Origin of the sequence: Pseudomonas sp. UYEF17 (assembly GCF_040546125.1) — a bacterium.
Classification (GTDB): domain Bacteria; phylum Pseudomonadota; class Gammaproteobacteria; order Pseudomonadales; family Pseudomonadaceae; genus Aquipseudomonas; species Aquipseudomonas putida_Z.
Genome location: NZ_JBEPNE010000018.1, coordinates 57,672 through 113,529, shown reverse-complemented (window position 1 = coordinate 113,529; position 55,858 = coordinate 57,672). Strand labels below are relative to the sequence as shown.

The 55,858-nt window shown below is 63.3% G+C and carries 52 protein-coding genes and 3 tRNA genes (2 of these 55 only partly in view); 19 read left to right on the top strand and 36 right to left on the bottom strand.

Features of this window, described 5'->3' with window-relative positions; translation table 11 throughout:
* Together nadA and ABIB24_RS22235 are read right to left on the bottom strand one after the other, a co-directional pair.
* Positions 1-880: the 5' portion of a quinolinate synthase NadA gene (nadA, locus tag ABIB24_RS22240; protein WP_003254747.1), read on the bottom strand. Its footprint begins 179 nt before the window's first position; only the first 880 of its 1,059 coding nucleotides appear in the window; its start codon is at positions 878-880; its stop codon lies beyond the left edge, outside the window.
* Positions 881-1,176: 296 nt separating this feature from the next.
* A complete protein-coding gene (locus tag ABIB24_RS22235; RefSeq protein ID WP_025340256.1) occupies positions 1,177-2,685 on the bottom strand; it encodes a YdgA family protein in 1,509 nt (502 codons plus the stop codon).
* Between the two features lie 445 nt (positions 2,686-3,130).
* Here ABIB24_RS22235 and ABIB24_RS22230 point away from each other — a divergent pair, with 445 nt between their 5' ends.
* From ABIB24_RS22230 to ABIB24_RS22220, 3 genes are all read left to right on the top strand, one after another.
* Positions 3,131-4,483, top strand: coding sequence for an APC family permease (locus ABIB24_RS22230; protein ID WP_075046057.1), 1,353 nt, complete (start codon positions 3,131-3,133; stop codon positions 4,481-4,483).
* A gap of 66 nt (positions 4,484-4,549) precedes the next feature.
* Positions 4,550-6,613, top strand: coding sequence for a methyl-accepting chemotaxis protein McpU (gene mcpU, locus ABIB24_RS22225; protein ID WP_354317248.1), 2,064 nt, complete (start codon positions 4,550-4,552; stop codon positions 6,611-6,613).
* Between the two features lie 147 nt (positions 6,614-6,760).
* A complete protein-coding gene (locus ABIB24_RS22220; protein WP_112254228.1) occupies positions 6,761-7,720 on the top strand; it encodes a cation diffusion facilitator family transporter in 960 nt (319 codons plus the stop codon).
* A 234-nt stretch (positions 7,721-7,954) separates the two neighbouring features.
* On the opposite strand, the gene ABIB24_RS22215 is transcribed toward ABIB24_RS22220, so the two are convergent.
* From ABIB24_RS22215 to ABIB24_RS22130, 18 genes are all read right to left on the bottom strand, one after another.
* Positions 7,955-8,030 (bottom strand) — tRNA-Lys (locus ABIB24_RS22215).
* A 60-nt stretch (positions 8,031-8,090) separates the two neighbouring features.
* Complete coding sequence (queC, locus tag ABIB24_RS22210; RefSeq protein WP_013973801.1) at positions 8,091-8,765, bottom strand: 7-cyano-7-deazaguanine synthase QueC; 675 nt, start codon at positions 8,763-8,765, stop codon at positions 8,091-8,093.
* A gap of 17 nt (positions 8,766-8,782) precedes the next feature.
* Positions 8,783-9,430, bottom strand: a complete 648-nt coding sequence (queE, locus tag ABIB24_RS22205) for a 7-carboxy-7-deazaguanine synthase QueE (RefSeq protein ID WP_015271468.1) — start codon at positions 9,428-9,430, stop codon at positions 8,783-8,785.
* A 160-nt stretch (positions 9,431-9,590) separates the two neighbouring features.
* Positions 9,591-10,397 (bottom strand): tol-pal system protein YbgF, encoded by an 807-nt coding sequence (gene ybgF, locus ABIB24_RS22200; RefSeq protein ID WP_004375252.1) that lies wholly within the window; start codon positions 10,395-10,397, stop codon positions 9,591-9,593.
* A 6-nt stretch (positions 10,398-10,403) separates the two neighbouring features.
* Positions 10,404-10,904, bottom strand: coding sequence for a peptidoglycan-associated lipoprotein Pal (pal, locus tag ABIB24_RS22195; protein ID WP_003254755.1), 501 nt, complete (start codon positions 10,902-10,904; stop codon positions 10,404-10,406).
* 53 nt (positions 10,905-10,957) lie between these two features.
* Positions 10,958-12,229 carry a Tol-Pal system beta propeller repeat protein TolB gene (tolB, locus tag ABIB24_RS22190; RefSeq protein ID WP_038408273.1) on the bottom strand — a complete coding sequence of 424 codons (1,272 nt, stop codon included), beginning with the start codon at positions 12,227-12,229 and terminating at the stop codon, positions 10,958-10,960.
* A gap of 26 nt (positions 12,230-12,255) precedes the next feature.
* Positions 12,256-13,353, bottom strand: coding sequence for a cell envelope integrity protein TolA (tolA, locus tag ABIB24_RS22185; RefSeq protein ID WP_038408274.1), 1,098 nt, complete (start codon positions 13,351-13,353; stop codon positions 12,256-12,258).
* Positions 13,353-13,805, bottom strand: coding sequence for a protein TolR (gene tolR, locus ABIB24_RS22180; RefSeq protein WP_003254760.1), 453 nt, complete (start codon positions 13,803-13,805; stop codon positions 13,353-13,355). The genes tolA and tolR overlap by 1 nt, the downstream gene beginning before the upstream one ends.
* Before the next feature lie 14 nt (positions 13,806-13,819).
* A complete protein-coding gene (gene tolQ, locus ABIB24_RS22175; RefSeq protein ID WP_015271471.1) occupies positions 13,820-14,515 on the bottom strand; it encodes a protein TolQ in 696 nt (231 codons plus the stop codon).
* A gap of 2 nt (positions 14,516-14,517) precedes the next feature.
* Complete coding sequence (ybgC, locus tag ABIB24_RS22170) at positions 14,518-14,970, bottom strand: tol-pal system-associated acyl-CoA thioesterase (protein ID WP_015271472.1); 453 nt, start codon at positions 14,968-14,970, stop codon at positions 14,518-14,520.
* Positions 14,971-15,095: 125 nt separating this feature from the next.
* Positions 15,096-16,142, bottom strand: coding sequence for a Holliday junction branch migration DNA helicase RuvB (gene ruvB, locus ABIB24_RS22165; protein ID WP_004375289.1), 1,047 nt, complete (start codon positions 16,140-16,142; stop codon positions 15,096-15,098).
* A complete protein-coding gene (gene ruvA, locus ABIB24_RS22160; RefSeq protein WP_015271473.1) occupies positions 16,139-16,756 on the bottom strand; it encodes a Holliday junction branch migration protein RuvA in 618 nt (205 codons plus the stop codon). The genes ruvB and ruvA overlap by 4 nt, the downstream gene beginning before the upstream one ends.
* Positions 16,757-16,865: 109 nt before the next feature.
* Positions 16,866-17,390, bottom strand: coding sequence for a crossover junction endodeoxyribonuclease RuvC (gene ruvC / locus ABIB24_RS22155; protein ID WP_004375291.1), 525 nt, complete (start codon positions 17,388-17,390; stop codon positions 16,866-16,868).
* 185 nt (positions 17,391-17,575) lie between these two features.
* A complete protein-coding gene (locus ABIB24_RS22150) occupies positions 17,576-18,322 on the bottom strand; it encodes a YebC/PmpR family DNA-binding transcriptional regulator (RefSeq protein WP_013973810.1) in 747 nt (248 codons plus the stop codon).
* Between the two features lie 114 nt (positions 18,323-18,436).
* A complete protein-coding gene (gene aspS, locus ABIB24_RS22145) occupies positions 18,437-20,212 on the bottom strand; it encodes an aspartate--tRNA ligase (protein WP_025340263.1) in 1,776 nt (591 codons plus the stop codon).
* Positions 20,213-20,307: 95 nt separating this feature from the next.
* Positions 20,308-20,529, bottom strand: coding sequence for an FmdB family zinc ribbon protein (locus ABIB24_RS22140; RefSeq protein WP_003254776.1), 222 nt, complete (start codon positions 20,527-20,529; stop codon positions 20,308-20,310).
* A gap of 92 nt (positions 20,530-20,621) precedes the next feature.
* A complete protein-coding gene (locus ABIB24_RS22135; RefSeq protein ID WP_274120979.1) occupies positions 20,622-20,951 on the bottom strand; it encodes a ribbon-helix-helix domain-containing protein in 330 nt (109 codons plus the stop codon).
* A gap of 239 nt (positions 20,952-21,190) precedes the next feature.
* Positions 21,191-21,664 (bottom strand): Dps family protein, encoded by a 474-nt coding sequence (locus ABIB24_RS22130; protein WP_025340264.1) that lies wholly within the window; start codon positions 21,662-21,664, stop codon positions 21,191-21,193.
* A gap of 279 nt (positions 21,665-21,943) precedes the next feature.
* On the opposite strand from ABIB24_RS22130, the gene ABIB24_RS22125 reads away from it, so the two are divergent.
* Entirely contained in the window at positions 21,944-22,537 is a 594-nt protein-coding gene (locus ABIB24_RS22125) for a cold-shock protein (protein ID WP_025340265.1), read from the top strand.
* A gap of 63 nt (positions 22,538-22,600) precedes the next feature.
* Here ABIB24_RS22125 and ABIB24_RS22120 read toward each other — a convergent pair whose 3' ends face one another.
* Positions 22,601-22,807 carry a SlyX family protein gene (locus ABIB24_RS22120; protein ID WP_025340266.1) on the bottom strand — a complete coding sequence of 69 codons (207 nt, stop codon included), beginning with the start codon at positions 22,805-22,807 and terminating at the stop codon, positions 22,601-22,603.
* Between the two features lies 1 nt (position 22,808).
* Entirely contained in the window at positions 22,809-23,228 is a 420-nt protein-coding gene (locus ABIB24_RS22115) for an HIT family protein (RefSeq protein WP_025340267.1), read from the bottom strand.
* Between the two features lie 692 nt (positions 23,229-23,920).
* Here ABIB24_RS22115 and ABIB24_RS22110 point away from each other — a divergent pair.
* The 3 genes from ABIB24_RS22110 to ABIB24_RS22100 all read left to right on the top strand — a co-directional run bounded on the left by ABIB24_RS22110 (position 23,921) and on the right by ABIB24_RS22100 (position 28,039).
* Positions 23,921-25,189, top strand: a complete 1,269-nt coding sequence (locus ABIB24_RS22110; protein WP_354317243.1) for an OprD family porin — start codon at positions 23,921-23,923, stop codon at positions 25,187-25,189.
* 160 nt (positions 25,190-25,349) lie between these two features.
* Positions 25,350-27,065: a proline--tRNA ligase gene (locus tag ABIB24_RS22105; protein ID WP_003257369.1), complete on the top strand. Its 1,716-nt coding sequence runs from the start codon at positions 25,350-25,352 to the stop codon at positions 27,063-27,065.
* Positions 27,066-27,085: 20 nt separating this feature from the next.
* The gene (locus tag ABIB24_RS22100) at positions 27,086-28,039 is read left to right on the top strand and encodes a hypothetical protein (RefSeq protein WP_023661807.1); all 954 of its coding nucleotides are present in this window, start codon (positions 27,086-27,088) and stop codon (positions 28,037-28,039) included.
* A 168-nt stretch (positions 28,040-28,207) separates the two neighbouring features.
* On the opposite strand, the gene dinB is transcribed toward ABIB24_RS22100, so the two are convergent.
* Complete coding sequence (dinB, locus tag ABIB24_RS22095) at positions 28,208-29,266, bottom strand: DNA polymerase IV (RefSeq protein WP_170978906.1); 1,059 nt, start codon at positions 29,264-29,266, stop codon at positions 28,208-28,210.
* Between the two features lie 220 nt (positions 29,267-29,486).
* On the opposite strand from dinB, the gene ABIB24_RS22090 reads away from it, so the two are divergent.
* The 4 genes from ABIB24_RS22090 to ABIB24_RS22075 all read left to right on the top strand — a co-directional run bounded on the left by ABIB24_RS22090 (position 29,487) and on the right by ABIB24_RS22075 (position 33,969).
* Positions 29,487-29,563, top strand: a tRNA-Met gene (locus ABIB24_RS22090).
* 134 nt (positions 29,564-29,697) lie between these two features.
* Positions 29,698-29,774, top strand: a tRNA-Met gene (locus ABIB24_RS22085).
* Between the two features lie 260 nt (positions 29,775-30,034).
* Entirely contained in the window at positions 30,035-32,677 is a 2,643-nt protein-coding gene (gene mprF / locus ABIB24_RS22080) for a bifunctional lysylphosphatidylglycerol flippase/synthetase MprF (protein WP_354317242.1), read from the top strand.
* A complete protein-coding gene (locus ABIB24_RS22075; protein WP_025340272.1) occupies positions 32,677-33,969 on the top strand; it encodes a virulence factor family protein in 1,293 nt (430 codons plus the stop codon). The genes mprF and ABIB24_RS22075 overlap by 1 nt, the downstream gene beginning before the upstream one ends.
* 388 nt (positions 33,970-34,357) lie before the next feature.
* Here the strand turns inward: ABIB24_RS22075 and ABIB24_RS22070 are convergent, their stop codons facing one another.
* The 3 genes from ABIB24_RS22070 to ABIB24_RS22060 form a co-directional block, all read right to left on the bottom strand.
* The gene (locus ABIB24_RS22070) at positions 34,358-36,268 is read right to left on the bottom strand and encodes a potassium transporter Kup (RefSeq protein WP_137164658.1); all 1,911 of its coding nucleotides are present in this window, start codon (positions 36,266-36,268) and stop codon (positions 34,358-34,360) included.
* Positions 36,269-36,418: 150 nt separating this feature from the next.
* Positions 36,419-36,745 (bottom strand): helix-turn-helix transcriptional regulator, encoded by a 327-nt coding sequence (locus ABIB24_RS22065; RefSeq protein ID WP_085590701.1) that lies wholly within the window; start codon positions 36,743-36,745, stop codon positions 36,419-36,421.
* Positions 36,729-36,983 carry a type II toxin-antitoxin system RelE family toxin gene (locus ABIB24_RS22060; RefSeq protein WP_137164659.1) on the bottom strand — a complete coding sequence of 85 codons (255 nt, stop codon included), beginning with the start codon at positions 36,981-36,983 and terminating at the stop codon, positions 36,729-36,731. The genes ABIB24_RS22065 and ABIB24_RS22060 overlap by 17 nt, the downstream gene beginning before the upstream one ends.
* Before the next feature lie 310 nt (positions 36,984-37,293).
* On the opposite strand from ABIB24_RS22060, the gene rimO reads away from it, so the two are divergent.
* Positions 37,294-38,625, top strand: coding sequence for a 30S ribosomal protein S12 methylthiotransferase RimO (rimO, locus tag ABIB24_RS22055; protein ID WP_354317240.1), 1,332 nt, complete (start codon positions 37,294-37,296; stop codon positions 38,623-38,625).
* 71 nt (positions 38,626-38,696) lie between these two features.
* On the opposite strand, the gene ABIB24_RS22050 is transcribed toward rimO, so the two are convergent.
* From ABIB24_RS22050 to ABIB24_RS22035, 4 genes are all read right to left on the bottom strand, one after another.
* Positions 38,697-39,446 (bottom strand): hypothetical protein, encoded by a 750-nt coding sequence (locus ABIB24_RS22050; RefSeq protein ID WP_024087593.1) that lies wholly within the window; start codon positions 39,444-39,446, stop codon positions 38,697-38,699.
* Between the two features lie 55 nt (positions 39,447-39,501).
* Positions 39,502-41,166: a DUF5666 domain-containing protein gene (locus ABIB24_RS22045; RefSeq protein ID WP_137164660.1), complete on the bottom strand. Its 1,665-nt coding sequence runs from the start codon at positions 41,164-41,166 to the stop codon at positions 39,502-39,504.
* On the bottom strand, positions 41,163-42,008 hold the full coding sequence (locus ABIB24_RS22040; protein WP_137164661.1) for a DUF6502 family protein: 846 nt from the start codon (positions 42,006-42,008) through the stop codon (positions 41,163-41,165). Before ABIB24_RS22040 ends, ABIB24_RS22045 begins: the two co-directional genes overlap by 4 nt.
* A gap of 197 nt (positions 42,009-42,205) precedes the next feature.
* Positions 42,206-42,928, bottom strand: a complete 723-nt coding sequence (locus tag ABIB24_RS22035) for a hypothetical protein (RefSeq protein ID WP_249352858.1) — start codon at positions 42,926-42,928, stop codon at positions 42,206-42,208.
* A 200-nt stretch (positions 42,929-43,128) separates the two neighbouring features.
* On the opposite strand from ABIB24_RS22035, the gene ABIB24_RS22030 reads away from it, so the two are divergent.
* The 4 genes from ABIB24_RS22030 (at position 43,129) to tsaA (ending at position 45,578) form a co-directional block, all read left to right on the top strand.
* Entirely contained in the window at positions 43,129-43,581 is a 453-nt protein-coding gene (locus tag ABIB24_RS22030) for a GNAT family N-acetyltransferase (protein ID WP_023663473.1), read from the top strand.
* Between the two features lie 77 nt (positions 43,582-43,658).
* The gene (locus ABIB24_RS22025) at positions 43,659-44,369 is read left to right on the top strand and encodes an rRNA pseudouridine synthase (RefSeq protein ID WP_013973831.1); all 711 of its coding nucleotides are present in this window, start codon (positions 43,659-43,661) and stop codon (positions 44,367-44,369) included.
* A gap of 48 nt (positions 44,370-44,417) precedes the next feature.
* On the top strand, positions 44,418-44,879 hold the full coding sequence (locus tag ABIB24_RS22020; RefSeq protein WP_013973832.1) for a YehS family protein: 462 nt from the start codon (positions 44,418-44,420) through the stop codon (positions 44,877-44,879).
* A gap of 6 nt (positions 44,880-44,885) precedes the next feature.
* Entirely contained in the window at positions 44,886-45,578 is a 693-nt protein-coding gene (tsaA, locus tag ABIB24_RS22015) for a tRNA (N6-threonylcarbamoyladenosine(37)-N6)-methyltransferase TrmO (RefSeq protein ID WP_085665247.1), read from the top strand.
* 234 nt (positions 45,579-45,812) lie between these two features.
* On the opposite strand, the gene ABIB24_RS22010 is transcribed toward tsaA, so the two are convergent.
* The 4 genes from ABIB24_RS22010 to ABIB24_RS21995 all read right to left on the bottom strand — a co-directional run bounded on the left by ABIB24_RS22010 (position 45,813) and on the right by ABIB24_RS21995 (position 50,323).
* Positions 45,813-47,135, bottom strand: coding sequence for a dicarboxylate/amino acid:cation symporter (locus tag ABIB24_RS22010; RefSeq protein WP_075046076.1), 1,323 nt, complete (start codon positions 47,133-47,135; stop codon positions 45,813-45,815).
* Positions 47,136-47,546: 411 nt separating this feature from the next.
* Positions 47,547-48,893 (bottom strand): ATP-binding protein, encoded by a 1,347-nt coding sequence (locus ABIB24_RS22005; RefSeq protein ID WP_354317236.1) that lies wholly within the window; start codon positions 48,891-48,893, stop codon positions 47,547-47,549.
* Positions 48,890-49,567, bottom strand: coding sequence for a response regulator (locus ABIB24_RS22000; RefSeq protein WP_025340281.1), 678 nt, complete (start codon positions 49,565-49,567; stop codon positions 48,890-48,892). Before ABIB24_RS22000 ends, ABIB24_RS22005 begins: the two co-directional genes overlap by 4 nt.
* Before the next feature lie 150 nt (positions 49,568-49,717).
* Positions 49,718-50,323: an outer membrane beta-barrel protein gene (locus ABIB24_RS21995; protein WP_013973837.1), complete on the bottom strand. Its 606-nt coding sequence runs from the start codon at positions 50,321-50,323 to the stop codon at positions 49,718-49,720.
* 129 nt (positions 50,324-50,452) lie between these two features.
* Here ABIB24_RS21995 and ABIB24_RS21990 point away from each other — a divergent pair, with 129 nt between their 5' ends.
* Together ABIB24_RS21990 and ABIB24_RS21985 are read left to right on the top strand one after the other, a co-directional pair.
* Positions 50,453-51,244: a dienelactone hydrolase family protein gene (locus ABIB24_RS21990; protein ID WP_274079064.1), complete on the top strand. Its 792-nt coding sequence runs from the start codon at positions 50,453-50,455 to the stop codon at positions 51,242-51,244.
* Positions 51,245-51,403: 159 nt separating this feature from the next.
* Positions 51,404-52,105: a 4'-phosphopantetheinyl transferase family protein gene (locus ABIB24_RS21985; RefSeq protein ID WP_354317235.1), complete on the top strand. Its 702-nt coding sequence runs from the start codon at positions 51,404-51,406 to the stop codon at positions 52,103-52,105.
* A 3-nt stretch (positions 52,106-52,108) separates the two neighbouring features.
* Here the strand turns inward: ABIB24_RS21985 and ABIB24_RS21980 are convergent, their stop codons facing one another.
* Together ABIB24_RS21980 and ABIB24_RS21975 are read right to left on the bottom strand one after the other, a co-directional pair.
* Positions 52,109-53,716: an ATP-binding protein gene (locus tag ABIB24_RS21980; RefSeq protein WP_085590717.1), complete on the bottom strand. Its 1,608-nt coding sequence runs from the start codon at positions 53,714-53,716 to the stop codon at positions 52,109-52,111.
* Complete coding sequence (locus ABIB24_RS21975) at positions 53,713-54,411, bottom strand: response regulator (protein WP_025340285.1); 699 nt, start codon at positions 54,409-54,411, stop codon at positions 53,713-53,715. The genes ABIB24_RS21980 and ABIB24_RS21975 overlap by 4 nt, the downstream gene beginning before the upstream one ends.
* Before the next feature lie 829 nt (positions 54,412-55,240).
* Between ABIB24_RS21975 and ABIB24_RS21970 the strand changes: the two genes are divergently transcribed.
* Positions 55,241-55,858, top strand: the start of a protein-coding gene (locus ABIB24_RS21970) for a ribonucleoside-diphosphate reductase subunit alpha (RefSeq protein ID WP_025340287.1). The gene runs 2,262 nt beyond the window's last position; only the first 618 of its 2,880 coding nucleotides appear in the window; it begins with the start codon at positions 55,241-55,243; the stop codon falls past the right edge of the window.

The window sequence follows — 55,858 nt, the reverse complement described above, 5'->3', positions numbered from 1 at the left end:
TGCGGCATGCCGCGCCGTTACCGGCGGTGGGGGCTTCGACGAACTCCTTGTCCGGGCACAGCTGCTGCATCTTGTAGAAGATGCCGCGGTCGGTGGCGACGATGAAGGTCTTGTTCGGCAGGGTCTGGGCAGCCTTGATCAGCTGGCTGGTGGAGCCCACCGCATCGGCCAGCTCGATCACCGCTTCCGGCGACTCGGGGTGCACCAGAATCGCCGCATCCGGGTACAGCGCCTTCATGTCGGCCAACTGGCGCGACTTGAACTCTTCGTGAACAATGCAGGCACCGTCCCACAACAGCATGTCGGCACCGGTTTGCTTCTGGATGTAACGCCCCAGGTGCTGGTCCGGGCCCCAGATGATGGTTTCGCCGTTGTCCATCAGGCTTTCGACGATTTCCAGGGCGCAGCTCGAGGTCACCACCCAGTCGGCGCGGGCCTTCACGGCAGCGGAAGTGTTGGCGTAGACCACCACGGTACGCTCGGGGTGCTGGTCGCAGAAGGCCGAGAACTCTTCTACCGGGCAGCCCAGGTCGAGCGAGCAGGTGGCCTCCAGGGTGGGCATCAGCACGCGCTTTTCCGGGGTGAGGATTTTCGCTGTTTCGCCCATGAAGCGCACACCGGCAACGATCACGGTTTCGGCCGGGTGGTTCTTGCCGAAGCGGGCCATTTCCAGCGAGTCGGACACGCAGCCGCCGGTTTCTTCGGCCAGCGCCTGGATGACCGGGTCGCAGTAATAGTGGGCGACCAGCACGGCGTTCTGGGCCTTGAGCTCGGCAGCGATGGCCGCACGGTATTCGGCCTCCTGCTCGGCTGTCAGCGGGTTTGGCTGCTTGGCGTCGAGGTGGGCCTGAACCAACAGGCGTTCGGAAATCTGGGTCATGATCGCTGGACCTGCAGGCGCGTGCGCGCGTCAAATCGAGTGTATCACCCGGCCCTGACAGATCGGCTAAGGGTGCCGGACGGCACGAAGGCCGCCACGGCCCTCTGCGGGCGCGGATTATTATCGGAGGCCGAAGGCTACAGACAATCCAGCGATTTCTAAAGTGGTTTTTGTGTTGCCTGTGCTGGCCTCTTCGCGGGCACGCCCGCTCCCACAGGTACAGCGCTGCCCTCGGGGGCAAAGAGTAACCTGTGGGAGCGGGCGCGCCCGCGAAGAGGCCCAAACAGGAGAAACGATCAGCCCTGCGGCGACAGGGCCGCCAGCTGCGCCGCCATGAGCATGGCGAACTCTTCCACGGTCATCTTCTTGCCGTTGAAGTCGACCATGCCGTCGGCATAGTGCAGGCTGCTCACCACATCATTGCCCTGCACGGTGGCCATGCCACTCTGCAGCGCCATCATGCCGACCATTTCCCCGGCCTGGCTCGATTGCATGGCAATGGCCTGGGCGTCGGTCTGGCCATCCAGCAGTGCCTGCAAGGTTGCCAGGTCACCGATCATCGGCTTGGACAACGACAGCTTGCTCTTCACCTCGGTGATCAGTTGCTTGCTCAACTGGTCAGGCGGCAGGTCGAAGCTGGCCGGGGCGGAGAAGCCCATCGACAGGTCAAAGCGGCTTTCGCCATTGGCGGTCCTGAACGACAGGTTTTCCACCGCCACCCGGGGCTTGGCAGCCAGCAGTTTCTGCAGCTCGCCCTGGAACCTGGCCTTCTCCTCATCGTCCATCTGGATTTCCGGCACCGGCTGGCCAGCGGCAGCCGCGGCCTCGAATTCCGGCAGGTGCGCCTGGTACCACGTCGACAGCGCCTGTAGCGCCGGCGCGTTGACCGACGTGATGCTCACCGCCATCTGCGCCTTGCCCACCGCACGGCCATCCCAGGTGATATCCCCGACCTTGTACTCCACGCGGCCACCCACGGTATCCGGGCCGTCAAGGGTTTGCAGGGCGTTCTGCTCCAGCCCCTTGACCACCAGCACCTGCTGTTTGGGCCCCAGGGTGACCTTGGTTTCGGCCAGCGCCAAGTCGACGTTGCCCACGTAGATGGCCTGGTGCGCGGTGGCCGCCAGTTGGCCGCCGACCTTCAGGCCATTGAGCTCGAAGGTGGCAGGCGGCTGGTCATCGCGTACCAGTTTCATCACGAACCGATCGGCCTGGCCGTGGAAGCTCGAGGCCTTGCCTTCCTGGTCACCACTGACTTGCAGTTGCATGCCCGAGAAATCGAGGCTGTTGCCATCCGCTTCGTCGAGCTTGACCGGTGCCAGTTGCACCTGGCTGACCACATTGCCGTCGTAGCCCAGGCTGGTCTGTGCGCTGACCGGGGCCTGCTCGCCCGCTGCGGCGAACCACGGCGCGGTGGCGTCGTCCTTCTGCAGCGTGCTGTTGCTGACTGCCAGCACCGGCATCAGCTTCAGTGCCTTTACCCGCGACCAGGGGAACGGGCCGTGCTCGATCTGGTCGGTCACGCCAACGTCGAAATTCACCACTTCGCCTTCGCCCAGGTTGATATCGCGGGCCTTGAGCCGGTACTGGGCGGTACTGCTGAAGAAATGCTGCTCCAGCGACACGCGTTCGATGCTCATGCTGCCACCGGTGCTCACCAGGGCCTTCTTGAGTTCCGCGTTGCTGCGGACCAGTGCGTTGTCCAGCTCCGCAGGCAGCTGCTTGCCGGTGTACCAGGCGCCAGCGGTGGTTGCGACGGCGATGGCGATAGCCAGGCCAGAAAGGATGCCAACTGATTTCTTCATGAATAGAACCGATTGCTGTCCATATGGGCTTCGTAGGCGGCCAAGGGCCACACAGGACGCCAAGAGTACCACTGCAGCCCAGCCCTGGCGCTGGCCAGGCTCGAGAAATCCGGTTTTTGGGAAACGCCTGACAGACCTTCCAAGGGAAACCGGCATTCGTTAATTTTTGCGAACACCAGAATTGATCATAACCGCAAAAAAACGCGCAAAAACCGAACAAAACCCCACTTTAATCGATAAATATTTCAATCCAGCAACATCTTGTCATGTTTAACTTGACACTAAGCTACCCATCGTTTTTTATTTTCACCACTTTGCGCGCTCCCCCGCGCCCCCGCTGCTCCAACAATAAAGGTGAACAACATGGAGCCCACCCGCTCGCCCTTGCCGCATGCGCAGTACACCGTGCCCGCCGTTTACGCCCAGCCGCAGGAGCCATGCCAGCATGCAGCCTGACCACAGCGCTTCCGGCAACGGCCAACTTCGTAAAACCCTGCGCCTCTGGCACGTGATCATCATCGGCCTGGCCTACCTGACCCCGATGACCGTGTTCGACACCTTCGGTATCGTTTCCGGGATTACTGCCGGCCACGTACCCAGCGCCTACATCCTGGCACTGGCCGGGATCCTGTTCACCGCCGTGAGCTACGGCACCCTGGTGAGGCGCTTCCCGCAATCGGGCTCGGCCTACACCTACACCCAACGTGCGATCAACCCACACGTCGGCTTCCTGGTCGGCTGGTCGTCGTTGCTGGACTACCTGCTGCTGCCTATGGTCAACGCCTTGCTGGCCAAGCTGTACCTTTCGGCCATGTTCCCGGAAGTACCGGAGTGGATGTGGGTGGCTGGCTTCGTCACCCTGATCAGCCTGATCAACATGCGCAGCGTGAACCTGGTGGCGCACTTCAACCTGCTGTTCGTGGCCGTGCAGGTGGCGATCATCGCCGTGTTCATCTACCTGTGCGTGCGCGGCCTGGACCAGGGTGAAGGGCTGGGTACCGCCTGGAGCCTGCTGCCGTTCGCCGACGACCAGACCCAGCTCAGCGCCCTGGCCGCCGGTGCGACCATCCTGTGCTTCTCGTTCCTCGGCTTCGACGCGGTCACCTGCCTGTCCGAAGAAACCCGCGACCCGGGCAAGACCATCCCTCGCGCGATCTTCCTCACCGCCCTGATTGGCGGCCTGGTGTTCATCACCGTGTCGTACTTCATCCAGGCCTACTTCCCGACCATGTCCCGCTTCCACGACCAGGAAGCGGCACTGCCGGAAATCGCCCTGTACGTCGGCGGCAAGTTGTTCCAATCGATCTTCATCGCCTGCACCGTGATCAACACCATCGCCTCGGGCCTGGCCTCGCAGACCAGCGTGTCGCGCCTGCTGTACGTGATGGGCCGCGACAACGTGATCCCGGCCAGCCTGTTCGCCCGCCTGCACTCACGCTACAAGACGCCGGTGCTGAACATCGCGGTGGTGGGGCTGATTTCGCTGTCGGCGATCTTCTTCGACCTGGTCACCGCCACCTCGATCATCAACTTCGGTGCGCTGGTCGCGTTCAGCTTCGTCAACCTGTCGGTGATCAACCACTGCTACCTGCGCGAAGGCAAGCGCCAGGGCCTGGCCAACCAGCTGACATACCTGGTGGCACCCACCATCGGCTTCTGCATCATCGTCTCGCTGTGGCTGGACCTGAACGCACACTCGCTGCTGTTCGGTGGCGTCTGGGCACTGCTCGGCCTGCTGTACCTGGCCTGGCTGACCAAAGCCTTCAGGGACTCCCCGCCCAACTACATCGCTGAATGACCCATGCTGCCGACAACGCCCGCGCCTGATCGCGGGCGTTGCATTTGATCGAAAAGGAAAGCCCTCATGCCGCTGCGTCGCCTCTCCATCCAGTGGAAGATCACCCTGCTCGCCGGCCTGTGCCTGCTGGCCATTGTCGCCCTGCTGGTAACCACATCGCTGGCCCAGGCGCGGCGCAGCGCGGCATTGGTCAACCAGGCCAACACCGAAATGCTCGACAGCAGCGCACGCCTGCGCCTGCAGGCCCATGCCGAAACCCAGGCCCTGCGCATCCAGCGCTATTTCATGGACGCCTACCAGTACGGCAATGGCTTTGCCCGCCTGGTGCAGGTGCTCAAGGCCCGTGGCGGCAACGACCTGCGCGCCGAACTGACGCGCCAGGCCCGCGCCAGCCTGGCCGGCAACCCGGATGTGATCGGCCTGTACCTGGTGTTCCAACCCAACGCCCTGGACCCGGACAGCCAGTACCTCGGCCAGGATGCAATGGGCAGCAATGAGAGCGGGCGCTTCTCGCTGTACTGGTCACAACCCCGCCCCGGCACCCTGGAGCTTGAAGCCATGCCGGAATCGATGCTCGGTGACGCCAGCATCGGCAGCAACGGCGTGGCGAAGAACCGCTGGCTGACCTGCCCGCAGGACACTGCCAGAACCTGCATGCTCGAGCCATACCTCGACGAAGTGAATGGCCGCCAGGTGCTGATGACCAGCATCGCCCTGCCGCTGCTGGAGCACGGCAAGGTGGTCGGCGTGGTTGGCCTGGACATCGGCCTGGCCAACCTGCAACAGCTGAGCCTGGACGGCCGCCGGGAGCTGTTCGACGGCCAGGGCCAGGTCAGTATCGCCAGCGCGGCCGGCCTGCTGGCCGGCAACAGCCGCGACGACAGCAAGCTCGGCGAGCCCATGGACAAGGCGGTAGCCGACGGCCTGCTGCGTGTTGCCCACCCGTTCACGCCAATCCCTGATGCCACCCCTTGGCAGGTATTGCTGGAACTGCCGGAAAGCGTGCTGCAGGCGCCTGCCGTCGCCCTCAACCAGCGCCTGGATGCGCACAACCACAGCGCCAACCTCACCAGCCTGCTGGTTGGCCTGGGCGCTGCGGTAGTCGGTTTGCTGCTGGTGTGGCTGACCGCACGCGGGGTGACCCGGCCAATCCTGGCCGTGGCCGCGCGCCTGGAAGACATCGCCAGCGGCGAAGGCGACCTTACCCGCCGCCTGGACTACGCCCGCCAGGACGAACTGGGCCAGCTCACCGGTTGGTTCAACCGCTTTCTCGACAAACTGCAGCCGGTCATAGCCCAGGTCAAAGGCTCACTGCAGGAAGCCCGCGGCACCGCCGACCAGTCGGCAGCCATCGCCAGCCAGACCAGCAACGGCATGCAGCAACAGCACCGCGAAATCGAACAGGTGGCCACCGCCGCCAATGAAATGAGCGCCACCGCCCTGGATGTCGCCCATAACGCTTCGCAGGCGGCCCAGGCCGCGCGCGCTGCCGACCAAGCCAGCCGCGAGGGCCTGCAACTGATCGACAGCACCCGCCAGGGCATCGACCGCCTGGCCGCCGGCATGAACACCGCCATGGGCGAGGCACGCGCGCTGGAAGGCCGCAGCGGGCAGATCGGTTCGGTGCTGGAAGTGATCCGCACCATTGCCGAGCAAACCAACCTGCTGGCACTCAACGCCGCCATCGAAGCCGCCCGCGCAGGCGAAGCCGGGCGTGGTTTTGCCGTGGTGGCCGATGAAGTGCGTGGCCTGGCCCAGCGCACCCAGGTGTCGGTGGAGGAAATTCGCCAGGTCATCGAAGGCTTGCAGCAAGGCACCCAGGATGTGGTGGGCGCCATGCACGAAGGCCAGCGCCAGGCCCAGGACAGCGCCGCGCGGATGGAACAGGCGCTGCCGGCGCTACAACGTATTGGTGAGGCAGTGGCGGTGATCAGCGACATGAACCTGCAGATTGCCTCGGCGGCTGAAGAGCAGAGCGCCGTAGCCGAAGAGGTGAACCGTAATGTGGCTGGCATTCGCGATGTGACCGAATCGCTGGCAGGCCAGGCCGATGAGTCAGCGCGGATCAGCCAGGCCCTGAACCGGCTGGCCAACCAGCAGCAGGCGCTGATGGAGCAGTTCCGCGTCTAACCTGTCAGGGCCTCTTCGCGGGTGAACCCGCTCCCACAAGGTCCGGCGCTGCCTTCAAGGTCAGAGCATAACCCTGTGGGAGCGGGTTTACCCGCGAAGAGGCCAGCACATACAACATAGCAGCAGGGCTATTTACCGAGCACAATCATGCAAACCCCAACCAGATCTTCCTTCTTCGACATCACCAGCGAACAGGGCCTGTTACGCACCTCGATCGCCGTCACCCTGTTCATCGCCGTCATCGGCATCGCCTTCGGCCTGGCCTCCGGCTCGTTCTCCATCGTGTTCGACGGCGTCTATTCGCTGGTCGATGCCAGCATGAGCGGGCTGTCGCTGGTGGTGGTCAGGCTGATTACCGCGCACACCACCAGCGTGCAGATGTCACGCAAGTTGCGCGAGCGCTTCACCATGGGCTTCTGGCATCTGGAGCCGATGGTGCTGGCACTCAACGGCATCCTGCTCAGCGGCGTAGCCATCTATGCGCTGATCAACGCCGTCAGCAGCCTGCTGCAAGGCGGGCGTCACCTGGAGTTCGGCATCGCCATGGTCTACGCGGTGCTGACCGTGATCGCCTGCGTGACCATCGCCATTGTCGAGGCCCGCGCCAACCGCAAGCTGGGCTCGGATTTCGTGCGCATGGACGTCAAGGGCTGGGTGATGTCGGCCAGCATCACCGCCGCGCTGCTGATCGCCTTCTGCTTTGGCTATGCGGTGCAGGGCACATCGCTGGAGTGGGTGTCGCCGTATATCGACCCGGCGGTGCTGGCGCTGGTCTGCCTGGTGATCGTGCCGTTGCCGATGTCGGTGGTGCGCCAGGCCCTTTCGGAAATTTTCCTGGTGACCCCTGGCGACCTCAAGCTGCACGTGGATGAAGTCGCCAAGGCCTTCGTCGCACGCCATGGGTTGCAGTCGTACCGCGCCTATGTGGCCAAGGTCGGGCGCTCGCGGGAGATCGAACTGTATTTCATCGTGCCGAAGGCCATGGCCGCGAAAACCATCGATGAATGGGATGCGTGGCGTAACGAGATCGGTGATGCCGTGGGTGGTGAAGGGCCGGACCGTTGGCTGACGGTGGTGTTTACCGGGGATCCGGAGTGGGCTGAGTAAGCCATCTGGAGTCTGCGCAGCCCCCTGTAGGAGCGGCCTTGCGTCGCGATCGGGCTGCGCAGCAGCCCCAGCAATTTGTGCATTTTTGCTGAAACCCTGGGGCTGCTGCGCAGCCCGATCGCGACGCAAGGCCGCTCCTACAGGCGATCGCGCAAACCGAGCAATAAAACTCGGCCAACGGAAAACGAAAAAGCCCGCCACCGTTGCCGGTAGCGGGCTTTGACGTACTGCATATGGTGGGTCGTGTAGGATTCGAACCTACGACCAATTGGTTAAAAGCCAACTGCTCTACCAACTGAGCTAACGACCCGTTGGATGGCGCGTATAATACTGATTTCTAACGGGAAATCAACACCCCATCAAACTTTTTTCAAAAATACCGCGTCGGATCTTCGACTCCGGCGGCCTTGAAGCCGTCGGCACGCAGGCGGCAGCTGTCGCATTTGCCGCAGGCACGGCCGTCATCGTCGGCCTGGTAGCAGGAAACGGTCAGGCTGTAATCCACGCCGCGAGCCATACCGGCCTGCACGATCTGCGCCTTGCTCATGTTCTGCAGCGGCGCCTGGATGCGGAAGCCCTGCCCTTCGACGCCAGCCTTGGTCGCCAGGTTGGCCATGCGCTCGAAGGCTTCGACGAACTCAGGGCGGCAATCGGGGTAGCCGGAGTAATCCACGGCATTCACACCAATGAAGATGTCACGGGCTTCCAGCACCTCTGCCCAGCCCAGGGCCAGGGACAGGAACACGGTGTTGCGCGCTGGCACATAGGTGACCGGGATGCCTTCACCCGGGGTTTCCGGCACGTCGATGCTGCTGTCGGTCAATGCCGAGCCGCCGATGCCATCCAGGTTCAGGCCAATAACCTTGTGCTCGACCACGCCCAGGTCGCGGGCAACGCGGGCGGCGGCGTTCAGTTCGGCGCGGTGGCGCTGGCCGTAGTCGAAACTCATGGTGTAGCAGCTGTAGCCTTCGGCCTTGGCCATGGCAACCACGGTGGCCGAGTCCAGGCCGCCGGACAGCAGGATTACTGCGCGTTTGTCGGTCATGTGTGCTTGCTCCTCAATCAACGTCCGGGTTCGTCGTTCCACAGCAGCTTGTGCAGCTGCAGCTGGAAGCGTACGGGCAGGTTGTCGGCAACGATCCAGTCCGCCAGCTCGCTGGCGTTCACCTGGTGGTGGCTGGGCGAGAACAGCACTTCGCCGGCACGCTCGGCCAGGTTGTACTGGATCAGCTTGGAGACCGCCCAGTCGTAGTCCTCGCGGGAACAGATGACGAACTTGACCTGGTCGTTGCGGGTCAGCTGCTCGATGTTCTCGTAGCGGTTACGGTGCGACTCTTCGGAGCCAGGGGTCTTCAGGTCGACCACGCGGCTGACGCGGGTGTCGGTGCCGGCAATATCCAGCGCGCCGCTGGTTTCCAGCGACACCTCGTAACCGGCGTCACACAGGCGCTGCAACAGCGGCAAGGCGTTGGGCTGGGCCAATGGCTCGCCACCGGTGACGCAGACGTAGCGCGGCTTGAAGCCGGCGACCTGCTCAAGGATCGAATCGAGGGTGCGTACGGTACCGCCACTGAAGGCATAGGCACTGTCACAGTACTGGCAGCGCAGGGGGCAACCGGTGAGGCGCACGAATACCGTGGGCAACCCAGCCGTTCGCGTTTCACCCTGCAAGGAGTAAAAGACTTCGGTGATGCGTAATGTGTCTTGCATGCTCGCCACGGGCGTGACAGCTGAACAGGCTGCCCGCCTCCGTCAGGCACTGTCGCGGACTCGACATAGCGTTATCCGCAGCAGCGTGTTTACGAAAAAAGGGCAGTGATTCTAACGAAAAAACCCGCGACAAGCGCGGGTTTCTTTCAAGCGGTACTGCTTAGAGCTTCTGCAGGTCACGCTGGGCCAGTTGCGCGGCCGAGGTGCCGGGGTACTGGGTGATGACCTGCTGCAGGATACCCTTGACCTTGTCGGTGTGGCCCATGCGGCGCTCGACGTCGGCCAGCTTGTACAGCGAATCCGGCACCTTGCTGTGCTTCGGATACTTCTGGCTGACTTGGGCGAAGGCCTGGCTGGCAGCCGGCAGGTCGCCCTTGGCCAGGTTCACTTCACCCAGCCAGTACTGGGCATTGCCGGCGTACTGGCTGTTGGGGTACTTGCGCAGGAAGGCGTTGAACGCCTGGCTGGCCTTGTCGAAGTCTTTCTGCTTGATCAGGTCGAAAGCGGCATCGTAGTAGAGCTTTTCTTTCGCCGGATCACCGGGCTCGCTACTGGCGGCCGGTTGTTGAGCAGCAGCACCTGCTGCTGCATCGGGGGCGGCATTGGATGCACCACCACCGGAGGAATTGTCAGGGGTCGCGGCAGGCGCGGCGCCACTGTTGATGCGACGGTCCAGGTCCTGGTAACGCTCCAGGTTTTCCTGCTTCATGCGCGACACATCGTTCTGCAGCTCTTCGATGATGCCTTGCTGGCGGGAAAGCTGATCCTGCATCTGTTGCAGCTGCATGAACAGCTGGCCCTGTGCAGAGGCAGGGGCCGAAGCCCCTGACCCGGCATAGGCGCCGCTCGTGCCATAACCCGCAGGCGGATAGCTGCCTGCGTTGTCATCAACTACAGGGACCTCAGCCCAGGCCGCGAGCGGCAGGCTGAGTGCGAGGACGGTTACTACACGGCGGCACATACGCATAAGAACTTACTTACGCAGTTCTACGCGACGGTTCTGAGCCCAGGACTGCTCGTCGTTGCCAGTGGCAACCGGACGCTCTTCACCGTAGGAGACCAGTTCCAGCTGAGCAGGGGAAACGCCCTGCAGAACCAGGTAGCGCTGAACGGCCTTGGCACGACGCTCACCCAGAGCCATGTTGTACTCGCGGGTGCCGCGCTCGTCGGTGTTGCCTTCCAGGACAACGCGGTTGCCGTTGGCTTTCAGGTCCTTGGCGTGAACGTCCAGAGCGCGCATGGCTTCTGGCTTCAGGTCCGAGCTGTCGTATTCGAAGTAGAAGGTGGTGATTGCGCGCAGGGCAGCTTCTTCGCTCAGGGAGCCGTCAACAGCGCCAGTGTTGGCACCGTAGCCAGCGTTCGGATCTACAGCAGCGCCTTCGCCTGCGTTGTCACCGCCCTTCGAGGAGCAACCTACAGCTACGGCCATGGCCAGAGCCAGCGCAGCAAATTTACCAAACTTCAGCATTTCCATCGTGAAACTCCTAATGAAACCCCAGTGTGTTAAGCAAAAGTATTACGCCGCAATCAGTTCAGGTAAGGGGACCAGGACGGTTCTCTGACTTCGCCTTGAGCGGTAGGAAGTGGGAGCCTCACGCGGCCATTAAGCGACACGAGCATCAAGACTCCCCGGCCCTGCTGGCGGGTGGCGTAGATTAGCATGGTGCCGTTTGGCGCAACAGTGGGAGACTCATCAAGACTCGTTTCCGAGAGAATCTTTACACTTCCGCGTTGCAAATCCTGGGCCGCAACTTTGAAGTTGGTGAAGCCCTGCTGGCGATGGATCATCACCAGGGTCTTTTCGTCCGCCGACAGTTTCGGGTTGGCGTTGTAGTTACCCACGAAAGTTACACGCTCGGCACCACCGCCACCGACCGACTGCTTGTAGATCTGCGGCTTGCCGCCACGGTCGGAGGTGAAGTACAGGGTGTTGCCATCCTTGCCCCAGAACGGCTCGGTGTTGATGCCCGGGCCGGCGGTGACACGGCTGATCTGGCGCGAAGCCACGTTCATCACGTAGATGTCCGGGTTGCCGTCCTTCGACAGCACGAACGCCAGGCGCGTGCCATCCGGCGACCAGGCTGGCGCACCATTCAGGCCTTCGAAGTTGGTGACCTGCTCGCGGCGACCGGTATCGATGTGCTGGACGAAGATGCGCGGGCGCTTCTGCTCGAACGAAACATAGGCGATGCGCTTGCCATCCGGAGCAAAGCGTGGCGACAGGATCGGTTCACGCGATTGCAGCAGGGTAACCGCACGCGCACCGTCGTAGTCCGAACGCTGCAGGGTATAGCGGGTGTTGTTGGTGGAGAAGCGCTCGGCCGTCACGTACAGCATGCGGGTGGAGAACGCACCCTTGATGCCGGTGAGCTTCTCGAACGACTGGTCGGCAATGTAGTGCGCCATGTCGCGCAGCTGGTCGACGCTGCCCGCCACGCTACCGGTCAGCACCTGCTGCTCGGTGGCGACGTTGAACAGCGCGTACTGCACCTGCAGGCGACCGCCCGACGGCACGATGCTGCCGACCATCACGTACTGCGCGCCCAGCGCTTTCCAGTCACGGAAGATCACTTCGCTGGCCTGCGACGGCTGGCTGATCATGTTCTGCCGCGGAATCGGCGAGTAGTAGCCGGAGTTGCGCAGGTCGTTGCCGATGATGTCGGCCATGTCTTCCGGCAGCACGCTGCCGCCCTGCAGACCGAACGGCACTACCGCGATGGGCGTGGCCCGGTCGCTGCCGCTGGTGACCAGGATGTTCTTTTCCTCTGCCACGGCCATGCCTGCCACGCAGCACAGCATGACCAGCAGTCCTCTCAGACGTTTAATCACAACGCTAGATCCTCAGGTGTAAATGTCATCTTGAACGAACGATATTGGTTGAAATCGCTCGGCTTCATACCCTGCATCTCGGTCAGACGACCGATGTTCTTCACTGCTGCCACCGCCGAGCTGTCGTACGGGCCGTCACCACTGGACCGGGCCACGCTGACGCTGGTGATGGTACCGTCCGGCAACATGTTGATCTGCAGGACCACCGTCATGCCCTTGCGCGCGGAAGGCGGACGTGCCCAGCCCTCGGCCGCGCGCATGCGGATCAGGTCGTCGAAGTCGCCGGCCACCTGGTCACCCTGCTCGTCGGCCAGCGCCTGCTGCCGTTCGGTGGTGTCGGACAACAGCTCGGCCAGGGCCTGGGCTTTCTTGTCTTCCGCCGCCTTGCGGGCCGCTTCCTGTGCCTTTTTCTTCTGGGCATCTGCAGCGGCCTTTTTCTTGGCCTCTTCAGCTGCCTTCTTCTTCGCTTCCTCGGCTACCGCTTTCTTCTTGGCGTCCTCGGCTGCTTTCTTCTTGGCCTCTTCGGCCGCCTTTTTCTTGGCGTCCTCGGCGGCTTGTTTCTTCGCCTCTTCAGCGGCCTCTTTCTTGGCCTCTTCTTCGGCTTTTTTCTTTTCTTCCTCGGCCTTCTTCTTGGCGATGTCGGCCTGCTGCTTCTCGGCAGCCTTCTTCGCCTCTTCGGCCTTCTTGGCTTCGGCGGCTTTCTTGGCCTCGGCGGCTTCGGCAGCTGCCTCGGCTTTCTTGGCTTCGGCGGCCTCGCGAGCCTCTTCGGCCTTTTGAGCGGCGTCGGCTTTCTTTTGTTCCGCGGCCTTCACGGCCTCCTGCTCGACCTTCTTCTGTTCCAGCTGCTCGACCTCGGTCTGGCGCGAAGCGGTTTTCTTCGCTTCCCCGGCAATCTTCTGATTGGTCTGGGTGGTTGCCTGGCTCTTGGACTTGAGCTGGTACAGGGTAGCCTGGACGATCGGCTTGGATGGCGGCAGCTCAGGCGTCATGGCAAAACTGACGAACAGCAGGGCGAACACCAGCACATGCAGGCCGATGGCCCAGATACTGGGCCAGAAGTAGCTTTCCGAGGCGGATGGCTCTCGCTGTTGCATCAGGGCGCCTCGGTAATCAGGCCAACGTTACCGACACCGGCCTTCTGCAACCCGCCCATGGCACCCATGACCGCGCCATAGTCGACAGCCTTGTCGCCACGAATGAACACCTGGGTCTGCTTGCCCTGGTCACGGCCGGCGGCAATGATCTTGGTCACCGCGTCGGTCATGGCAGGCAAGGTCATGGCCTTGTCCATCTGCTTGTCGGTATCGACTTCGCTGCCGAGGTTCCAGTAGTAGGTCTTGTCGGCCTTGATGGAGATGGTGAGGATCTGGACGTTGTTGTCCTGCGGCAAGGCTTCACTGGAAACCTTGGGCAGGTCTACCTTCACGCCCTGGTTGAGCATGGGCGCCGTCACCATGAAGATGACCAGCAGTACCAGCATCACGTCGATGTAGGGCACCACGTTCATCTCGGCGACGGGCTTGCGTTTGTGGCGAACTCGGGCCATGGGCTTCTACCTGATTACTCTTCGCTGGTGTGCACTTTGCGGTGCAGGATCGCCTGGAACTCGTCGGCGAAGGTGTAGTAACGGCCGATCAGCACTTCGCTGCGGGCCGAGAAGCGGTTGTAGGCGATAACCGCCGGGATTGCCGCGAACAAGCCGATGGCGGTGGCGATCAGCGCTTCGGCGATACCCGGGGCAACCGTGGCCAGGGTGGCCTGCTGGGCGCTGGCCAGGCCGCGGAAGGAGTTCATGATGCCCCATACGGTACCGAACAGGCCGATGTACGGGCTGGTCGAACCGACGGTGGCCAGGAACGGCAGGCTCTGCTCGAGTTTTTCTTCCTCGCGCGAGATGGCTACGCGCATGGCACGGGCAACACCCTCCATGACCGCGTCCGGGTCAACGCCCGGCTGCTGGCGCAGGCGCGAGAATTCCTTGAAGCCGGCACGGAAGACCTGCTCGACACCGGAATCCGGGTCTGGGTTGCTGCCTGCCTGACGGTACAGCTTGGACAGGTCGATGCCCGACCAGAAGCGCTCCTCGAAGGCATCCAGCGCACGACGACCGGCGCGCAGCATGGTGCTGCGCTGGAAGATCATGACCCATGAGGTGACCGAGGCGGCCACCAGGGTCAGCATTACCAGCTGTACCAGCACACTGGCATTGCTGACCAGACTCCACATGGAGGTATGGTCGACGACGTTAGCTTCCACGCTTATTCTCCTGCATTCGATTGAGTACCCGAGCCGTCCGCCGCAAAGGCGTCACGCAGCTCCGGGGGTATGGCTCGGGGTTTGAAAGTGTCGGCGCGCACGGCGGCCACCAGGAACTGCCCTTCGCAGAGCAGCGTTTCATCCTTTTCCCGCCAGACCTGCTGCACGAAGCGCAGGCTGGCGCGATTGAGTTCAAGTACTTGCGCGGTGACCCGCAGCTCGTCGTCCAGCCGCGCCGGCGCGTGATAGCGCGCTTCGCTGGAGTGGACCACGAACAGCAGGTTGTCTTCGGCCAGCTGCGCCTGGGAAAAGCCCAGGTGCCGCAGCCGCTCGGTACGCGCGCGCTCCATGAATTTCAGGTAATTGACGTAATACACCACGCCACCGGCATCGGTATCTTCGTAATAGACGCGACAACGGTGTGCGAACGGTTCCAGGCCATTTTGCGCGCGCATACTCTAGTGCTTACTCCTCAGCTTGCCAATCCGCTGTGGCAACTGTTTTTTCTTCATTAATGTCTTATTGCCAGCGCACCCTCGGCATGCCAGCGGTAGGACCACGAAAAGCCGTTTTCGATCTGTCACTCATCGCCCGTTTCGGAAAAATCCCCACCCTCCCCCAGGCGCCCGGGCACGTTCAAGCCAAAGTGCAGGTAGGCATGCCGGGTGACCACGCGGCCGCGCGGCGTGCGCATGATGTAGCCTTGCTGGATCAGGTACGGCTCGAGCACATCCTCGATGGTGTGGCGCTCTTCACTGATGGCCGCGGCCAGGTTGTCCACGCCGACCGGGCCACCGTCGAACTTCTCGATCATGGTCAGCAGCAGGCGGCGGTCGGAGTGGTCGAAACCGCGCTCGTCGACGTCCAGCAGGTTGAGCGCCATGTCGGCCACGGCCTTGGTGATCTGGCCCTTGCCGCGCACTTCGGCGTAGTCGCGCACGCGGCGCAGCAGGCGGTTGGCGATACGTGGCGTGCCACGGGCGCGACGGGCGATCTCGTAGGCACCCTGGTCTTCGATGGCCAGGCCGAGGATGCCGGCGGAACGGCTGACGATGGTGGCCAGGTCCTTGTCGCTGTAGAACTCCAGGCGCTGGACGATACCGAAACGGTCGCGCAGCGGGTTGGTGAGCATGCCGGCACGGGTGGTGGCACCGACCAGGGTGAACGGCGGCAGGTCGAGCTTGATCGAGCGGGCCGCAGGCCCTTCGCCGATCATGATGTCGAGCTGGAAGTCCTCCATCGCCGGGTACAGCACCTCTTCGACGACCGGTGACAACCGGTGGATCTCGTCGATGAACAGCACATCGTGCGGTTCGAGGTTGGTCAGCATGGCCGCGAGGTCGCCCGGGCGCTCGAGGATGGGCCCCGAGGTACTCTTGACCGACACGCCCATTTCCTGGGCGATGATGTTGGCCAGGGTGGTCTTGCCCAGGCCGGGCGGGCCGAAGATCAGCGTATGGTCGAGCGACTCGCTGCGGCCACGGGCGGCCTGGATGAACAGCGCCATCTGCTCGCGCACCACCGGCTGGCCGATGTACTCGTCCAGCCGCAGCGGGCGGATCGCACGGTCCTGGACTTCTTCACGGTCGCGGCCACTGGCGGCGATCAGGCGGTCGGCTTCGATCACTTGGTAATCATCCCTTTCAGGCTGCGGCGGATCAGCTCCTCACTGCTCAGGCCGGCCTTGTCCTTGATCGCGGCGATCGCCTTGCTGGCTTCCTGCGGCTTGTAGCCCAGCGAAACCAGGGCGCTGACGGCATCGGCTTCGGCCGTGGATGCGCTGGCGACCGGCAGCGGCCCGTCGGAGACCAGGGTGAACATGGCCGGGGACGTTTCCCAAGCCTTGAAGCGGTCCTTGAGCTCGACCAGCAGGCGTTCGGCGGTTTTCTTGCCAACACCGGGCACGCGCACCAGGGCCGAGGTGTCCTGAGCCTGCACGCAGCGCACCAGCTCGTCCACTTCCAGCCCGGACATCAGCGCCAGGGCCAGCTTCGGCCCTACGCCATTCAGGCGGATGAGTTCGCGGAACAGTTCGCGCTCGCGCTTTTCGGCAAAACCGTAGAGCAGGTGAGCATCCTCGCGCACCACCAGGTGGGTGTGCACGGTTACGGGTTCGCCCACCTTGGGCAGACGGTACAGCGTGGTCATGGGAACTTCCAGTTCGTAACCTACGCCGTTGACGTCGATAATCAGGTGCGGCGGCTGTTTTTCCGCCAGGGTGCCGCGCAAACGTCCAATCACGTTCCGATCCTTCCTCTCGGGGAGCCGGTCAAAGACCGCTCAACCCTATCAGCAAATGCAGCGGGTGAACGCATCACCCGAACAAAATGTGTATCAGCGCATGAAGCGCCTACAGACGCAAGCGCCCGCCGCGTCGCCGTGCCGTGGCCAGGCCATGCGGCACCAGGCTGGAACGGGTATGGGCGTGGCACAGGGCGATGGCCAGGGCGTCGGAGGCGTCGATCTGCGGCTTTTGCGTCAGTTTCAGCAGGTGCATGACCATCATCATCACCTGCTCCTTGTTGGCCCCACCGGTACCGGCTACCGCCTGCTTGACCTGGGTGGCGCTGTATTCGGCGATTTCCAGGCCGGCTTCGGCGGCGGCAACGATGGCCGCGCCACGGGCCTGGCCGAGCTTGAGCGCCGAGTCGGCGTTACGAGCCATGAACACCCGTTCGATGCCCATGGTTACCGGGCCGTGCTGGGCGATGATTTCACCCACGCCACGAAAAACGATCTGCAACCGCTCGTGCAGCTCGCCGCTGCCGGTGCGGATGCAGCCCGACGCCACGTACTCGCAACCACGGGCGGTCTGGCGTACCACGCCATAGCCGGTGATGCGCGAGCCGGGGTCGATACCAAGAATCAGAGTCATAGTGCCTGTCGAAAAATTGATGCATCTCTGCAAACTGTACCGGCCCTTTCGCGGGTAAACCCGCTCCCACAGGTACTGCACCGACTCTGAATGTGGTGCAGTACCTGTGGGAGCGGGTTTACCCGCGAAAGGGCCGGTACAGGCGCTGACAAACTTGAAGAACTGGCATGGATCGCCAGGACACCTTAGCCGAGGTTTTCCATGATCTCATCGGAAATCTGGGCATTGGAGTAGACGTTCTGCACGTCATCCAGGTCTTCGAGCATGTCGATCAGCTTGAGTACTTTCTCGGCACCGTCCTGGTCGAGTTCGGCGCTGGTGGTCGGCTGCATGACGATTTCCGCGTCAGCGGCCTTGAAGCCCGCCTCTTCCAGGGCATTGCGCACGGCGTAGAAGCTGTTGAACGAGGTGAACACGTCGAACGAGCCGTCGTCGTTGGCCACCACGTCATCGGCATCGGCTTCCATCGCCGCTTCCATCAGCGCGTCTTCTTCCACGCCCGGGGCAAAGCTGATCTGCCCCTTGCGCTCGAACAGGTAGGCCACCGAACCGTCGGTGCCCAGGTTGCCACCACACTTGGTGAAGGCATGACGCACGGCAGCGGCGGTACGGTTGCGGTTGTCGGTCATGGCCTCGACCATGATCGCCACGCCACCCGGGCCGTAACCTTCGTAGCTGAGCTCTTCGACGTTGTCGCTTTCGTTGGTGCCGGCACCACGGGCCACGGCACGATCGATGATGTCGCGGCTCATGTTGGCGCCCAAGGCCTTGTCCAGCGCCAAACGCAGGCGCGGGTTGGATGCCGGGTCAGCACCACCCTGCTTGGCAGCGACCGTCAGTTCGCGGATCCACTTGGTGAAGATCTTGCCTCTCTTGGCATCCTGGCGCTCTTTGCGGTGCTTGATGTTCGCCCACTTGGAATGACCAGCCATAACGACTCCGAATCCTTTGAATCACAAACAGCCCCGCCCCAGTACGGGGCGGGACGGGAAATTGCCTGCGCCGAAACGCAAAGGCGCATCCATGTGGATGCGCCCGGGGACTGCTTACTCGACCTTGGTCTGTTCGCGCAGTCGGATGTGCAGCTCGCGCAGGGCCTTGGCGTCGACCATGCCAGGGGCCTGGGTCATGACGCACGCGGCGCTCTGGGTTTTCGGGAAGGCGATCACTTCACGGATCGACTGGGCGCCGGTCATCAGCATGACCAGGCGGTCCAGACCGAAGGCCAGACCACCGTGAGGCGGTGCACCGAACTTCAGGGCGTCGAGCAGGAAGCCGAACTTCTCTTCCTGTTCTGCCGCCTCGATGCCCAGCAGGCGGAACACAGCCTGCTGCATCTCTTTACGGTGGATACGGATCGAACCACCACCCAGCTCGGTACCGTTCAGGACCATGTCGTAGGCACGGGACAGGGCCACGGCCGGGTTGGCCTCGAGCTCTTCCGGGGTGCACTTCGGCGCGGTGAACGGGTGGTGCAGCGCGGTGAAGCTGCCGTCTTCGTTCTCTTCGAACATCGGGAAGTCGACCACCCACATCGGTGCCCACTCGCAGGTCAGCAGCTCGAAGTCGTGGCCCAGGCGGATACGCAGCGCGCCCAGGGCTTCGCTGACCACCTTGAACTTGTCGGCACCGAAGAACACGATGTCGCCGTCAACGGCGCCAACGCGGTCGAGGATGGTGTTGAGGTTGGCCTCGGGGATGTTCTTGACGATCGGCGACTGCAGGCCTTCGACGCCCTTGGCGCGCTCGTTGACCTTGATGTAGGCCAGGCCCTTGGCACCGTAGATGCCGACGAACTTGGTGTACTCGTCGATCTTGCTGCGCGGCATGCTGGCGCCGCCTGGCAGGCGCAGGGCGGTAACGCGGCACTTCGGATCGTTGGCCGGGCCGGCGAACACCTTGAAGTCGACGTCCTTGAGCTGGTCGGCAACGTCGACCAGTTCCAGCGGAATACGCAGGTCCGGCTTGTCGGAGCCGTAGCGGCGCATGGCCTCTTCGAAGGTCATGTGCGGGAATTCGCCGAATTCCAGGTCCAGCACTTCCTTGAACAGCTTGCGGATCATGCTTTCGGTCAGGCCCATGATCTCGCTTTCATCGAGGAAGCTGGTCTCGATGTCGATCTGGGTGAATTCCGGCTGGCGGTCGGCACGCAGGTCTTCGTCACGGAAGCACTTGGCGATCTGGTAGTAGCGGTCGAAGCCGGCGACCATCAACAGCTGCTTGAACAGCTGCGGCGACTGCGGCAGGGCGAAGAAGCTACCGGCGTGGGTACGGCTAGGCACCAGGTAGTCACGGGCGCCTTCCGGGGTGGCACGGGTCAGGATCGGCGTCTCGACGTCGAGGAAGCCGTTCTCGTCGAGGAAGCGACGGATGCTGCTGGTGATGCGCGAACGCAGACGCAGCTTGTCGGCCATTTCCGGGCGACGCAGGTCGATGAAGCGGTAGCGCAGGCGGGTTTCCTCGCCGACGTCGGAGTATTCGTTCAGCGGGAACGGCGGGGTTTCCGCTTCGTTGAGCACGTTCAGCTGGTAGCCGAGGATCTCGATGGCGCCGGAAGCCATGTTGGCATTCACCGCACCTTCAGGGCGCTTGCGGACCTTGCCGGTGATCTGCACGACGTATTCGCTGCGCACGCGGTCGGCAGCGGCGAAGGTTTCGGCGCGATCCGGGTCGAACACGACCTGGGCCATGCCTTCGCGGTCACGGATGTCGAGGAAGATCACCCCGCCGTGGTCGCGGCGACGATGGACCCAGCCGCAAAGGGTGACTTCCTGGCCGTCCAGGCTCTCGTTCAGTTGGCCGCAATAATGGCTGCGCATCATGATGGTGGTTTCGCTTCTCGTGATTCGTGTATTCGGTGGAGGCCTTGGCCGCCCGCAGAGGGCTAATACTGCAAGACCCGGTCACAGCATTCAACTCAGTCGGCCTTGTCGCCGCCTGCCAGATTCTTTTTCGCCCCGGTCTTGAAGTCGGTTTCGTACCAACCGTTACCGCTCAGGCGGAAGCCTGGCACCGACAGCAGCTTTTTCAGCGCCGGCGCCTGGCAGGCCGGGCAATCGGTCAGCGGCGCGGCGCTGATCTTCTGCAGCACTTCCATGCGGTGCTCGCAGGATGCACATTGATAGTCATAAAGGGGCATGGGTGTCTCTCGTCAACCACAACGCTGGCTGCCGGGGCAGCAAAAAGCGGGATTATATATGGTTAGCAAGCACTGCGCAGCCCGCCAGGCGATCAGCGCACACTTGGCGGGTCCAGCAGCCAGGCGACGCAGATCACCCTGATCAGCCCGCTGAAGTTGCGCACCCCACCCTGGCGCAGGTGAACCTCGCGGTCCACGTAGGACAGCACCGCGCTGACCGAGCAGCGGTTGGCCGCGGCGATGCGCTCCAGGATGCCCCAGTAGACGGCCTCCAGCCGCAGGCAGGTGGAAAAGCCGTTGAGCCGCACCGAGCGTGACACCGGCTGGATCTGCAACATGTCGAAATCCGCCTTGAACGGGTCGATGCACTGTTTACCCGGCCAACGCCCCTGGCCAGCCACACGTTTGCTTGCTTGCATCATGCGCCACACTTCCTCGTCACAGGTACCAGGTGGCCTATGAAGCGCTGATGGGCGAGCTTAAAGCAGCGGCAAAATCTTCCCGCACAAAATTGCGCAGGACCTGTAGGAGCGGCCTTGTGTCGCGATGGGCTGCGAAGCAGCCCCAGGGTTTGAGTGCAATTGCACAAATTGCCGGGGCTGCTTCGCAGCCCATCGCGACACAAGGCCGCTCCTACAAGGGCCGGTACAGCGCTGGGTATCTACTTGCCGTCGAGCAGCACCCGCAGCATCCAGGCGGTTTTCTCGTGCACCTGCATGCGCTGGGTCAGCAGGTCGGCGGTCGGCTCGTCACTGACCTTGTCCACCACCGGGAAGATGCTGCGCGCGGTACGCACCACGGCTTCCTGGCCCTGGACCAGCTGGCGGATCATCTCGTCGGCAGGCGGCACCCCTTCTTCCTCCTTGATCGAGGAGTGCCGCGCATAGAATGCATAAGCCCCCGGCGCCGGAAAGCCCAGGGCGCGAATGCGCTCGGCGATCGAGTCGACCGCCAGCGCCAGTTCGTTGTACTGCTCTTCGAACATCAGGTGCAGGGTGCGGAACGACGGACCGGTGACGTTCCAGTGGAAGTTATGGGTTTTCAGATACAGCACGTAGGTATCCGACAACAGGCGGGACAGCCCATCGACGATGGACTTGCGATCTTCTTCACTGATACCGATATCGATTGCCATGAAGTTCCCCTTTCCATAAGGCTTGAGACCCAAGCAGGTGACGACCACTGTAGCAACACTTGGTACACGCCGCATGTGACATGGCGCAACACATCGCCCGTCGCGGCCTGCGGTTTGAGTAGCCTGCGGCTTTACTGTTAAATAGGCATGGTGCCACCCGTGCGGATTGTCATTGCCGGGTGCATAGGCTGGCCTGCCACGTGTTCGCGCTCTACACCTCATGCGCACCGTGCTGCCAGCTCTTCCTGTGATCGGCCTTATCAACTGTGAGCCAACCCCATGTTCAAGATCGTCCATCTGGTGACGGGCGTGGCAGCCTTGCTGCTATCGCTCATACCCAGCCTGAAAACCGATGCGACCCCCTTCCTGCAACAACCCGACGCGGTCTACCTTGCCCTGCTCGGCCTGCTCAACCTGGTGCTGGCCCCGGTCGTGCCACTGTACTACCGCGGCGCGCGGCAGCAGTTGCAGCACCTGGCGTGCGCCCTGCTGGTGGTGGCCGTGGTGCTGCAGACCCTGACACTGCTGGCCCGCCCGGAAATGGGCAACCTGGCCGCACTGGTCTGCGCGGCGCTGGCCGTGGCCGTGCACCTGGCCGTGGGCTTTGCCCGCATCCCGCGCAAGGCACGCGCCAGTCAGCACGCGGCGCAGGATGCCGGCAATCGTGATACCGGTACCGTGAAGTGGTTCAACACGTCCAAAGGCTTCGGCTTCATCTCCCGCGACTCGGGCGATGATATCTTCGTGCACTTTCGCGCCATTCGCGGCGAAGGCCACCGCATCCTGGTGGAAGGCCAGCGCGTGGAGTTTTCCGTGATGCACCGCGACAAGGGCCTGCAGGCCGAGGATGTGGTTGCGGTAACCCGCCGCTGATCCAACTTGTCGAAACCATCCCCTGCAGGAGCGGGCATGCCCGCTCCTGCAGGGGTTCAGGTATCAATAATGAGGCGGTGGCGCCTCGTCCCCTTCGCTGCCGTACTGGCCAACCATCTCTTCGTAACGCTTGATCAGCTCGGCCATCTGCAACTGCAGCCGCTCGATCACCCGCCCCTGTTCAACCACCACGTCATTCAGTGCCTGGATGGTGTCATCCTGGAACGCCTGGCGTGTTTCCAGTTCGACCACTCGCGATTCAAGCGACATGTCAGGCCTCCTGGTAGCCGGCGAGCTGCAGCCCGCGCAGGCGCTGACGAATGGCTTGCACCTGGTCGTCGGTGTAGGCCACCGCCGGGCACTTGCCCCACACCGGTGCCGGCCAGGCGGCGTCGTCGCGCTGGCGCACGATCACGTGCATGTGCAACTGGCTGACCACATTGCCCAGGGTGGCCACGTTCATCTTGTCGGCGCTGTAGCTGGCTTTCAGCGCTTCGGCCAGGCTGGTGGTTTCCTGCCACAACTGCTGCTGCTCCGCAGCATCGAGCTCGAACAGTTCGCTGATGCCGGCGCGCTTGGGCACCAGGATGAACCATGGATAGTTGGCATCCTTGCTCAGCAGCAACTGGCACAGCGCAAACTCCCCCAGCACCAGCGAATCCTGCTGCAAACGCGAATCGAGGACGAACACGGCAAATCTCCTTCAGGCAGAACCAACCCGCGTCACGCGGAAAACAGGCCTGCAAGGATACCCTGCACGTTCCCGGTAACACAGCGCTACTTTTCGCACCAAAATGAGGCCGCCCGTACACCTCGCACCACACTTGCCACCCCAAAGGTGACGCCGCATGAACAAGTTGCGGTAACACATTGACTTTCATGACAGCTTTTCAAATTTTAATGATTCTTGACTGTGACACCCCGTCAGGCGGCTCCCGCCCCGTGTTTACGGCACTTTCCGACCCCCGGTAGCAGGTTTTGTGAAAATTTCATGAAGCGTTGCGAATTTTGAGCACGCTTGTTGCATTCCTTTCACGCCAAGTCGGCACGACATCTGCATCGACAGGTGTACGCGACAAATAACAACAGCGGCATTGGTTACCAGGGAGTTTCCCCAACCGGAATCGGTAGTTACAGGTTCGTTACGGTGAAAGAAACAGCGCTGGTGTTGTACGGCCCTTAAACCGGGGCGTGATTTGCGACATGGAAATACTTAAAAGCGACATGGTGAAAAAGTTCCGAAAAGGATGTTTATACCCATATCGCCAACAACAGTCAGCGTGCTATACATTTTCGCCGACATAACAAGAAAGAGCTGCCCCATATAACTAAAACACTTGGACGCAGCGGTACTCTTCCTAAAAACCAAAGGAGCAAATCACGATGCGCGTGATGAAGTGGAGCATGATCGCCCTGGCCGTTGCGGCAGGGACCTCGCAGTTGGCATTGGCCTCTTCCCAGGACGAGTCCAAAGGTTTCATCGAAGACAGCAAGCTGAACGTCAAGACCCGCATGCTGTACTTCAGCCGTGACTTCCGTAACAACGAAGGCGGCCAGAGCCGTCGCGAAGAAACCGGCCTGGGCTTCCTCGGCACCTTCGAGTCCGGCTTCACCCAGGGCACCGTGGGTGTGGGTGTCGATGCCATCGGCATGCTCGGCCTGAAACTGGACAGCGGCAAGGGCCGCGCCGGTACCGGCCTGTTCCCGACCGGCTCCGACGGCCGTTCGCAGGATGACTACTCCAAGGCCGGCGGCGCGGTTAAATTCCGCATCTCCGACACCGTACTGAAAGTGGGTGACCAGTTCACCGCTCTGCCGGTCTTCGCCACTGACGACAGCCGCCTGCTGCCGGAAATCGCCCAGGGCACCCTGATCACCAGCAACGAGATCGAGGGCCTGACCCTGCACGCTGGTCATTTCACCAGCCTGACCGCCCAAGAGGAGACCAACCGCGACAGCTTCCGCCTGAAGGAAGCCAACGTGGTAGGTGGTACCTACGCCTTCACCGACAACCTCAGCACCAGCCTGTACTACTCGAAGGTTGAAGACTACTGGCGCAAATACTACGCCAACGTCAACTGGGCAGTGCCGATCTCGGACAAACAGGGCCTGGTGTTCGACTTCAACATCTATGACACCAAGAGCGAAGGCTCGGCCGAGTACCGCGCGTTCGACGGCGACAAGCTGGACAACCGCGCATTCAGCCTGTCGGGCGCCTACAACATCGGCGCTCACACCTTCACCCTGGCCTACCAGAAAGTCACCGGCGACGGCGACTATGGCTATGGCATCGACGGTGGCGGCACCATCTTCCTGGCCAACTCCGTGGCCCGTTCCGACTTCAACTCTGAAGACGAGAAATCTTGGCAGGCTCGCTACGACCTGAACTTCGCCGAATACGGCATCCCGGGCCTGACCTTCATGACCCGTTATGTACGCGGTACCGACGCCAACGTTTCGAGCGGCGACAACGGCAAAGAATGGGAACGCGACGTCGATATCAAGTACGTGCTGCAGGAAGGCCCAGCCAAGGACCTGAGCTTCCGTATCCGTCAGGCTACCTACCGCTCCTCCGACGCGGTGTACCTGGACAGCTCCCCATCGATCGACGAACTGCGCCTGATCGTGGAGTACCCGCTGAGCATCCTGTAAGCCTGGCTTGCAGTGCCCCGCACCTGAAAAAGCCCGGCGATCACGCCGGGCTTTTTCTTGGCTGACAAGCGTCACGCCCTGGGGCATCCTGTACGCCTTCGTTTCGCCCCCGTACAATGCGGGGTCATTTCAATGTCTTAGGCAATCGACACGGCTCACCATGCGCACCAGTCAATATTTGCTCGCCACCCAGAAAGAAACCCCTGCCGACGCAGTGGTCATCAGCCATCAGCTCATGCTGCGTGCCGGCATGATCCGCAAACTGGCCTCCGGCCTGTACACCTGGCTGCCGATGGGCTTGCGGGTGATGCGCAAGGTCGAGGCCGTGGTGCGTGAGGAAATGAACGCCGCCGGCGCCCTGGAAGTGCTGATGCCCAGCATCCAGCCCGCCGAACTGTGGCAGGAATCCGGCCGCTGGGAACAGTACGGCCCCGAGCTGCTGCGCCTGAAGGACCGCCACCAGCGCGACTTCTGCGTCGGCCCGACCCACGAAGAAGTGATCACCGACCTGGCCCGCAACGAGCTGTCCAGCTACAAACAGCTGCCGCTCAACATGTACCAGATCCAGACCAAGTTCCGTGACGAGATCCGCCCGCGCTTCGGCCTGATGCGCGGCCGCGAGTTCATCATGAAGGACGCCTACTCGTTCCATGCCGACCAGGCTTCCCTGCAGGAAACCTACGACCGCATGCACCAGGCGTACAGCAACGTGTTCACCCGCCTGGGCCTGGACTTCCGCCCAGTGCAGGCCGACACCGGCTCCATTGGTGGCAGCTACTCACACGAATTCCACGTACTGGCCGAGTCCGGCGAAGACGACGTGATCTTCAGCGACAGCTCCGACTACGCCGCCAACATCGAGAAGGCCGAGGCCATCCCGCGTGAAACCGTGCGCCCGGCCCCTACCGAGGAGCTGCGCCTGGTCGACACGCCGAACGCCAAGACCATCGCCCAACTGGTGGAAAACTTCGGCCTGCCGATCGAAAAGACCGTCAAGACCCTGATCGTGCGCGGCGCCGAAGAAGGCAAGCTGGTAGCACTGATCGTGCGTGGCGACCATGAGCTCAACGAAATCAAGGCGGCCAAGCTGGAACAGGTTGCCGACCCGCTGGTCATGGCCACCGACGCCGAACTGCGCGAGGCCATCGGCGCTGGTGCCGGCTCGCTCGGCCCGCTGAACCTGCCGCTGGAAATCGTAATCGACCGCTCGGTTGCCCTGATGAGCGACTTCGGCATTGGCGCCAACATCGACGACAAGCACTACTTCGGCGTGAACTGGGAGCGCGACCTGCCGGTTCCACAGGTCGCCGACCTGCGTAACGTGGTCGAAGGCGACCCGAGCCCGGACGGCCAGGGTACCCTGGTGATCAAGCGCGGCATCGAAGTGGGCCACATCTTCCAGCTCGGCACCAAGTACAGCGAGGCGCTGAAGTGCCAGGTACTGGGCGAGAACGGCAAGCCGGTAACCCTGTCCATGGGCTGCTACGGTATCGGTGTGTCCCGCGTGGTGGCAGCTGCCATCGAGCAGAGCTACGACGACAAGGGCATCATCTGGAACGACGCCCTGGCCCCGTTCCAGATCGCCCTGGTACCGCTGCGCTACGAAACCGAGGTAGTTCGCGAGGCGACCGACAAGCTGTACGCCGAGCTGACTGCTGCCGGCTACGAAGTGCTGCTGGACGACCGTGACAAGAAGACCAGCCCAGGCATCAAGTTTGCCGACATGGAGCTGATCGGCATCCCGCACCGCATCGTCGTCAGCGATCGCGGCCTGGCCGAAGGCAACCTGGAGTACAAGCACCGCACCGAGCAGGACGCCCAGTCGTTGCCGCTCGATGAAGTGCTGACCTTCCTGCAGGCCCGCGTTCGCCGCTGATAACCAATGCACGAGTGATCATGTTCAAGCGAAGTACCTTTCCCCTGGGGGGCGCCGCACTGTGCGGCGCCCTGCTCGTCAGCGGCTGCGCCAACCAGATGTCCCAGCGCAGCGACCATGAGGAGCGCGTCGAGCGCAAACTGCTCGAGCACACCCTGCAGATCGATGTCGGCGAGCCGAAGGTGATGGAGCTTCCGCAACGACGTGTGCGCGTGCATGAGCAGAAGCGCTTCGAAGTCACCGAGTTCGAAGTCACCCGCAGCTATGACCGCTACACGCCTTACCAACCCTGGCGGGAAATCTACGAGATCCCGCTGGGTGCGGTGGCCGTGGTGGCAGGCGTGGGTGCCAATGTGGTCAATGTCTTCGCCCTGGGCAACCTGCCGGAAAGCATCACCCACGACTGGCTCAGCTATGGCGTGGACGGGCTCAACCCGTTCATGAACGTGCCGTCCAACGGCCGTGCCCAGCAGAACCTGGCCGGGATCAGCGAAGTGCAGAAAGGCAAGCGCGAGGAATCTACCAGCGTGCCCTGGAGCGAGCGCCTGGTCGAGGTCAAGGCCGGCAAGATGACCCACGAGCTGACAACAGACAGGAACGGCGTGCTGCGCCTGAACCTGCTCGACAGCCCGTTCTCCGAGCAGAACCTCAACCACATCGGCACCCTGCACCTGCAGGTGCTGGACGAGGACAACGCGGTACGAGGCGATGCCAGCCTGCTGGTCAGCGCCACCCTGCGCAACAAGCTGCTCGAAGCCCATGAACTGATCTTCGATGACCTCGAAGATGACGATGTCGGCCAATGGGTACACCGGGTCAAGCGCTTGTCCGAACTGGGCCTGGAAGAGGAAGCCAGTGAAATGGAACAGAGCCTGATCGAACTCACCCGCAACGATCCGGAGTTGCAGCAGGAGTTTCTGCAGTCGCTGACCAAGGCCACTGGCCGGTTGGTGGCCGACCCGGGCGCGCAGTAACTGCTGCGGTAACGCATCCCCCCTGTGGGAGCGGCCTTGTGTCGCGAAAGGGCTGCAGAGCAGCCCCGACAATTGATGCATCACTGCTGAAATCCTGGGGCCGCTGCGCGGCCCTTTCGCGACACAAGGCCGCTCCCACAGGGGGCCATGCAGCCAGGCCCAGGCCATTTATTGAGGCGGGAACAGCTCCAGCTGCTCATGCGCCCCGCGCAAGTCGCGCAACCTCACGCCTACCCCCAGCAAGCGCACCGGTTTGCCACCACGGGCAAACGCCTGCCCCAGCAATTGTCGATAACTTTCCAGGTCCCTACCCGCCCCCGCCTGCTCCATGGTGGTCTGGCTGAAGTCATGGAACTTGACCTTGACGAAGGGCTTTTCCGGTCGGTAACTGCTGTCCATTCGGGCGATACGCTCGTTCAGGCTTTCCAGCAGCTCGGGCAGCCGTGCCAGGCAACTGGCCAGGTCCGGCAGATCGGTGTCGTAGGTGTTTTCCACGCTGACCGACTGCCGGCGACTGTCATTGTGCACCGCACGTTCATCGATACCCCGCGCCAGCCCCCACAAACGCTCGCCAAAGCTGCCGAACTCGCGCACCAGCGCCAGGCGCGACCAGTCGCGTAATTCCAGGCAGGTTTCGATACCCAACCGCGCCAGCTTGTCTGCCGTTACCTTGCCTACCCCGTGCAGCCTGGCCACCGGCAGGGCGGCGACGAACGCCTCCACTTCGCCCGGAGTAATCACGAACAGGCCATTGGGCTTGCGCCAGTCACTGGCGATCTTGGCCAGGAACTTGTTCGGCGCCACACCGGCTGAGACAGTGATATGCAGGGTGCGGGCGACGCGCCGGCGGATATCCTCGGCAATGCGCGTGGCGCTGCCCGAATACCACTGGCTGTCGCTCACATCCAGGTAGGCCTCGTCCAGTGACAGTGGCTCGATCAACTCGGTGTAGTCGCGGAAGATTGTGTGGATTTCCCGCGAGGCCTCACGGTAGGCCTCGAAGCGCGGCTTGACGATCAGCAGGTCCGGGCACAGCTTCAGGGCGTGCCGCGACGACATGGCCGAACGCACGCCGTAGGCACGCGCTTCATAGTTGCAGGTGGCGATCACCCCACGGTGGTCGGCCGAGCCCCCCACCGCCATGGGCCGCCCGGCCAGGCGCGGGTCGTCACGCATTTCGATCGCGGCATAAAAGCAATCGCAGTCGACGTGGATGATCTTGCGCAAGGACATGGATGACCGTCAGCACTGTAAATTCATACAGATAGTATCGCATGTGCCTTCGAGGCATGCAGCCTGTGCCCGGCATTGGTCGATAATCGGCCTGAAAGCCCCGTCGCGCCTGAGCTGCGCGCTATATTCAAACGCTAAGAGTTTGAACAGGAAAGGTTTTTTCAGAAAAAAGCTTGACACCCACGGGTAAATCCGTAGAATTCGATCTCACAGGCGCGGGATGGAGCAGCCTGGTAGCTCGTCGGGCTCATAACCCGAAGGTCGTCGGTTCAAATCCGGCTCCCGCAACCAGATTCGAGAAAAGGCCACTGTTCACACAGTGGCCTTTTTCTTTTGCGTCAAATAATGCGTTGAAAGAAATTTCAAAAAAATCAATGACTAGCGCTTGACACCCATTCTGAAAGCTGTAGAATGCGCCCCACTGACGCGGGATGGAGCAGCCTGGTAGCTCGTCGGGCTCATAACCCGAAGGTCGTCGGTTCAAATCCGGCTCCCGCAACCATATTCGTCAGAACAAACCCCGCCTGTGTAACAGCAGCGCGGGGTTTGTTGCTTTCCCCCTCCTGCTTTTCGTCGCCCTCCAATTCCCCCGCCTCCAGCCAACCCGCAGGCTTGAGAGGTCGTGCCCAGGATGAACTATCTTTAACCCTGCCAGGCCGCTGAAAGCGCTTGAGGCCGGAGTAACATTGGATACGTTTTCCTAAGGGACTCTCACTTGGCCACACCTTTCCCTCACCTCGCGCTGCAAGCCCGGGGCAGTCCATGACTTCGCACAACCCCGAACCCCCGGTGCCGCTTGCCTCGGCGCTACCCGGCGCGGTGCAACGCCTGCCCTTGCTCGAACGCTTGAGCCGCTACCGCCAGCCCATCGGTCTGGTAGTGACCCTGGTGTTGTTCACCATGGCCTTGATCGCCTGCCGCCACCTGTTGAGCGAATTGGACATCTATGCCTTGCACGATGCCATGCTCAGCGTCCCGCCCCAGTCGTTACTTGGCGCCTTGCTGGCTACCGTGCTCGGTTTCGTTGTCCTGCTGGGCTACGAGTGGTCTGCCAGCCGCTATGCCGGCGTGAAGCTGCCGGCGAGCAGCCTGGCGCTGGGCGGTTTCAGCGCCTTTGCCATCGGCAACGCCATCGGCCTGTCGATGCTTTCGGGCGGTTCGGTGCGCTACCGCCTGTATGCACGCCAGGGGGTTGGCGCAGGTGAAGTTGCACGGATGACCGTTTTTGCCAGCCTGTCACTGGGCTGCGCGCTGCCGCCCCTGGCCGCCTTGGCGACCTTGAGCGACCTGCCGGCGGCGTCTGCCGCACTGGGTTTGGCGCCTGGCTTGCTGGCGGGTGTCGCAATAGCCGTGCTGCTGGTATGCAGCATGCTGGTGTTCGGCTTGTACCGCCGTCGCCTGGCTGAGCAACCACTGGCCAACAGCCTGCTGGTACAACTGGGCCGCCGCACACTGCGCCTGCCGGGCGCACGCCTGGCAGCCCTGCAATTGCTGATCACCGCACTGGATGTCGCCGCTGCCGCCACCGTGCTGTATCTGCTACTGCCCGAAGCACCGCCGTTCGGTGCCTTTGTGCTGGTGTACCTGCTGGCCTTGGCCGCAGGTGTGCTCAGCCACGTACCGGGCGGCGTCGGGGTATTCGAAGCGATCCTGCTGGCAGCTTTTGCCGACCAACTCGGCGCCGCGCCGCTGGCAGCGGCCCTGCTGCTGTATCGGCTGATCTACGTGGTGCTGCCGCTGCTGCTGGCCTGCGTGCTGCTGCTGGCCAACGAGGCCCGGCGCCTGCTGTTCGCCCAACAGGCTATCAAGGCCGCTTCCGGGCTGGCCGCGCCGATCCTGTCGATCCTGGTGTTCCTGTCCGGGGTGGTGCTGCTGTTCTCCGGGGCCACGCCCGAGATCGACACCCGCCTGGAGCACATGGGTTTTCTGGTTCCGCACCGCCTGATCGATGCCTCGCACTTCGGCGCCAGCCTGATCGGCGTGCTGTGCCTGCTGCTGGCCCAGGGCCTGCGCCGGCGCCTGTCCGCCGCCTGGCTGCTGACCACCGTGCTGTTGCTGGTCGGCGCCCTGCTGTCGCTGCTCAAGGGCTTCGATTGGGAAGAGGCCTGCCTGCTGACCCTCACTGCCGCCCTGCTCGCCTTGTTCCGCCGTTCCTTCTACCGTCCCAGCCGTTTGCTCGAGTTGCCGTTCTCGCCGGTGTTTCTGGTGGCCAGCGCCTGTGTGGTCGGCGCATCGGTGTGGTTGTTGCTGTTCGCCTACCAGGATGTGCCCTACAGCCATCAGCTGTGGTGGCAGTTCACCCTCGATGCCGATGCCCCGCGTGGCCTGCGCGCCGCCATGGGCAGCGCAGTGCTGCTGGCGGCCGTGGCCCTGACCTGGCTGCTGCGCACCGCACCACCGGTGATCCACCTGCCTGACGAAGAAGAGCTACTGCGTGCCAACCGCATTCTGCTGGCCTCCGACCAGCCCGATGGCGGCCTGGCCCTGACCGGTGACAAGGCGCTGCTGTTCCACCCTCGCGACAACGCCTTCCTCATGTACGCCCGTCGCGGCCGCAGCCTGGTGGCGCTGTACGACCCGATCGGCCCGGCCCAGGAGCGCGCCGAGATGATCTGGCAATTCCGCGACCTGTGCGACCTGCACCATGCCCGCCCGGTGTTCTATCAGGTGCGCGCCGAGAACCTGCCGTTCTACATGGACATCGGCCTGACCGCGCTGAAGCTGGGCGAAGAAGCCCGGGTCGACTTGCGCCGCTTCGACCTCGAAGCCAAGGGCAAGGAGATGAAGGACCTGCGCTACACCTGGAACCGTGGCGGCCGTGACGGCCTGAGCCTGGAAATCCACGAACCCGGGCATGCCCCGCTGGCAGAGCTGAAGGAAATTTCCGACGCCTGGCTTGGCGGCAAGAACGTGCGCGAGAAAGGCTTCTCGCTGGGGCGCTTCAGCCCTGAATACCTGCAGCATTTTCGCATTGCCCTGATCCGCTTCCAGGGCCGCCCGGTGGCTTTCGCCAACCTGCTGGAAACCCATGGCAACGAACTGGCCAGCCTCGACCTGATGCGTGCGCACCCCGAGGCCCCGAAGCTGACCATGGAATTCATGATGATCGGCCTGATCCTGCACTACAAAAGCCATGACTACGCCCGCTTCAGCCTGGGCATGGTGCCGCTTTCCGGCCTGCAGCCGCGGCGTGGCGCGCCCTTGACCCAGCGCCTGGGCTCGATGGTGTTCCGCCGTGGCGAGCAGCTGTACAACTTCCAGGGGCTTCGACGCTTCAAGGACAAGTTCCAACCGGACTGGGAACCCCGCTACATGGCCGTGCCGGCCGGGCTCGACCCGCTGGTGGCACTGGCCGACACCGCCGCCCTGATCGCAGGCGGCCTGACTGGATTGGTGAAACGTTGATGACCCGACGCTTTTGGCTTTACCTGCTGGTTCCCCTGCTGTTGGCCGCCCTGGGAGGCGCGCTGGCGTTCTGGCTATGGACCCGCCCTGCCCCCGAGGCACGCCTGGAACAACTGAGCATCAATGACACCCGCATCACCCGTGTGACCCCAGGCGTGCACCCCAAGGCCCGAGTGGCCATCGGTGTACCCCAGGACCAGGCGCTGACCGACAGGCAGCTGCTGGACCTGGCCCAGGCTGGCGAAGCGCAACTGGTGCAGGTGATCCTGCCGCCCAACGACTGCAGCAAGCAGCAACAGGCCTTGGACCAGGCCATGGGCCAGCTGCCGGAGAAACCGACCCTGGTCGCCGGTATCGGCCCTGGCGCCTCTCAGGCCTGGCGCTGGCTGGCCAGCCAGAACAACGACAAGGCGCGGGCGATTTCCGTGGACTTCAGCCTGGAACAGCCCGGCTGCCAGGCAGCGCTGCCGAAGTCGGCCGCCCACGGCCACTGGAACGTCGCCTGGAACGACAACCCGGATGACGCCAGCGCCGCCTTCGTGCGCGACCAGGCCAATGCCGAAACCAGCATCAGCGACTACGACATTCACCTGCCACAAGTGCTCAAGGCCCAGCTGACCCAGGCCCTGGTCGGCCACGACGGCAACGCCCTGGCCATCCCGGTGGTCGAGGTGCCAGCCGGGCAGACCACCGACACGGTCACCCTGTTCCTTTCCGGTGATGGCGGCTGGCGGGACCTGGACCGCGATGTGGCCGGGGAAATGGCCAAGCTTGGCTACCCGGTGGTCGGCATCGACACGCTGCGCTACTACTGGCAGCACAAGACCCCGGAACAAAGCGCCGCCGACCTGTCCGAGCTGATGCAGCACTACCGGCAGAAATGGGGCACCAAGCGCTTCGTGCTGACCGGTTATTCGTTCGGTGCCGACGTGCTGCCGGCGATCTACAACCGCCTGCCGGCCGAGGACCAGCAGCGTATCGACGCGGTGATGCTGCTGGCCTTTGCCCGCAGCGGCAGCTTCGAGATCGAAGTCGAGGGCTGGCTGGGCAAGGAAGGCCAGGAAGCGCCAACCGGGCCGGAAATGGCCAGGCTGCCGGCCTCCAAGGTGGTGTGCGTGTATGGTGTGGAAGAAACCGACGAGAGCGGTTGCACCGACAAGACTGCGGTGGGTGAACGCCTGAAGCTGCCGGGGGGGCACCACTTCGACGAAAACTACCCGGCACTGGCCAAGCGCTTGATCGGCGAGATCGAGACGCGCCAGGGCAAGTCCAGCGTGGCTGAGCAGAACTGATAAGATCTTGCAGCCCATTCGCGGGTAAACCCGCTCTCATAGAACTGCACATAACTCATTGATTTAGCAGAGACCCTGTGGGAGCGGCTTTAGCCGCGAACACCGGCGCAGCCGGTGCCATGCACCGCGTTGGATTCTTCGCGGCTAAAGCCGCTCCCACAGGGTACGAGGATCGCTTGCGAATCCAGTTATCTGCGCGACAGCGCAGCCCAAAGGGCTGGGCAATCTCCCGCAGGTACAGCGCAAGCTTTGAAAGCTATGCGGTCCATGTGGGAGCGGGCATGCCCGCGAACACCGGCGAAGCCGGTGCCCTACACCGAGTTGCCGGCTTCGCGGGCACGCCCGCTCCCACATGGGACGGGTACTGCCTTGAAATCTGTGTTGCCTCTCAGATCTCGACCTGGGTCCCCAGCTCGATCACACGGTTCAGCGGCAGGTTGAAGAAGCGCAAGTTGCCGTTGGCATTCTTCAGCAGGAACGCGAACAGGTTGCCCCGCCAGCGCGACATTCCCTCCAGCCGTGAGGCGATCACGGTCTCGCGGCTGAGGAAGAAGGTGGTGCGCATCGGGCTGAAATCCAGGTCTTCCAAGTGGCACAGCTTCAACGCCGCCGGCACGTCCGGTTCGTCCATGAAGCCGAAGTGCAGCAACACGCGGAAGAACCCGTCGCCATAGGCTTCCACCTCAAAGCGCTCCTGCTCCGGCACCCGTGGCCGATCCTCGCTGACCACCGTCAGCAGCACCACCTGGCTGTGCAGCACCTGGTTATGCAGCATGTTGTGCAACAGCGCATGGGGTACCGCATCGGAGCGCGCCGTGAGGAACACCGCCGTGCCTTCGACCCGGTGCGGCGGCTGAATGCGGATACTGCTGATGAACAGCTGCAGCGGCAGCGCGCCTTCGTCGATACGCTCCATCAGGATCTGCTTGCCGCGCTTCCAGGTGCTCATCAACAGGAACAGCACAGCGCCGGCCAGGACCGGGAAGGCCCCGCCCTGGATGATCTTCGGCACGTTGGCGGCAAAGAACAGCCCATCCACAAACAGGAAACCCAGCAGGATCGGCACCGCCAGCACCGGTGGCCACTTCCACAGCAGCAACATCACCGCCGAGACCAGGAGGGTGGTCATCAGCATGGTACCGGTCACCGCCACGCCGTAGGCCGCCGCCAGGGCGCCGGACGACCCGAAGCCGATCACCAGCAGCACCACGCCAACCATCAGCGCCCAGTTCACCGCACCGATGTAGATCTGCCCCTGCTCGTCGCTGGAGGTGTGCTGGATCTGCATGCGTGGAATGTAACCCAGCTGGATGGCCTGGCGGGTCAGGGAGAAGGCCCCCGAGATCACCGCCTGCGAGGCGATCACCGTGGCCATGGTGGCCAATCCGACCAGCGGCAGCAGTGCCCAGCCCGGCGCCAGCAGGTAGAAGGGGTTACGTGCCGCCTCCGGGTTCTGCAGCAGTATCGCGCCCTGGCCAAAGTAGTTGAGCACCAGCGCCGGCAGCACCAGGATGAACCAGGCGCGGGCGATCGGCTTGCGGCCAAAGTGGCCCATGTCGGCGTACAGCGCCTCGGCACCGGTCAGCGCCAGCACCACCGCGCCGAGGATAGCCACGCCCATGCCGGGGTGAACCACGAAGAAGTTCACCGCCCAGACCGGGTTGAATGCCTTGAGCACTTCCGGGCTCTGCGAGATGCCATGCACCCCCAGCGCGCCCAGCGCCACGAACCAGGTGACCATGATCGGGCCGAACAGCTTGCCGATCTTCTCGGTGCCGTGCTTCTGCACCAGGAACAGCGCCACCAGCACCACCAGCGAAATCGGCACCACCCAGTGATCGATGCCTTCGAAGGCCAGCCCCATGCCTTCGACTGCCGACAGCACCGACACCGCCGGGGTGATCATGCTGTCGCCATAGAACAGCGAAGCGCCGATCAACCCGCACACCACCATCAGCGTACGCAACCTCGGGTAGGCCGCCGTGGCCCGCCTCGCCAGTGCAGTCAGTGCCATGGTGCCACCCTCGCCCTGGTTGTCGGCGCGCAGGATGAACATCACGTATTTGAACGACACCACCCACAGCAGCGACCACAGGATCAGCGACAGGATCCCCAGCACGCCGTCATGGTTGACCGGTACTCCGTACCCGCCGCTGAAGACCTCCTTGAGGGTATACAACGGGCTGGTACCGATATCGCCATAAACCACCCCGACCGCCGCCACGAGCAGGCTCAGCGACCGCGTCGCGCCCTGCTTCCCCTCGTGCCCGCCCTCGGCGTGACTGCTTGCCTGAACCATCGACCACTCCCGCAGACGGCCTTGCAAGGCCAGTAGAATTCCCACCTGCGCCCGGAAGCTTGGTACCCCTGACGCAATGGCCCGAAGCATAGCGCAGCGTTCGTGGATTTTCTGCTGGTGCGCCTCTGGCGGGTCACCTGGCGGTTACAACTAAAGGTCCAGAGACTGCATGGGTATGCCCAACGCTGCAGCAATCTTTTCGCGAGTGGCCTTGCGTGGGCGCTCGGCAGCTTCCTGCTGGGCATACGCCGACTGCGAGACGCCCAGGCGCTGGGCAACTTCAGCCTGAGTCAGGTCCAGATGCCTGCGCCAGGCAGCAATGGCGGTCATACCGTCCTTCACCATATAGCCAACGACTTCATTGGGTACCAGGTCCGGTTGCGGATGGCTGGCGATATAATCGGCATACGGCAGCACGACGAAGGCAGGACGCCCGTCAGCATCATTGATGATCTGTACGTTAGTAGGTGTGTTCATCGCGCTTCTTGACCTCCTCGATGCTGACAATTTTGACGCTACCGTCCCAGTCGAAAAGTATCCGGTAGTTACCCACCCTGAGACGGTAACCGCAATGGTGATTGACCAGCGCCCTGATGTTTTGAACGTGCGGCATGTGCATCAATGCCTGAACAGCATCGTAGACCTTTGACTGATCAATCCTGTCGATTTTCCTGAGTTGCTTCACAGCTTTGCGTGACCAGTTGATCGTATTCATTTCCACGCCAGTCTTATAAGAAAACTATAAGAATCGAATAAGTTCAAGAAAAGGTTTCATCGGCGCAGACGAGGGTGACGGGCGGGGTCTATTGATTCAAGGGGAACCATTGCCAGGCTGTGTTTCGAGGTTTTGCCGAGCAAGCAACTTACGGTTGGCTGGCATAGCGCAGCGTTCGTCGCATTTCTGCTGGTCAAGCGACCCTGCGCTCGCTAGAATTGCGCACTTTTTGATCAGAGGCGCCAAAAGCGCCCGTCAAGATCGCCCCCGATTCCGGTCGGGCGACCTGCATTCAATACCGAGGTTAGTCATGTCCACCACGCCCGCCACCCCCAAGGTAGGTTTCGTAAGCCTGGGTTGCCCAAAAGCCCTGGTCGATTCCGAGCGCATCCTGACCCAGCTGCGCATGGAAGGCTATGAAGTCGTGCCCACCTACGAGGACGCCGACGTGGTGGTGGTCAACACCTGCGGCTTCATCGACAGCGCCAAGGCCGAGTCGCTGGAAGTAATCGGCGAAGCGATCAAGGAAAACGGCAAGGTCATCGTCACCGGCTGCATGGGTGTCGAGGAAGGCAGCATCCGTGACGTGCACCCGAGCGTGCTGTCGGTCACCGGCCCGCAGCAGTACGAGCAGGTGGTCAACGCCGTGCACGAAGTGGTGCCGCCACGCCAGGACCACAACCCGCTGATCGACCTGGTACCGCCGCAGGGCGTCAAGCTGACCCCGCGCCACTATGCCTACCTGAAGATTTCCGAAGGCTGCAACCACAGCTGCAGCTTCTGCATCATCCCGTCGATGCGCGGCAAGCTGGTCAGCCGCCCGGTCGGCGAAGTGCTGAGCGAGGCCGAGCGCCTGGTCAAGGCCGGGGTCAAGGAGATCCTGGTGATTTCCCAGGACACCAGCGCCTACGGCGTCGACGTCAAGTACAAGACCGACTTCTGGAACGGCCGCCCGGTCAAGACCCGCATGCTCGAGCTGTGCGAAGCCCTGAGCAGCCTGGGTGCCTGGGTACGCCTGCACTACGTGTACCCGTACCCGAACGTCGACGACGTGATCCCGCTGATGGCCGCCGGCAAGATCCTGCCGTACCTGGACATCCCGTTCCAGCACGCCAGCCCGAAAGTGCTCAAGGCCATGAAGCGCCCGGCCTTCGAAGACCGCACCCTGGCACGTATCAAGAACTGGCGCGAGCAGTGCCCGGAGCTGGTGATTCGCTCCACCTTCATCGTCGGCTTCCCGGCCGAGACCGAGGAAGACTTCCAGTACCTGCTGGACTGGCTGACCGAAGCCCAGCTGGACCGCGTGGGCTGCTTCCAGTACTCGCCGGTGGAAGGCGCCCCGGCCAACGACCTGGGCCTGGAAGAAGTGCCGGACGAAGTCAAGCAGGACCGCTGGGACCGCTTCATGGCCCACCAGCAGGCCATCAGCGCCGCCCGCCTGCAACTGCGCATCGGCAAGGAAATCGACGTGCTGATCGATGAAGTGGAAGAGCAAGGTTCGGTTGGCCGCAGCTTCTTCGATGCCCCGGAAATCGACGGCAGCGTGTTCATCGATGGCGACCACGGCTTCAAGCCGGGTGACAAGGTGCGTTGCCGCGTGGTGGATGCCGACGAATACGACATGTGGGCTGAACCCATCTAACACAGCTGCAAACTGAAAAGCCCCTGCCCCGCCATTCCCCACAAGGAACTGCCGGGCCAGGGGCTTTTTCGTCAGAACGCGTGAAAAAGCATCAGGCCTCCCTCTGCATCCGGGCTGGCATCCGAGAAGCCTTTGACTGCATAGAGTTGCACTTTCCACTGCTGGTTGAGCTTGTGTGTCAGGAACAGGGTAAGCTCCTTGATCTGCGCGCCCGTCGAGACGACCTTCTGCCGCCAGTCGTAGGAAGCGCCCGCGGAAGTGCCTGCAGCCACGGGCATGGCGAAGCCGAGACTGGCAAATATCGGGTCGTCGAAATCGCTGTCGGGCGGGTCGCCGAACTTCTTCCAGCCCAGGGTCGCGAAGCCGGTCACCGGGCCAAAGGCCTTGGCGATGTCGACCTGGCCGGTGTAGTCGTATTCACCGGTGCCCAGGCACTGGTCTTCATCGGCAGTGGGGAATTTGACCTTGCCGATCAGGTCCAGCATCAAGCCGCCGTCACTGCCATCGAGCAGGGCATAACCGGCGCTGGCAACCGTGTCCCCCAGCCCGCTTTCCACATCCCGGCAGCCACCGGGCAAGGGGTCACCATTCGGGCCCACTTCAGGGTTGGTGATGCGCAGCCAAGGCACGGTGACCTTATAGGTCATTGGGCCGGTTTCATACTTGCCGACCACGGGGACGTACCAGATTTCCGAGGTTGTACCCGTGCCATAGTCGCCACTTGAATAGTCCATGCCTATGGCGGCGCTGAAGGTATCGCCCAGCACCGACGCGCTGGCGCATGACAGCAAGCAGGCGAAAAGAGGGAGCGTGGGTCTCATCTGCACCTCGGTATCCCGGACGGGAGGGGTGATAGCACTTACCCAGCCTAGTTGCCTAATGCCCGGATCGCTCTGGATGCTCCACTTTTTCGACTTTCTCTACTGTCTCGGGCCTTTCGACCTTTTCGACCCTCTCTACTTTCTCGACCTTCTCTACTTTTTCTACCTTCTCGACTTTCTCAGGTTTTTCGATCTTCTCGACCTTTTCGGGCTTCTCGGCTTTCTCGATCTTCTCGACTTTTTCTACTTTCTCTACCTTTTCAACCTTCTCTGCTTTTTCGATCTTTTCCACCTTTTCAAGCTCGACCTTCTCTACCCGGTCAGAGCTGCCACTATTGCTGCTCTCAGGTTGCTCCACGGTGTCGACATGTTCCGACCTTCCGGACTTGTCCACGCTTTCAGTACTGTCCCGACCACTGGAATCGTCAACACTGTCGTGCCCGCTGTGGTCATCACTGCTTTCAATGCGATCACTGGTCGCATCGCGTCCGCCATGCCCGCTATTGCTGGAAGCTTCAGCGTCACGGGTGCCGTGCTCGCTGCCACGCCCCGAATGTCCTCTGTCCGGGTTGTCGGCACGGTCGTCATCGAACTCCACGCGGGTTGCCCGCAGCTCGTGCCTGCCATTGAACACCCCGCTCACCCGCACACGTTGATCGAGCGCCAATGCCGCGGGCTGCTTGCCGACGATCACGGTGCCCTGCCCCAGCGTCACCTTGATGCCTGCCACCACCAGTTGTTGAGCGTGGCTGCGCTGCACCAGCCCCTCGATCACCGCCGTCTGCACACGGCCAGCAAAAGGCAGGCTCGGGTCTGGGCGGGTTTGCGCCACTTCCAGCTGCCGTCCGGTCCACTGCCCACGTACCAGCACTTCCCGCGCAGGTGCCACACGGGTTCCCAGCTTCAGCCCCTGGAGGCTGCCGGCACGGTCAACCGCACCGATGGCACTGGCTTCCCTGAGCCCCGGCGCCCGTTCGATACGGCTGGCTACCACTTCGCCCCTGGCATCGCGCAGGCCACTGACCCTGACCGGCTCGCCCGGGCGCAGCCCTTCAGCCACCCGCGCCCCTGCAGCAAGCCGCACAGGTTGGCCCATGACCCGCAGGGGGGCCGAAGCATTGGGCAGTGCCGTCAGCGGCCCTTCGTAAACGTTGAGGATCGAGATGCGCCCTGCTTGCAGGCCGCGTTTGCCGGCAAATGCCTCCACCGCGACAACCTGGCCGATTGCCAGGTGAGCGCTACTGGCAGGCGCACCGTTTTCACTCACCGGCACGTCCTTGCCAAAGTGCACTTCCAGGCCATTGACGCAGATCGAGGCAAACCCGGTGATGGTGCCGACGATGCCCGTGCCACCGGTACCGCCCGGGCGCAGGATAGGTGCGCCGGTACCGCCTACCCCGCCGTGATCGATGAAGGTGCCGTCCACACCGTCGGCCACCGCACCGGTCCCGCCCGTACCGCCGGGACGCTGCGGCAGCGGTGCACCGGTGCCACCCACTCCGCCGTTTTCGCTGCGTACACCGGTACCACCGACCCCACCCGTCCTGGCCCCGGTACCACCAATACCGCCCGGAACCTGCAAGCCCGCCGCCCCCGCCATACCCACTTCGTCACGGCTGACACATACCGGTGCTGCGGCCACCTCGGCAGGCGCCACCAGGTTCAGCCCGAAACCCAGGACCAGTGTGACGACACTGAGGCAGCGCGCGAGGGAAGTCATGGGTCTGGTGTCTTCGACAAATCGGGGTCGGCAGTTTCAGTGTAGAAATAAAGCCCTACCGTGATGCGCTGACGTTGCTCGGCGCTGGGCACATCGGCATCTTCCAGGTCTGATGCGAGCCGACTGAAGGCAAGCAGCATCTGCATGCCGTCCTTGTCCACCGCCGCACGCAGATGGTCGACGCTGGCCGGGCTCAAGGCGTCGTAGTGCACACTGCGTTCAAAGAACGGCTGGCCGTCCCCACTCAGGTTGTGCACTGCTGCGCAGGCATGGTCATGCAGGTTGTGGCCAAAGTACGCGGCCTTTTCGTCGAAGCCCTTCTGCGGCACGAATGCCTGGGCCTCCAGGTGAACACAGTCCTGGTCGTCGAGCCGGACGATACCCAGGCGCAACCACTCATCCAGCACCACCCGCCCGCGGATGTCGGTGCTGATCTTCGCCACCAGCGCATCGAAGGAACAATCGCCGCCAACGCTCGCCAGGCGCGGCAACGGCAGCGCCTGGCCAGGCGCCGAGCAGAACGGCTTGCCAGTGGTCCACATATTGACCAACTGTGCACCTAACGTGATGTTTCCCGGCAGCGCGGCGAGCGATACGCCCCCCTCGCTGCGCAAACGCCGGACATCCTTGCGATGCACGCCCGTGAGCAAGCTGATGCGGCTGTCGGTCGGCGCTGTACCGTCCAGGCGAAACTCGCGATGGGCCACGTCGACGAACACTTCCTTGAGCAGGTCGGCGAACATCGTGTAGGTGACCCCTTTGCGCAGCATCAGGCGCACCAGAGGACGCATGACACGCCGCAGTGCGCTTAACATCGAAGGGGGGATGGTAGGCGATTGCATTGAGCGCATTCCTTGACAGATGAACCCAGTATACGACGCGGGAAAAGATCCCACACCAACTGTGACCATATCCCTGACGAGATGAGGGATAGTCGTCGGCGCTCATTGCATTCGCGTTGAGTGGGGCTGCCGTGTATCCGTACCTGGCCTCATGCAGGCCCGCCCCGTGGGCGCTGCATGAGACCGTTCAGAGCCAGTCAGCTCCTGCTGTTGTCATCACCCGGTTCGCCTGCGGCATGCTCACCGCGGTCATCACCCGGTTCGCCACCCAGATGGTCGCCACGATCATCACCAGGTTCACCACCAGCGTGATTGCCGTGGTCATCGCCAGGCTCACCGCCAACATGATTGCCATGATCGTCCCCGGGCTCACCGCCAACGTGATTGCCATGATCGTCACCGGGCTCACCGCCAAGGTGATTGCCGTGATCGTCCCCAGGCTCACCGCCAACGTGATTGCCATGATCATCACCCGCTTCAGCGTGGTTGCCGCTGCGCCCAGAGTTCGAGGAGCCGTCATGGCCGCGCCCACTGTTGCCGGCATGGCCATCTCCATCCCCGCCAGCGCCGTGGCCGCCGCCTTCACCGCCATGGCCGCCACCGCCGCCACCACCGCCGCCACCGCCATGGCCACCACCGCTACCGCCGTGACCACCACCGCCACCACCATGGCCGCCACCGCCACCACCGTGACCACCGCCGCCACCACCGTGGCCGCCACCGCCGCCACCGTGACCACCTCCACCACCACCGTGGCCACCGCCGCCCCCACCTCCGTGACCACCACCGCCACCACCATCCTTGGCGTAGGCGCTGGAGCCATTGGATATCGAGTCCGGGATCAGAACGATGGAAGTCGACAGCACGCCAGCAACGGCAACCGCCAATAGCGCCTTTTTGAACAGCACATGTATTTGCATATTTCGTCTCCAGGTCGTCGCCATGAGAAACGCCAAATCAAGCCGGGAATCCTGTGTTCGGTTCTTGCTTTTCATTGTGTGGGAATTTTTCCCACGGGAAAGTAATAGACCGCCAAACCCCGAGGTTCAAGCAGCGCACGGAGAAGCCGACCGGTGGTTGGCCTGCTATGTTTGCCTTATCGTCATGGAGGAACACCGGCATGCATTCGGTACTGACGCTGCAAACCCCGCGCTTGAGTGACTACGGCGAACTGGTACAGGTGTGGGAGGACTCGGTACGGGCCACCCACGACTTCCTGCCGGATTGCTACATCGTCTTGCTGCGCGACCAGGTGCTGCGTCGCTACCTCGATGCAGTGATGCTGATCTGCTGCAAGGACCGCCAGCGCATCTGCGGCTTCGCCGGGGTCGCCAACGGGCGCGTGGACATGCTGTTCGTCGCACCGGAGTACCGTGGCAAAGGGGTTGGCAAGCGCCTGCTGCACTATGCGATCGACGAACTGAATGCCGAGCGCCTGGACGTCAACGAACAGAACCCGCAAGCCTTGGGCTTCTACCTGCACGAGGGCTTCGAGGTGATCGGCCGTTCGGAAACCGACGGCCTGGGGCAACCCTACCCGCTGCTGCACATGCGCCTGCGCAAAACGGCGTAAATGACACAGATTCCCAGCCCCTCTGCCGCGCAGGCAGGTACAATGCAGGTCTTTCCCTGCCTTTGCGAATTGCCGTCATGTCCGAACCCGTCCGCCTGTCCAAACGCCTTATCGAGCAGCTTGGCTGCTCCCGCCGCGAGGCCGAGCTGTATATCGAGGGCGGCTGGGTCACGGTCGATGGCGTGGTAGTCGAGCAACCGCAGTTCAAGGTCGAACAGCAGCGCGTCGAACTGCTGCCGGGTGCACGTGCCGAAACGCTGGAACCGGTAACCCTGCTGCTGAACCAGCCGGCCAGCGTGGACAGCGAAACCGCCCGCGCCAGCATGAACATGAGCAACCTCAGCGAAGCCCACCGCGAAGGCGTGCGCGCACTGCACGGGCATTTTGCCCGGCAGGCCTGCGTGGCGCCGCTGGAGCGCGGTGCCAGCGGCCTGCAGGTATTCACCCAGGACTGGCGGGTAACCCGCAAGATCGACGCCGACCTGCGCCGCCTGGAACAGGAATTCATCGTTGAAGTGCGCGGCGAGACCACGCCCCAGGCGCTGGAACGCCTGGCGCGTGGTGCCACCCGCAATGACCGCGAGCTGCCTAAAGCCAAGGCCAGCTGGCAGAACGAAACCCACCTGCGCATGGCCCTGAAAAACCCGCAGCCAGGGCAGATCGCCGAGCTGTGCGCCTACCTGCGCCTGGAGCTGGTAGGCATGCGCCGCATTCGCCTGGGTGGCGTGTCGATGGGCAAGCTGCCCCTGGGCCAGTGGCGCTACCTGGCCACTACCGAACGTTTCTAAGCAATACGCCGCGCCACAGGTGCGGCACCTGAACAGGATTCTGCAACAATGAACCACAACGACGTCCTGCGCAGCCTGCGCTACATGCTCAAGGTGAATGACGCCAAGATGGCCGAAATCATCGGGCTATCCGGCCTCGACGTGCATCCCCTGGTGCTGGCCACCTACCTGAAGAAGGAAGACGAGGAAGGCTTCGTGCGGTGCCCGGAACGGGTCATGGCGCACTTTCTCGACGGCCTGGTGATCCACCGCCGCGGCAAGGATGACAGCCGCCCGCCGCAGCCGATCGAGCTGCCGGTAACCAACAACCTCATCCTCAAGAAGCTGCGGGTGGCCTTCGAGCTCAAGGAAGATGACCTGCATGCGATCCTCAAGTCGGTCAACTTCCCGGTCAGCAAACCCGAGCTCAGCGCGCTGTTCCGCAAGGCCGGCCATGACAACTACCGCCCTTGCGGCGACCAGCTGCTGCGCAACTTCCTCAAGGGCCTGACCCTGCGCGTGCGCGGCTGATTGGCCATGCAGCATACGGTTACCCCGGTCGGCATCATCCGCTCCTGTTTCAAGGAGAAGTTCGCCATCCCGCGCCAGCCGCAACTGGCGCCCGCCGCACGCGGCGTGCTCGAGCTGCTGCCGCCGTTCGACCAGGGCGATGCGGTCGAGGGGCTGGAGCAGGTCAGCCATGTCTGGCTGCTGTTCCTGTTCCACCAGGCACTGGAAGACAAACCCCGCCTGAAAGTGCGGCCACCGCGCCTGGGCGGCAACAAGAGCATGGGTGTGTTCGCTACCCGCGCCACTCACCGGCCCAATGGCATCGGCCAGTCGGTGGTACGCCTGGAAGGCGTGGAGCCAGGGCGCCTGCTGTTGTCTGGCATCGACCTGCTCGACGGTACGCCGGTGCTGGACATCAAGCCGTATGTGCCGTACGCCGATAGCATCGCTGGCGCCAGCAACCAGATGGCCAGCCAAGCGCCTGCCGCGATCGCCGTGCAGTGGGGCGACAACGCCCTTCCCCAGGCCCGCGAACATGCACTGCGCCTGGGCGAACCGCTGGTGGAGCTGATCGAGCAGTGCCTGGCGCAGGACCCACGGCCGGCCTACCAGGTGCCGCCGGCCGAGCGGGTGTATGGGGTGAAGTTCTGGGATGTCCAGGTGCGCTGGCACTACCCGCAACCGGACGTGATCCGGGTGCTGGAGGTGGTGCTGGCCTGACCTCTGGACTGTACGCGGTCTTCGCGCCTGTACGCGGTCCCTTGTAGGAGCGGCCTTGTGTCGCGAAAGGGGCGCGTAGCGGCCCCAGGATCTCGGCCATCCTGCAAGGTTGCCGGGGCTGCTACGCAGCCCTTTCGCGACACAAGGCCGCTCCTACAGAGGACCGCGCACAGGTATGAAGGCACATGAAAAAGGCGACCCTGAGGTCGCCTTTTTCTTTTCACCATCCCGCGATCAGCGAGCCGGGCCTTCAGCCACGCCCAGGTCGTCGGTCGGACGGGTATCGACCAGCGGCGCACCACCGGAGGCCAGCTCCGCTGCCAGCTTGTCGTTGTCCATTTCCTTCACCCACTTGGCCACGACCACGGTGGCAACGGCGTTGCCAACCAGGTTGGTCAGGGCGCGGGCTTCGGACATGAAGCGGTCGATGCCGAGGATCAGCGCCAGGCCGGCAACCGGCAGGTGGCCAACGGCCGACAGGGTGGCGGCCAGTACGATGAAGCCCGAACCGGTAACACCGGCAGCACCCTTGGATGCCACCAGCAGCACCAGCAGCAAGGTGATCTGGTGAGTGATGTCCATGGTGGTGTCGGTGGCCTGGGCGATGAACACCGCAGCCATGGTCAGGTAGATCGAGGTGCCATCGAGGTTGAACGAGTAACCGGTCGGGATGACCAGGCCAACCACCGACTTCTTCGCACCCAGGCGCTCCATCTTGGCCAGCATGCGTGGCAGGGCCGACTCCGAGGAGGAAGTACCCAGCACGATCAGCAGTTCTTCACGGATGTAGCGGATCAGCTTGAGGACACTGAAGCCGTGGGCGCGGCAGATACCGCCCAGCACCACCAGCACGAACAGCAGGCAGGTGATGTAGAAGCAGGCCATCAGGTAGCCCAGTTGCACCAGCGAGCCAACGCCGTACTGGCCGATGGTGAAGGCCATTGCACCGAAGGCACCGACCGGGGCCAGTTTCATGATCATGTTGATGATGTTGAACATGACATGGGCGAAGCGGTCGATCATGTCCAGCACCGGCTTGCCGTAGCTGCCCAGGCGGTGCAGGGCGAAGCCGAACAGCACGGAGAACATCAGCACTTGCAGGATGTCGCCGTTGGCGAAGGCGCCGACCACGGTGTTGGGGATGACGTTGAGCAGGAAGCCGACAGTGGTCTGCTGCGCGCCGGCGGCGGCGTAGGCAGCCACGCTGCTGGCGTTCAGGGTGCTGACGTCGATGTGCATGCCAGCGCCCGGCTTGACCACGTTGACGACGACGAGGCCGATGATCAGGGCGATGGTGGAGACGATTTCAAAGTACAGCAGCGCGTAGCCGCCGGTCTTGCCGACCGACTTCATGCTCTGCATGCCGGCGATGCCGCTGACCACGGTACAGAAGATGATCGGGGCGATGACCATCTTGATCAGTTTGACGAAGCCGTCACCCAAGGGTTTGAGGGCGACGCCGGTCTCTGGGTAGTAGTGGCCGAGCAGGATGCCGATGGTGATGGCGACCAACACCTGGACATACAGGGATTTGTACAGCGGCTGACGTGTCGTCATGGCTAATTTTCCTCAAGTGTGCCGGTTCGCCCTTCCCAGGGCGATGGGGCACCTGAATCGCTAACCCTCCTGCACCTGGAGGGATTTGTCGTTGTGTTCGAGCTGCCTGGGCAGGCCTCTGCGAGGATCAATAGCAAGGGTGGTGCCAAAATGCCCAGCAAGGGTGCAAAGGCTGTATTTGCGAGGGATAAACGCCCAACGACGGGGCGGTTTGCCTGAGAAAGGCTGGCGGATTTCCGCCCGGTGGCGGGATTTGTACAGGGGCATTGGCGGGAATCCGCCCATTGTGGCTTGCCTGTGCCGGCCTCTTCGCGGGTAAACCCGCTCCCACAGGTACTGCACAGGGCTCGAGTGCAGTGCGCCCCCTGTGGGAGCGGGTTTACCCGCGAAGAGGCCGGCCACCCCAGTAAATCACTCGAGGTTGAAGGTAACCCTGAACGCAGCGCCCCCCAGAGGAGAATCCCCCAGGCTCAGCTCGGCGTCATAGCTGTCGACGATATCCTTGACCACCGCCAGCCCGATCCCCTGCCCCGGGTGCTGGCTGTCCAGCCGCTCCCCACGCTCCAGAATCCGCTCGCGCTGGTCCGCCGGCACCCCCGGCCCGTCGTCCTCGATGCACAAGGTCAACTGCCCAGGCGCCTGCTCCAGGCTTACGCGCACCTGGCCCAGGCTCAGGCGGTAGGCGTTCTCCAGCAGGTTGCCCAGCAGCTCCAGCAACGCGCCCTGCTCCATCGGCACCTGCGCCGCATCGGGCAGTTGCAGCGTCACATCCACCCGCTTGTCCCGGTACACCTTGGCCAAGGTGCTGCACAGACTTTCGAGCAACGGCCGCAGCAACACGCTGTGGCGTACCAGACCGCTCTTGCGCAGGCTGGCGCGTTGCAGCTGGTAGTCGATCTGCTGGCTCATGCGCTCGATCTGGCTCTGCAGCACGCGCGCCTGCTCGCGCTCGCCGCTACGCTGCTGCAGGCTTTCGCCCACCCCCTGCAACACCGCCAGCGGCGTCTTCAGGCTGTGCGCCAGGTCATCGAGTGAATCACGGTAGCGCTGACGCTGCTCGCGCTCGCTGCGCAACAGGCGGTTCAGCGAGCCTGTCAGGCGCAGCAGCTCCCGTGGGTGTTCGCCACTCAGGCCATCCCGCACGCCCGACTCCACGTCGTCCAGCTCGCGGCTGAGCCGGCGCAACGAACGCAGGCCCCAGGTCAGGCCGGCCCACAGCAGCACCAGCAGCGCCAGCAAGGCCGCGCCAAAGCCCAGGTAGAGCTTTTCGCGCAGGCCATCGAGGGTGTGCTGGTATTCGCGCACCGGTTGCAGGGCAACGATGCTGTAGGCGGCGCTCTGGCCACCCAGCAGCTTGATCTCGACGTCATAGACGAAGAACTCTTCGCCATCGGCCTGGTGAATGCGGGCGAATTCGTTGCCGCGGCCGTCGTAGCGCGGGCGGTAGTTGACGTTCTGCGCGGCGGTTGCCCGCGACTGCCAGACCAGCTTGCCGTCGCGGTCGAAGATATAGCCGAGCAGGCCGGTATACGGCAGGTTGTAACGCTCGTCCGGCAGCAGCGTCGGCATCTGCAGTTGGCCGTGCTCAATGCGCGCAGCGGAAATCAGCGTGGTCACATCCGAGGCCAGGCGTTGTTCGATCGACTCCTGCAGGGCCAGGCTGAAGGCCTTCTGCAAGGCCGGCAGCAGCGCCAGCATGAACAGCAGCGCCAGCACCGCGGCCGCCAGCATCAGGCGCACCCGCAGCGAACGGATCATCGGCAGCGCTCGGTGAACAGGTAGCCCAGGCCGCGCACGGTGTCGATCGGTTTGAAGCCGTGCTCGCCCTCGAGCTTGCGCCGCAGGCGGCCGACCAGCACTTCGATGACATTGGGGTCGCGTTCCTCGTCACCGGGGTACAGCTGCTCCATCAGGCGGTCCTTGGCCACCACCTGCTGGTGATGGCGCATGAGGTATTCGAGGATGCGGTATTCGTAGGCGGTCAGGGCCAGGGGCTGCTCGTCCAGCGTCGCCTGCTTGCGGTTGAGGTCGAGCACCAGCGGGCCGGCGGCAATGGTCGATTGGGTAAAGCCGCTGGAACGGCGCAGCAGGGCGTTCAGGCGTGCCTCGAGCTCTTCGAACTGGAACGGCTTGACCAGGTAGTCGTCGGCACCGGCGGCCAGGCCCTCGACCTTGTCCTGCCAGTTGCCGCGGGCGGTGAGGATGAGAATGGGGAAGGTCTTGTCCTGGCTGCGCAGGCGCGTGATCAGCTCCAGCCCGCTGATGCCGGGCAGGCCCAAGTCGATGATGGCCAGGTCGAAATGGTATTGCCCGGCCTGGTACAGCGCCTCCTCGGCATCGGCGACCGCCTCGACCACATGGCCGCTCTCGCCCAGGCGGGTGTAGAGGTGATGACGAAGCAGGGCTTCGTCCTCGACCACCAGCAGTTTCATGTGCAGCTCCTTGATATGTATTGCCTGTACCGGCCCTTTCGCGGGTAAACCCGCTCCCACAGGTACTGCACAGGTTTGAAGAACTGCGCGATCCCTGTGGGAGCGGGTTTACCCGCGAAGAGGCCGGTACAGGATAACCCGGCTCGCCCGTCAGAACTTGTAGCTTGCAGCCAGGTAGGTCTGCGCGCTGCTGGTCAGGCGCAGGGTGCCGTCCTTCGGCCCGCCGTGCGCACCCACTTCGGTGGCGGCGTTGGTACGCAGGTAACGGTAGCCCAGTTCAACCGAAGCCTTGTCGGTGATGTCCTGGATCACGCCGGCCTGCAGGCCATACGCGTAACCGTAGTCGGTATCCCGGCTGGCACCCGGCGAGTCCTGGGTCAGCTTGGTCACGCCCAGGCTGCCGCCGCCGAACAGCTTGGTGGTATCACCCACCGGCAGGAACAGGTCGTAGCTGCCCAGCAGGTTTTCCTGGCGCAGCTTCAGGCCGCTGTGGTCGCCCGAGACATTGTCGTAAGTCATGTAGTAGCGGCCCTGGTCATTGATCTTGCCCACGCGCACACCCCAGGTGTCGTCCTTGCCGATGATGCCGTCGGCGTTGAGGTGGTCGGTGTTGCGCTGCAGCAGGCCGGACTTGCGAACCTTGTCGCTGGTCTGGCCGTAGGTCAGGCTGGCGAAGTTGTCGTCAGCGGCCTGGGCAGTGGTGATGCCAGCGGCGCAGACGGCCATGGCGGCAAGCAGGGTGTTGAAGGTTTTCATGGCTGGATACTCCAGTTGAGTGCGCTGTTTCGGTCTGGAAGCTAGAGTAAGCAGGGCACCCTGAACCGCGACTGAACCCTGGCTGAACCTCGGCTGAACGAACCGTTTGCAGAACAAGGAGTAGTGACCATGCGCGCCCTGCTGGCCTTGACCCTGATGTGCAGCGCCGCCCTCGCCCAAGCGGCGGTACAAACCCGCGAAATCCCCTACCAGGACGCCGACGGCAACCGCCTGGTCGGCTACTACGCCTATGATGACGCCATCGAAGGCAAGCGCCCCGGCATTGTCGTGGTGCATGAGTGGTGGGGGCTGAACGACTACGTCAAGCGCCGCGCCCGCGAGCTTGCGGCGCTGGGCTACAACGCGCTGGCCATCGACATGTATGGCGACGGCAAGCAAACCGAACACCCTGCCGACGCCAAGGCATTCATGACAGCGGCGACGAAAGACCCCGAGGCCGCGGAGCGGCGCTTCGATGCCGGCCTGGAGCTGCTCAAGCTGCAGCCCAATACCAACAAGCACCAGTTGGGGGCAGTGGGTTACTGCTTTGGCGGCAAGGTGGCGCTGGATGCCGCGCGGCGAGGGGAAAAGCTCGATGGCGTGGTGAGCTTCCACGCCCCGCTGGGCACGCAGACACCGGCCAGGCCGGGCGTGGTGCGGGCCGATATCCTGGTGGAGCATGGTGCGGCGGACTCCCTGGTGACCGAGCAGCAGGTGGAAGCGTTCAAGGCGGAAATGGATGCAGCCAAGGTCAACTACCAGTTCGTCAGTATTCCCGGTGCCAAGCACGGGTTCAGCAACCCGGATTCGGACCGCATGGGGCACGGTGAACATGGCGGGCCGGATATTGCCTACAACAAGGCGGCGGATGAGAGCTCCTGGGCGGATATGCAGGCGTTCTTCAAGAAGGTGTTCAAGTAAGGATTGCCGGGGCCGCTTTGCGGCCCGTCGCGACACAAGGCCGCTCCTACAGGTACCGCGTCGCTTTGTGTAGGAGCGGCCTTGTGTCGCGATGGGCTGCAAAGCAGCCCCAGCTATTCCACCTCCCACACCACCGCTGCGGCTGGCACAATACCCCCCATGAACACACTCCCCGCCTGCTGCGCCCCGCTCCAGCACCACTGGCCCCTGCCCCGCCCACTACCCGGCGCGGTGCTGGTCAGTTGCTACTTCGACCCCGCCCGCCTGGCACCCGACGACTTCCAGCGCGCCGGCGTCGTGCCAAGCGCCAGCCTGCAGCGCTCGGTGGCCAAGCGTCAGGCCGAGTACCTGGCCGGCCGGGTATGTGCCCGCGCCGCGCTGCAGCGCCTGGACGGCCGTGACTACGTGCCCGGTACCCACGAGGACCGTTCGCCCATCTGGCCCGCCGACATCCACGGCTCGATCACCCACGGCAAAGGCTGGGCTGCCGCCGTGGTTGCTGCCGAGGGCAGTTGCCAGGGCCTGGGCCTGGATCAGGAAGCACTGCTGGATGACCAGCGTGCCGAGCGGCTGATGGGTGAAATCCTCACCCCGCCCGAACTCGAGCGGCTGGACCGCCGCCAGCTCGGCCTTGCCGTCACCCTGACCTTCTCGCTGAAGGAAAGCCTGTTCAAGACGCTCTACCCGCTGACCCGCCAGCGCTTCTACTTCGAGCACGCCGAAGTGCTGGACTGGTCCGCCGAAGGCCTGGCCCGCCTGCGCCTGCTCACCGACCTGTCGCCGCAGTGGCGGCATGGCGCCGAACTGCAGGGCCAGTTCTGCCTGCAGGACGGCCACCTGCTCAGCCTGGTCAGCGTCTGACCGTCACAACGGTGCCTGCTGCCGTGGCCAGTTCAGGCTGAAGCAGGCACCGCCCAGCGCGGCGCTGCGCCCCACCGTGGCCCGCCCCGCGTGCCAGTAGATGATCCGCCGCACGATAGACAGGCCCAGGCCATGCCCGCCCGAGGCGCGGGTACGGCTGTCGTCGAGGCGGGTGAACGGTGTGAAGATACGGTCCCAGACGCCCTCGGGGATGCCCGGGCCGTCATCCTCCACGTCGATGCGGCAGCGTTGCTGCCCCAACTGGTAGCTCAGGCGCACCTCGGCCTCGGCATGGCGCATGGCGTTGCCCACCAGGTTCTGCAGGGCCCGGTGCAGGTAGCGCGGTTCGGCCTCGACCCAGGCGCCTTCGCCATCGGCGCCCTGGCACTCACCGCGCACCACCCGTACCTCGGCACGCAGCGGCGCAAGCTCTTCGATCACCCGGTCGAGCAAGGCGTCCAGGTCTACCCGCTCGAACTTCAGCGCCGGTGCGCCCTGCTCCAGGCGGGCGTAGGTGAGCATCTCGTCGACCAACTTGTCGAGGTCCTGGATATCGCCGTCCATGCCCGCCAGGTGCTTGGCGCGGGCCTGCTCGGTGGTGGCACTTTCGATCATCTCCAGGCCAAAGCGCAGGCGTGCCACCGGCGTGCGCAACTCGTGGGAAACCGCCCGCACCAGCTCGCGCTGCATGGTCAGCGAGCGCTGCAGGTGCTCGGCCATGCCGTTGAAGGCCGCGGCCAGGCGCCCCACCGAGTCGGCATCGCCGGCCGGCACACGGGTGTCCAGGCTGCCCTGGGCGATGCGCGTGGCGGCAATCTCCAGCCCCGACACACGCCGCTCCAGTTGGCGCACAAGCAGGTAGACCACCAGGCCGATCAGGCACAGGCCAAGAAAGGTGATCAGGACCAGCAACTGCGGCGGATACGGGTTGAGCTGGTACAGCGGGCCGATTTCCAGCACCCAGGGCGAACCCGCCAGCCCGGCGAACACGCGGATCGAGTCACCATCCTTGCCCAGGGCCATGACCGTGTCGCCCTCCTCGACCCGGCGCCGCTGGTCATCGTCCAGGCTCACCCGCTCGATGCGCTGCAGGGCCACGCCAAAGCCGAAGCCCTTTTCTTTCTTGATCTGTGCCAGGCGCTGCTGCTGTTCGGTCACCGGGTAGCGCACCAGTTCGTCAGCCAACAGATAGAGGGTGGCCCGCGCCAGTTGCTCGCTGATCTGTTTGATCTGCGCTACCAGCATCAGGTCTTCCTGGCCGACCTTGCGCAGCACCTGGGCCGCATGCGGGCCGGTCTTCTCGACCACCACCAGGCCGCGGTACAGGCGCGCCCGCTGGCCGCCATCGAGTGTGCGCGCGGTCATCGGTTGCAGCGCCAGCGGCACGCCGAGCAGGCGCTCCCAGATCAGCAGCGAGCGCTTGCGTTCGGTGTCGTTCTGCAGCGCCAGGTTGTCGGCCATCAGGCTGAAGGTACCCTGGGCCAGGCCCTCGCGGTGCTGGGCGGCACGGACTTCGTTGACCAGGTGCAGGCTGAGCACCCCGAGCAGGGCCACCAGCACCAGCACGGCCAGCATGCCGCCATAGATGCGCAGGAAGATCGAGTTGTTCATGGGGCCTCGCCGACGAACAGGTAGCCCTTGCTGCGCAGGGTCTTGATCAGCCTTGGCTGGAGCGGGTCGTCGCCGATCTTGGGGCGGATTTTGGAGATGCGTATGTCGATGGAGCGGTCCTGGCCGTCGTAGCCGACGCCACGTAGCGCGGTGAAGATCTGCTCGCGCGTCAGCACCCGCCCGGCGTTGCTGGCCAACAGCCAGAGCAGGTCGAATTCGGCGCCGGTCAGCTCGATCAGCTGTTCCCCCAGACGCGCCTCGCGCAGGCGATTGTCGATGCGCAGCGCGCCGAAGGCCAGGTCCTGGCGCTTGCTGTCCGGTGCTTCGCTGCGGCGCAGCAGGGCCTGAATGCGTGCTAGCAGCAGGCGTGGGCGTACGGGTTTGCAGACGTAGTCGTCGGCCCCCAGGTCCAGGCCCTGGACCTGGTCGAGTTCATCGCTGCGGGCGGTCAGCATGAGGATCGGGCCAGGGTACTGGCTGCGCACCCGGCGGCAGATGCTCAGGCCGTCCTCGCCGGGCAGCATCAGGTCGAGAATGACCAGGTCGGGCTGGCTGTCGACGATGCGCCGCGCGGCGCGCGCGCCATCGCCCTCGACGCTGACTTCGTAGCCGTTGGCCTGCAGGTACTCGGCGGTGAGCTCGGCCAGGCGCTGGTCGTCTTCGACGATGAGGATGCGGGGTGCGGGGTGGTCCATGGCTTGTGCCTTTGTTTGTTGTTTTTCTATGGCCTGTGCCGGCCTATTCGCGGGTGAACCCGCTCCCACAAGGACCGCACCGCTTTCGAACCCTGTGCAATACCTGTGGGAGCGGGTTCACCCGCGAAAGGGCCAGCACAGGCAACATAACCCTTTAACCAAAAAGCAACATCCCCTCGGAATACTACGGCTGCCATCCGGTACTGCCAACCTGCCAGCAGCCCCTCGACTGAACCGTTTTTTGTGATAGGGTTCGCGCCCGAAAAATTCTGCCCCGGGGCAGCAAGGCGCAGAAAAATACTGCAAACCACTTGGCACAAGGCCTACAGCGAATACCCACCATTCACTCACAAAGTACGCACAAGTTATCCACAGGCGCTCGCCTTGCAAAGCCCCCGATACCGCATTATCTTGTATCCCGATCGCAGCGAACCACTAGATATAGGGGTTCGTGCAAAATCACACACAAAAGTCAACCCGCAAAATCAAGCGATTTTTTCGGGTGAACTTCAAGTGATTCCAGCAGCCAAACCGCTCCTGCGGAGGCGACCGAGGCAAGCCCTTCCAGGGCCTTGTTCGGGTATGGGTGTTACAGGCCAGGCCTGGCATCCATCAGCAACAGTTTTTGGGCCCGGCCCAGAACCTTTGACTTCGGCCAGGGAGCGGCGAGCCAATTGCCCTTATTCCTGAGTCTGTCCCGAAGTTGGTACGCCCGCGCGGGCGGATGCGCATGCATTGCCCATCCCCGCCGGGCCATCGAGCAAGTGGACGGAACGGTGGGCGCCCAAAAGGCGCCTGAACAATATAGAAACTGTGGAGACACCCACCCATGCAAACCGACACAACTCGCGAGAACCCGCAGGCCAAGGTGCCGCAGGCCGCCGATTCCAACCAGGATCTGGCCGCCACCGCTCCCGGCCAACTGCGTGTGATCAAGCGTAACGGCACTGTCGTCCCCTACACCGACGACAAGATCACCGTGGCCATCACCAAGGCGTTCCTCGCAGTTGAAGGCGGCACCGCCGCCGCTTCGTCGCGCATCCACGACACCGTCGCGCGCCTGACCGAGCAGGTCACCGCCACGTTCAAGCGTCGCATGCCATCGGGTGGCACCATCCACATCGAAGAAATCCAGGACCAGGTCGAACTGGCCCTGATGCGCGCCGGCGAGCAGAAAGTCGCCCGTGACTACGTGATCTACCGCGAGCAGCGCGCCAAGGAGCGTGCCACCCGCGTCAACACCGAGTCCGTGGTCGAGCCGCACCCAAGCATCCGCATCACCCTGGCCGACGGCAGCCTGGCGCCGCTCGACATGGCCCGCCTGAACACCATCATCAGCGAAGCCTGCGAAGGCCTGGCCGAAGTCGATGGCGACCTGATCCAGCGCGACACCCTGAAGAACCTGTACGACGGCGTGGCCATCAAGGACGTCAACACCGCCCTGGTG

Excerpts from the sequence above, each read along its gene's own strand:
- ABIB24_RS22235 (WP_025340256.1), bottom strand. The coding sequence starts at position 2,685 with ATGAAGAAATCAGTTGGCATCCTTTCTGGCCTGGCTATCGCCATCGCC.
- ABIB24_RS22230 (WP_075046057.1), top strand. The coding sequence starts at position 3,131 with ATGCAGCCTGACCACAGCGCTTCCGGCAACGGCCAACTTCGTAAAACC.
- mcpU (WP_354317248.1), top strand. The coding sequence starts at position 4,550 with ATGCCGCTGCGTCGCCTCTCCATCCAGTGGAAGATCACCCTGCTCGCC.
- ABIB24_RS22220 (WP_112254228.1), top strand. The coding sequence starts at position 6,761 with ATGCAAACCCCAACCAGATCTTCCTTCTTCGACATCACCAGCGAACAG.
- queC (WP_013973801.1), bottom strand. The coding sequence starts at position 8,765 with ATGACCGACAAACGCGCAGTAATCCTGCTGTCCGGCGGCCTGGACTCG.
- queE (WP_015271468.1), bottom strand. The coding sequence starts at position 9,430 with ATGCAAGACACATTACGCATCACCGAAGTCTTTTACTCCTTGCAGGGT.
- ybgF (WP_004375252.1), bottom strand. The coding sequence starts at position 10,397 with ATGCGTATGTGCCGCCGTGTAGTAACCGTCCTCGCACTCAGCCTGCCG.
- pal (WP_003254755.1), bottom strand. The coding sequence starts at position 10,904 with ATGGAAATGCTGAAGTTTGGTAAATTTGCTGCGCTGGCTCTGGCCATG.
- tolB (WP_038408273.1), bottom strand. The coding sequence starts at position 12,229 with ATGCTGTGCTGCGTGGCAGGCATGGCCGTGGCAGAGGAAAAGAACATC.
- tolA (WP_038408274.1), bottom strand. The coding sequence starts at position 13,353 with ATGCAACAGCGAGAGCCATCCGCCTCGGAAAGCTACTTCTGGCCCAGT.
- tolR (WP_003254760.1), bottom strand. The coding sequence starts at position 13,805 with ATGGCCCGAGTTCGCCACAAACGCAAGCCCGTCGCCGAGATGAACGTG.
- ybgC (WP_015271472.1), bottom strand. The coding sequence starts at position 14,970 with ATGCGCGCGCAAAATGGCCTGGAACCGTTCGCACACCGTTGTCGCGTC.
- ruvC (WP_004375291.1), bottom strand. The coding sequence starts at position 17,390 with ATGACTCTGATTCTTGGTATCGACCCCGGCTCGCGCATCACCGGCTAT.
- ABIB24_RS22150 (WP_013973810.1), bottom strand. The coding sequence starts at position 18,322 with ATGGCTGGTCATTCCAAGTGGGCGAACATCAAGCACCGCAAAGAGCGC.
- aspS (WP_025340263.1), bottom strand. The coding sequence starts at position 20,212 with ATGATGCGCAGCCATTATTGCGGCCAACTGAACGAGAGCCTGGACGGC.
- ABIB24_RS22140 (WP_003254776.1), bottom strand. The coding sequence starts at position 20,529 with ATGCCCCTTTATGACTATCAATGTGCATCCTGCGAGCACCGCATGGAA.
- ABIB24_RS22135 (WP_274120979.1), bottom strand. The coding sequence starts at position 20,951 with ATGATGCAAGCAAGCAAACGTGTGGCTGGCCAGGGGCGTTGGCCGGGT.
- ABIB24_RS22130 (WP_025340264.1), bottom strand. The coding sequence starts at position 21,664 with ATGGCAATCGATATCGGTATCAGTGAAGAAGATCGCAAGTCCATCGTC.
- ABIB24_RS22125 (WP_025340265.1), top strand. The coding sequence starts at position 21,944 with ATGTTCAAGATCGTCCATCTGGTGACGGGCGTGGCAGCCTTGCTGCTA.
- ABIB24_RS22120 (WP_025340266.1), bottom strand. The coding sequence starts at position 22,807 with ATGTCGCTTGAATCGCGAGTGGTCGAACTGGAAACACGCCAGGCGTTC.
- ABIB24_RS22110 (WP_354317243.1), top strand. The coding sequence starts at position 23,921 with ATGCGCGTGATGAAGTGGAGCATGATCGCCCTGGCCGTTGCGGCAGGG.
- ABIB24_RS22105 (WP_003257369.1), top strand. The coding sequence starts at position 25,350 with ATGCGCACCAGTCAATATTTGCTCGCCACCCAGAAAGAAACCCCTGCC.
- ABIB24_RS22100 (WP_023661807.1), top strand. The coding sequence starts at position 27,086 with ATGTTCAAGCGAAGTACCTTTCCCCTGGGGGGCGCCGCACTGTGCGGC.
- mprF (WP_354317242.1), top strand. The coding sequence starts at position 30,035 with ATGACTTCGCACAACCCCGAACCCCCGGTGCCGCTTGCCTCGGCGCTA.
- ABIB24_RS22075 (WP_025340272.1), top strand. The coding sequence starts at position 32,677 with ATGACCCGACGCTTTTGGCTTTACCTGCTGGTTCCCCTGCTGTTGGCC.
- ABIB24_RS22070 (WP_137164658.1), bottom strand. The coding sequence starts at position 36,268 with ATGGTTCAGGCAAGCAGTCACGCCGAGGGCGGGCACGAGGGGAAGCAG.
- ABIB24_RS22065 (WP_085590701.1), bottom strand. The coding sequence starts at position 36,745 with ATGAACACACCTACTAACGTACAGATCATCAATGATGCTGACGGGCGT.
- ABIB24_RS22060 (WP_137164659.1), bottom strand. The coding sequence starts at position 36,983 with ATGAATACGATCAACTGGTCACGCAAAGCTGTGAAGCAACTCAGGAAA.
- rimO (WP_354317240.1), top strand. The coding sequence starts at position 37,294 with ATGTCCACCACGCCCGCCACCCCCAAGGTAGGTTTCGTAAGCCTGGGT.
- ABIB24_RS22050 (WP_024087593.1), bottom strand. The coding sequence starts at position 39,446 with ATGAGACCCACGCTCCCTCTTTTCGCCTGCTTGCTGTCATGCGCCAGC.
- ABIB24_RS22045 (WP_137164660.1), bottom strand. The coding sequence starts at position 41,166 with ATGACTTCCCTCGCGCGCTGCCTCAGTGTCGTCACACTGGTCCTGGGT.
- ABIB24_RS22040 (WP_137164661.1), bottom strand. The coding sequence starts at position 42,008 with ATGCAATCGCCTACCATCCCCCCTTCGATGTTAAGCGCACTGCGGCGT.
- ABIB24_RS22035 (WP_249352858.1), bottom strand. The coding sequence starts at position 42,928 with ATGCAAATACATGTGCTGTTCAAAAAGGCGCTATTGGCGGTTGCCGTT.
- ABIB24_RS22030 (WP_023663473.1), top strand. The coding sequence starts at position 43,129 with ATGCATTCGGTACTGACGCTGCAAACCCCGCGCTTGAGTGACTACGGC.
- ABIB24_RS22025 (WP_013973831.1), top strand. The coding sequence starts at position 43,659 with ATGTCCGAACCCGTCCGCCTGTCCAAACGCCTTATCGAGCAGCTTGGC.
- ABIB24_RS22020 (WP_013973832.1), top strand. The coding sequence starts at position 44,418 with ATGAACCACAACGACGTCCTGCGCAGCCTGCGCTACATGCTCAAGGTG.
- tsaA (WP_085665247.1), top strand. The coding sequence starts at position 44,886 with ATGCAGCATACGGTTACCCCGGTCGGCATCATCCGCTCCTGTTTCAAG.
- ABIB24_RS22010 (WP_075046076.1), bottom strand. The coding sequence starts at position 47,135 with ATGACGACACGTCAGCCGCTGTACAAATCCCTGTATGTCCAGGTGTTG.
- ABIB24_RS22005 (WP_354317236.1), bottom strand. The coding sequence starts at position 48,893 with ATGATCCGTTCGCTGCGGGTGCGCCTGATGCTGGCGGCCGCGGTGCTG.
- ABIB24_RS22000 (WP_025340281.1), bottom strand. The coding sequence starts at position 49,567 with ATGAAACTGCTGGTGGTCGAGGACGAAGCCCTGCTTCGTCATCACCTC.
- ABIB24_RS21995 (WP_013973837.1), bottom strand. The coding sequence starts at position 50,323 with ATGAAAACCTTCAACACCCTGCTTGCCGCCATGGCCGTCTGCGCCGCT.
- ABIB24_RS21990 (WP_274079064.1), top strand. The coding sequence starts at position 50,453 with ATGCGCGCCCTGCTGGCCTTGACCCTGATGTGCAGCGCCGCCCTCGCC.
- ABIB24_RS21985 (WP_354317235.1), top strand. The coding sequence starts at position 51,404 with ATGAACACACTCCCCGCCTGCTGCGCCCCGCTCCAGCACCACTGGCCC.
- ABIB24_RS21980 (WP_085590717.1), bottom strand. The coding sequence starts at position 53,716 with ATGAACAACTCGATCTTCCTGCGCATCTATGGCGGCATGCTGGCCGTG.
- ABIB24_RS21975 (WP_025340285.1), bottom strand. The coding sequence starts at position 54,411 with ATGGACCACCCCGCACCCCGCATCCTCATCGTCGAAGACGACCAGCGC.